General features: G+C 72.1%; 56 protein-coding genes and 2 pseudogenes (1 of these 58 running past the window's edge). 31 read left to right on the forward strand and 27 right to left on the reverse strand.

All coding sequences use genetic code 11. From position 1 onward, the window contains the following. Positions 1 to 385: 385 nt before the first annotated feature. From ACY34I_RS22585 to ACY34I_RS22605, 5 genes are all read left to right on the forward strand, one after another. Positions 386 to 1822 (forward strand): TldD/PmbA family protein, encoded by a 1437-nt coding sequence (locus tag ACY34I_RS22585; protein WP_462757069.1) that lies wholly within the window; start codon positions 386 to 388, stop codon positions 1820 to 1822. After that, a complete protein-coding gene (locus ACY34I_RS22590; protein ID WP_462757070.1) occupies positions 1819 to 3219 on the forward strand; it encodes a TldD/PmbA family protein in 1401 nt (466 codons plus the stop codon). The genes ACY34I_RS22585 and ACY34I_RS22590 overlap by 4 nt, the downstream gene beginning before the upstream one ends. 309 nt (positions 3220 to 3528) lie before the next feature. Further along, complete coding sequence (locus ACY34I_RS22595) at positions 3529 to 4335, forward strand: hypothetical protein (protein ID WP_462757071.1); 807 nt, start codon at positions 3529 to 3531, stop codon at positions 4333 to 4335. A 10-nt stretch (positions 4336 to 4345) separates the two neighbouring features. Next, positions 4346 to 6259, forward strand: coding sequence for a fumarate reductase/succinate dehydrogenase flavoprotein subunit (locus ACY34I_RS22600; RefSeq protein WP_462757072.1), 1914 nt, complete (start codon positions 4346 to 4348; stop codon positions 6257 to 6259). Beyond that, positions 6259 to 7320, forward strand: a complete 1062-nt coding sequence (locus ACY34I_RS22605; RefSeq protein WP_148804665.1) for a succinate dehydrogenase/fumarate reductase iron-sulfur subunit — start codon at positions 6259 to 6261, stop codon at positions 7318 to 7320. Before ACY34I_RS22600 ends, ACY34I_RS22605 begins: the two co-directional genes overlap by 1 nt. Before the next feature lie 236 nt (positions 7321 to 7556). On the opposite strand, the gene ACY34I_RS22610 is transcribed toward ACY34I_RS22605, so the two are convergent. Continuing rightward, positions 7557 to 7991, reverse strand: coding sequence for a (deoxy)nucleoside triphosphate pyrophosphohydrolase (locus tag ACY34I_RS22610; RefSeq protein ID WP_462757073.1), 435 nt, complete (start codon positions 7989 to 7991; stop codon positions 7557 to 7559). 185 nt (positions 7992 to 8176) lie between these two features. Here ACY34I_RS22610 and ACY34I_RS22615 point away from each other — a divergent pair, with 185 nt between their 5' ends. The 3 genes from ACY34I_RS22615 to ACY34I_RS22625 are packed head-to-tail and all read left to right on the forward strand — an operon-like array spanning position 8177 to position 9619. After that, a complete protein-coding gene (locus ACY34I_RS22615; RefSeq protein ID WP_148804666.1) occupies positions 8177 to 8485 on the forward strand; it encodes a 4a-hydroxytetrahydrobiopterin dehydratase in 309 nt (102 codons plus the stop codon). Positions 8486 to 8518: 33 nt separating this feature from the next. After that, on the forward strand, positions 8519 to 8881 hold the full coding sequence (locus ACY34I_RS22620) for a PH domain-containing protein (protein ID WP_462757074.1): 363 nt from the start codon (positions 8519 to 8521) through the stop codon (positions 8879 to 8881). An 18-nt stretch (positions 8882 to 8899) separates the two neighbouring features. Continuing rightward, positions 8900 to 9619: a class I SAM-dependent methyltransferase gene (locus ACY34I_RS22625; protein ID WP_462757075.1), complete on the forward strand. Its 720-nt coding sequence runs from the start codon at positions 8900 to 8902 to the stop codon at positions 9617 to 9619. A 6-nt stretch (positions 9620 to 9625) separates the two neighbouring features. Here ACY34I_RS22625 and ACY34I_RS22630 read toward each other — a convergent pair whose 3' ends face one another. Then, entirely contained in the window at positions 9626 to 10087 is a 462-nt protein-coding gene (locus tag ACY34I_RS22630; RefSeq protein ID WP_462757076.1) for a hypothetical protein, read from the reverse strand. 90 nt (positions 10088 to 10177) lie between these two features. Between ACY34I_RS22630 and ACY34I_RS22635 the strand changes: the two genes are divergently transcribed. Further along, on the forward strand, positions 10178 to 10876 hold the full coding sequence (locus ACY34I_RS22635; protein ID WP_462757077.1) for a SanA/YdcF family protein: 699 nt from the start codon (positions 10178 to 10180) through the stop codon (positions 10874 to 10876). Between the two features lie 6 nt (positions 10877 to 10882). Here the strand turns inward: ACY34I_RS22635 and ACY34I_RS22640 are convergent, their stop codons facing one another. Then, on the reverse strand, positions 10883 to 11140 hold the full coding sequence (locus ACY34I_RS22640; protein WP_462757078.1) for a hypothetical protein: 258 nt from the start codon (positions 11138 to 11140) through the stop codon (positions 10883 to 10885). Continuing rightward, positions 11140 to 11451, reverse strand: coding sequence for a DivIVA domain-containing protein (locus tag ACY34I_RS22645; protein ID WP_462757079.1), 312 nt, complete (start codon positions 11449 to 11451; stop codon positions 11140 to 11142). The genes ACY34I_RS22640 and ACY34I_RS22645 overlap by 1 nt, the downstream gene beginning before the upstream one ends. A 235-nt stretch (positions 11452 to 11686) precedes the next feature. Here ACY34I_RS22645 and ACY34I_RS22650 point away from each other — a divergent pair, with 235 nt between their 5' ends. Together ACY34I_RS22650 and ACY34I_RS22655 are read left to right on the forward strand one after the other, a co-directional pair. Beyond that, positions 11687 to 12097, forward strand: coding sequence for a GntR family transcriptional regulator (locus ACY34I_RS22650; RefSeq protein WP_148793674.1), 411 nt, complete (start codon positions 11687 to 11689; stop codon positions 12095 to 12097). Then, positions 12094 to 12372, forward strand: a complete 279-nt coding sequence (locus tag ACY34I_RS22655) for a DUF7660 family protein (RefSeq protein ID WP_462757080.1) — start codon at positions 12094 to 12096, stop codon at positions 12370 to 12372. The genes ACY34I_RS22650 and ACY34I_RS22655 overlap by 4 nt, the downstream gene beginning before the upstream one ends. Here ACY34I_RS22655 and ACY34I_RS22660 read toward each other — a convergent pair. Both ACY34I_RS22660 and ACY34I_RS22665 read right to left on the reverse strand, forming a co-directional pair. Next, entirely contained in the window at positions 12350 to 12871 is a 522-nt protein-coding gene (locus ACY34I_RS22660; RefSeq protein WP_462757081.1) for a DUF3995 domain-containing protein, read from the reverse strand. The two genes, ACY34I_RS22655 and ACY34I_RS22660, sit on opposite strands and share 23 nt — an antisense overlap. Then, complete coding sequence (locus ACY34I_RS22665; RefSeq protein WP_462757082.1) at positions 12861 to 13322, reverse strand: hypothetical protein; 462 nt, start codon at positions 13320 to 13322, stop codon at positions 12861 to 12863. Before ACY34I_RS22665 ends, ACY34I_RS22660 begins: the two co-directional genes overlap by 11 nt. Before the next feature lie 130 nt (positions 13323 to 13452). Here ACY34I_RS22665 and ACY34I_RS22670 point away from each other — a divergent pair, with 130 nt between their 5' ends. Further along, complete coding sequence (locus ACY34I_RS22670; RefSeq protein ID WP_462757083.1) at positions 13453 to 13806, forward strand: hypothetical protein; 354 nt, start codon at positions 13453 to 13455, stop codon at positions 13804 to 13806. Between the two features lie 36 nt (positions 13807 to 13842). Here the strand turns inward: ACY34I_RS22670 and ACY34I_RS22675 are convergent, their stop codons facing one another. After that, the gene (locus ACY34I_RS22675) at positions 13843 to 14370 is read right to left on the reverse strand and encodes a GNAT family N-acetyltransferase (RefSeq protein WP_462757084.1); all 528 of its coding nucleotides are present in this window, start codon (positions 14368 to 14370) and stop codon (positions 13843 to 13845) included. Positions 14371 to 14419: 49 nt separating this feature from the next. Continuing rightward, a complete protein-coding gene (locus ACY34I_RS22680; protein ID WP_462757085.1) occupies positions 14420 to 14851 on the reverse strand; it encodes a nucleotidyltransferase domain-containing protein in 432 nt (143 codons plus the stop codon). 54 nt (positions 14852 to 14905) lie between these two features. On the opposite strand from ACY34I_RS22680, the gene ACY34I_RS22685 reads away from it, so the two are divergent. Together ACY34I_RS22685 and ACY34I_RS22690 are read left to right on the forward strand one after the other, a co-directional pair. Beyond that, positions 14906 to 15406, forward strand: a complete 501-nt coding sequence (locus tag ACY34I_RS22685; RefSeq protein WP_462757086.1) for an HIT family protein — start codon at positions 14906 to 14908, stop codon at positions 15404 to 15406. Between the two features lie 167 nt (positions 15407 to 15573). Beyond that, the gene (locus ACY34I_RS22690; RefSeq protein WP_462757087.1) at positions 15574 to 16038 is read left to right on the forward strand and encodes a hypothetical protein; all 465 of its coding nucleotides are present in this window, start codon (positions 15574 to 15576) and stop codon (positions 16036 to 16038) included. 115 nt (positions 16039 to 16153) lie between these two features. Here ACY34I_RS22690 and ACY34I_RS22695 read toward each other — a convergent pair whose 3' ends face one another. Beyond that, a complete protein-coding gene (locus ACY34I_RS22695) occupies positions 16154 to 17605 on the reverse strand; it encodes a sigma-70 family RNA polymerase sigma factor (protein ID WP_462757088.1) in 1452 nt (483 codons plus the stop codon). An 83-nt stretch (positions 17606 to 17688) separates the two neighbouring features. On the opposite strand from ACY34I_RS22695, the pseudogene ACY34I_RS22700 reads away from it, so the two are divergent. Continuing rightward, positions 17689 to 18137: pseudogene (locus tag ACY34I_RS22700) on the forward strand (carboxymuconolactone decarboxylase family protein). A gap of 707 nt (positions 18138 to 18844) precedes the next feature. Here the strand turns inward: ACY34I_RS22700 and ACY34I_RS22705 are convergent. The 5 genes from ACY34I_RS22705 to ACY34I_RS22725 form a co-directional block, all read right to left on the reverse strand. After that, entirely contained in the window at positions 18845 to 19909 is a 1065-nt protein-coding gene (locus ACY34I_RS22705) for a hypothetical protein (RefSeq protein ID WP_462757089.1), read from the reverse strand. Further along, complete coding sequence (locus ACY34I_RS22710; RefSeq protein ID WP_148804718.1) at positions 19906 to 20394, reverse strand: SigE family RNA polymerase sigma factor; 489 nt, start codon at positions 20392 to 20394, stop codon at positions 19906 to 19908. Before ACY34I_RS22710 ends, ACY34I_RS22705 begins: the two co-directional genes overlap by 4 nt. A 544-nt stretch (positions 20395 to 20938) precedes the next feature. After that, entirely contained in the window at positions 20939 to 21976 is a 1038-nt protein-coding gene (locus tag ACY34I_RS22715; protein WP_462757090.1) for an IS110 family RNA-guided transposase, read from the reverse strand. A gap of 267 nt (positions 21977 to 22243) precedes the next feature. After that, a complete protein-coding gene (locus ACY34I_RS22720) occupies positions 22244 to 22906 on the reverse strand; it encodes a transposase (protein ID WP_462757091.1) in 663 nt (220 codons plus the stop codon). A 25-nt stretch (positions 22907 to 22931) separates the two neighbouring features. After that, positions 22932 to 23447, reverse strand: coding sequence for an IS110 family transposase (locus ACY34I_RS22725; RefSeq protein ID WP_462757092.1), 516 nt, complete (start codon positions 23445 to 23447; stop codon positions 22932 to 22934). Between the two features lie 535 nt (positions 23448 to 23982). Between ACY34I_RS22725 and ACY34I_RS22730 the strand changes: the two genes are divergently transcribed. After that, positions 23983 to 24471: a hypothetical protein gene (locus ACY34I_RS22730; protein WP_462757093.1), complete on the forward strand. Its 489-nt coding sequence runs from the start codon at positions 23983 to 23985 to the stop codon at positions 24469 to 24471. Positions 24472 to 24761: 290 nt separating this feature from the next. Here the strand turns inward: ACY34I_RS22730 and ychF are convergent, their stop codons facing one another. Further along, positions 24762 to 25847: a redox-regulated ATPase YchF gene (ychF, locus tag ACY34I_RS22735; RefSeq protein ID WP_462757094.1), complete on the reverse strand. Its 1086-nt coding sequence runs from the start codon at positions 25845 to 25847 to the stop codon at positions 24762 to 24764. A 104-nt stretch (positions 25848 to 25951) separates the two neighbouring features. On the opposite strand from ychF, the gene ACY34I_RS22740 reads away from it, so the two are divergent. Then, the gene (locus tag ACY34I_RS22740; protein WP_462757095.1) at positions 25952 to 26512 is read left to right on the forward strand and encodes an exonuclease; all 561 of its coding nucleotides are present in this window, start codon (positions 25952 to 25954) and stop codon (positions 26510 to 26512) included. Here ACY34I_RS22740 and ACY34I_RS22745 read toward each other — a convergent pair. Both ACY34I_RS22745 and ACY34I_RS22750 read right to left on the reverse strand, forming a co-directional pair. Next, complete coding sequence (locus ACY34I_RS22745) at positions 26500 to 27246, reverse strand: Type 1 glutamine amidotransferase-like domain-containing protein (RefSeq protein WP_148793663.1); 747 nt, start codon at positions 27244 to 27246, stop codon at positions 26500 to 26502. The two genes, ACY34I_RS22740 and ACY34I_RS22745, sit on opposite strands and share 13 nt — an antisense overlap. 76 nt (positions 27247 to 27322) lie before the next feature. Further along, positions 27323 to 27820: a MarR family winged helix-turn-helix transcriptional regulator gene (locus ACY34I_RS22750; protein WP_462757096.1), complete on the reverse strand. Its 498-nt coding sequence runs from the start codon at positions 27818 to 27820 to the stop codon at positions 27323 to 27325. A gap of 93 nt (positions 27821 to 27913) precedes the next feature. On the opposite strand from ACY34I_RS22750, the gene ACY34I_RS22755 reads away from it, so the two are divergent. Then, the gene (locus tag ACY34I_RS22755; RefSeq protein WP_462757097.1) at positions 27914 to 28915 is read left to right on the forward strand and encodes an EamA family transporter; all 1002 of its coding nucleotides are present in this window, start codon (positions 27914 to 27916) and stop codon (positions 28913 to 28915) included. On the opposite strand, the gene ACY34I_RS22760 is transcribed toward ACY34I_RS22755, so the two are convergent. Beyond that, the gene (locus ACY34I_RS22760; RefSeq protein WP_187413290.1) at positions 28818 to 29273 is read right to left on the reverse strand and encodes a hypothetical protein; all 456 of its coding nucleotides are present in this window, start codon (positions 29271 to 29273) and stop codon (positions 28818 to 28820) included. The genes ACY34I_RS22755 and ACY34I_RS22760 overlap by 98 nt on opposite strands. A gap of 455 nt (positions 29274 to 29728) precedes the next feature. Between ACY34I_RS22760 and ACY34I_RS22765 the strand changes: the two genes are divergently transcribed. The 6 genes from ACY34I_RS22765 (at position 29729) to valS (ending at position 39995) form a co-directional block, all read left to right on the forward strand. Then, entirely contained in the window at positions 29729 to 31231 is a 1503-nt protein-coding gene (locus ACY34I_RS22765) for a DNA-3-methyladenine glycosylase 2 family protein (protein ID WP_462757098.1), read from the forward strand. Further along, entirely contained in the window at positions 31228 to 31740 is a 513-nt protein-coding gene (locus tag ACY34I_RS22770; protein ID WP_462757099.1) for a methylated-DNA--[protein]-cysteine S-methyltransferase, read from the forward strand. The genes ACY34I_RS22765 and ACY34I_RS22770 overlap by 4 nt, the downstream gene beginning before the upstream one ends. Before the next feature lie 37 nt (positions 31741 to 31777). Next, on the forward strand, positions 31778 to 33580 hold the full coding sequence (locus ACY34I_RS22775; RefSeq protein WP_462757100.1) for an ABC transporter ATP-binding protein: 1803 nt from the start codon (positions 31778 to 31780) through the stop codon (positions 33578 to 33580). Next, entirely contained in the window at positions 33577 to 35520 is a 1944-nt protein-coding gene (locus tag ACY34I_RS22780) for an ABC transporter ATP-binding protein (protein ID WP_462757101.1), read from the forward strand. Before ACY34I_RS22775 ends, ACY34I_RS22780 begins: the two co-directional genes overlap by 4 nt. Before the next feature lie 176 nt (positions 35521 to 35696). After that, positions 35697 to 37238, forward strand: coding sequence for a S1 family peptidase (locus ACY34I_RS22785; protein ID WP_462757102.1), 1542 nt, complete (start codon positions 35697 to 35699; stop codon positions 37236 to 37238). Between the two features lie 138 nt (positions 37239 to 37376). Continuing rightward, a complete protein-coding gene (valS, locus tag ACY34I_RS22790) occupies positions 37377 to 39995 on the forward strand; it encodes a valine--tRNA ligase (protein WP_462757103.1) in 2619 nt (872 codons plus the stop codon). A 200-nt stretch (positions 39996 to 40195) separates the two neighbouring features. Here valS and ACY34I_RS22795 read toward each other — a convergent pair whose 3' ends face one another. From ACY34I_RS22795 to ACY34I_RS22810, 4 genes are read right to left on the reverse strand one after another with little or no spacing between them, the layout of a single operon-like run. Then, a complete protein-coding gene (locus ACY34I_RS22795) occupies positions 40196 to 40906 on the reverse strand; it encodes an ABC transporter permease (RefSeq protein WP_462757104.1) in 711 nt (236 codons plus the stop codon). 3 nt (positions 40907 to 40909) lie between these two features. Next, positions 40910 to 41866 (reverse strand): ABC transporter ATP-binding protein, encoded by a 957-nt coding sequence (locus ACY34I_RS22800; protein WP_462757105.1) that lies wholly within the window; start codon positions 41864 to 41866, stop codon positions 40910 to 40912. Next, positions 41863 to 42744, reverse strand: a complete 882-nt coding sequence (locus ACY34I_RS22805; protein WP_462757106.1) for an ABC transporter permease — start codon at positions 42742 to 42744, stop codon at positions 41863 to 41865. Before ACY34I_RS22805 ends, ACY34I_RS22800 begins: the two co-directional genes overlap by 4 nt. Next, positions 42737 to 43651 (reverse strand): ABC transporter ATP-binding protein, encoded by a 915-nt coding sequence (locus tag ACY34I_RS22810; protein WP_148793652.1) that lies wholly within the window; start codon positions 43649 to 43651, stop codon positions 42737 to 42739. Before ACY34I_RS22810 ends, ACY34I_RS22805 begins: the two co-directional genes overlap by 8 nt. Before the next feature lie 91 nt (positions 43652 to 43742). On the opposite strand from ACY34I_RS22810, the pseudogene ACY34I_RS22815 reads away from it, so the two are divergent. The 4 genes and pseudogenes from ACY34I_RS22815 to galT form a co-directional block, all read left to right on the forward strand. Beyond that, positions 43743 to 43964 (forward strand): annotated as a pseudogene (locus tag ACY34I_RS22815) (DM13 domain-containing protein); the annotation flags it as partial. 166 nt (positions 43965 to 44130) lie between these two features. Continuing rightward, a complete protein-coding gene (gene cysC / locus ACY34I_RS22820; protein ID WP_462757107.1) occupies positions 44131 to 45660 on the forward strand; it encodes an adenylyl-sulfate kinase in 1530 nt (509 codons plus the stop codon). A gap of 189 nt (positions 45661 to 45849) precedes the next feature. After that, positions 45850 to 46632: a DeoR/GlpR family DNA-binding transcription regulator gene (locus tag ACY34I_RS22825; protein ID WP_462757108.1), complete on the forward strand. Its 783-nt coding sequence runs from the start codon at positions 45850 to 45852 to the stop codon at positions 46630 to 46632. Further along, a complete protein-coding gene (gene galT / locus ACY34I_RS22830; RefSeq protein ID WP_462757109.1) occupies positions 46629 to 47705 on the forward strand; it encodes a galactose-1-phosphate uridylyltransferase in 1077 nt (358 codons plus the stop codon). The genes ACY34I_RS22825 and galT overlap by 4 nt, the downstream gene beginning before the upstream one ends. A gap of 304 nt (positions 47706 to 48009) precedes the next feature. On the opposite strand, the gene ACY34I_RS22835 is transcribed toward galT, so the two are convergent. Further along, entirely contained in the window at positions 48010 to 49227 is a 1218-nt protein-coding gene (locus ACY34I_RS22835; RefSeq protein ID WP_462757110.1) for an NADP-dependent isocitrate dehydrogenase, read from the reverse strand. Between the two features lie 134 nt (positions 49228 to 49361). On the opposite strand from ACY34I_RS22835, the gene ACY34I_RS22840 reads away from it, so the two are divergent. Further along, on the forward strand, positions 49362 to 50171 hold the full coding sequence (locus ACY34I_RS22840) for an MBL fold metallo-hydrolase (protein ID WP_462757111.1): 810 nt from the start codon (positions 49362 to 49364) through the stop codon (positions 50169 to 50171). 16 nt (positions 50172 to 50187) lie between these two features. On the opposite strand, the gene ACY34I_RS22845 is transcribed toward ACY34I_RS22840, so the two are convergent. Next, positions 50188 to 50586, reverse strand: coding sequence for a VOC family protein (locus ACY34I_RS22845; protein WP_462757112.1), 399 nt, complete (start codon positions 50584 to 50586; stop codon positions 50188 to 50190). A gap of 84 nt (positions 50587 to 50670) precedes the next feature. On the opposite strand from ACY34I_RS22845, the gene ACY34I_RS22850 reads away from it, so the two are divergent. Beyond that, a complete protein-coding gene (locus tag ACY34I_RS22850) occupies positions 50671 to 51432 on the forward strand; it encodes a TetR/AcrR family transcriptional regulator (RefSeq protein ID WP_148793644.1) in 762 nt (253 codons plus the stop codon). A 94-nt stretch (positions 51433 to 51526) separates the two neighbouring features. On the opposite strand, the gene mdh is transcribed toward ACY34I_RS22850, so the two are convergent. Together mdh and ACY34I_RS22860 are read right to left on the reverse strand one after the other, a co-directional pair. Beyond that, positions 51527 to 52477, reverse strand: a complete 951-nt coding sequence (mdh, locus tag ACY34I_RS22855) for a malate dehydrogenase (RefSeq protein ID WP_148793643.1) — start codon at positions 52475 to 52477, stop codon at positions 51527 to 51529. A gap of 100 nt (positions 52478 to 52577) precedes the next feature. Further along, positions 52578 to 53441, reverse strand: a complete 864-nt coding sequence (locus ACY34I_RS22860; protein ID WP_462757113.1) for a bifunctional methylenetetrahydrofolate dehydrogenase/methenyltetrahydrofolate cyclohydrolase — start codon at positions 53439 to 53441, stop codon at positions 52578 to 52580. A gap of 416 nt (positions 53442 to 53857) precedes the next feature. On the opposite strand from ACY34I_RS22860, the gene ACY34I_RS22865 reads away from it, so the two are divergent. Further along, entirely contained in the window at positions 53858 to 54886 is a 1029-nt protein-coding gene (locus ACY34I_RS22865; RefSeq protein ID WP_462757114.1) for an ABC transporter ATP-binding protein, read from the forward strand. 95 nt (positions 54887 to 54981) lie between these two features. On the opposite strand, the gene ACY34I_RS22870 is transcribed toward ACY34I_RS22865, so the two are convergent. Next, positions 54982 to 55295, reverse strand: partial view of a beta propeller repeat protein gene (locus ACY34I_RS22870; protein WP_462757115.1) — the end only. Its footprint extends 2320 nt past the window's final position; 314 of the gene's 2634 nt are visible here — the last part of the coding sequence; its start codon lies beyond the right edge, outside the window — the gene reads right to left on this strand; its stop codon occupies positions 54982 to 54984.

Below are 55295 nucleotides of genomic sequence, written 5' to 3' on the forward strand. Positions count from 1 at the left end.
ACCCTCGCCGGAGCGCTGCTCCGGCACCGCTGGGCGGTCCGGTTCCCCGGACAGCGCCGACTCCGACCTGGCCACGACCGCCTCCCCCTCAGTGACGAAGAGAACTTACAGCAAAGTTCTGGAGGCGAAAATAAGCTACAAAACGTGGGCTGTCAGCGGCCTGAGCGTAACGAGTGGGTTTCGGGCTTGACCAGCCCCCTAGCAGGAGATTCACGTCCGCCGCTGGCCGGCACGCCGGGCCCATCGCGAGCCCGTGGCGCCTGCTTGGCTGACGGACGTGGGTGCGCTCGCCTAGGGTCGGGCGCATGAGCGAGCGCCAGCGAGCGAATCATCAACGCGGTCCGGTGGTGCCTCATGACGGCACTGAGCGCAGCGGAGTGCCGGCATGACCGAGTTCGACGCGGCGAGCGCCGCCGTCCAGGCCGCCCTCGACGCGGGAGCCCGGTACGCGGACGCCCGCGTGATGCACCGGCGCTACGAGTCGATGTCGGCCCGCAACGGCGCCATCGAGGAGCTGACCCAGGACGAGGGCATCGGGCTGGGCGTCCGGGCGCTGGTCGGGTCGAGCTGGGGCTTCCACGCCGTACCCGATCTGTCGGATGCCGCAGCCAGCGACGCCGGGCGGCGCGCCGCGGCGATCGCCACCGCGAGCGCGCGGGTTCCCGGCCCGCCGATCGACCTGGTCCCCGTCGAGGCCACCGTCGCGAGCTGGGCCTCCGGGTGCGAGGTGGACCCGCTCGGCGTCCCGCTCTCCGACAAGGGCGACCTGCTCGTCCGCGCCACGGAGACGATGCGCGCGCACGGCGCCGACCTGGCCGAGGGGCTCTACCAGATCTGGGACACCGCCAAGTGGTTCGTCTCCAGCGAGGGGCACCGGATCGACCAGCGCATCCGCGAGTGCGGCGGCGGCATCTCGGCGACCTCGATCGGCGACGGCGAGACCCAGCGGCGGTCCTACCCGAGCTACCGGGGGCAGTACGGCACCACCGGCTGGGAGCTGGTCACCTCGCTCGACCTGCCCGGGCACGCCGCCCGGATCGCCGAGGAGTCCCGGGAGCTGCACACCGCCCCCGAGTGCCCGGCCGGCGAGACCGACCTGATCCTCGGCGGCGAGCAGCTCGCCCTGCAGATCCACGAGTCGGTGGGCCACGCCATCGAGCTGGACCGCATCCTCGGCTGGGAGGCCGCCTTCGCCGGGACGTCCTGGCTGGACCTGACCCGGCTCGGCGCGCTGCGCTACGGCTCCGAGCTGATGAACATCACCATCGACCCGACCATCCCCGGCGCGCTGGGCAGCTTCGGCTTCGACGACGAGGGTTCCCCGGCGGTCAAGCGGGACGCGGTCCGCGCGGGGCGTTGGGTGGGCGTGCTCGCCGGCCGCGACTCGGCCGCCGTCGCCGGTCTGCGCTACGGCGGCAGCGTACGCGCGGACGGCTGGGCGCGACTGCCGATGGTGCGGATGACCAACGTGGGCCTGGAACCGGGCCCGCACACCCTCGACGAGATCATCGAGGCCACCGACGACGGGGTGCTGATGGACCTCAACCGCTCCTGGTCGATCGACGACAAACGGCTGAACTTCCAGTTCGGCTGCGAGGTCGGTTGGGAGGTGAAGAAGGGCCGGCGGGGCCGGATGCTGCGCAATCCCACCTACACCGGGATCGGGCCGGTCTTCTGGCGCTCGATGGACATGCTCTCCTCGGAGATCGTCCCGTGGGGCACGCCGAACTGTGGCAAGGGCCAGCCCGGCCAGGTCGGGCACACCGGCCACCCGGCCGCACCGGCCCGCTTCCGCAACGTCCGGGTGGGGGTACGGGCATGAGCGAGCTGGACATCGCCGGTCAGGTCATCGAGCTGGCCCGCCGGCTCGCCGGGCCGGACGCGCAGGCCGAGGTCACGGTGACCCGCGCCGACCTGGCGTTGACCCGGTTCGCGAACTCGTTCATCCACCAGAACGTCGCCGAGTCGGGCACGGCGGTGCGGCTGCGGCTGCACGTCGACGGACGGACGGCCGCCGGCAGCGGCAGCCTGGTCGACCCCGACGGGCTGACCGCGCTGGTCGAGCGGACCCTGGCGGCGGCCCGGCTCTGCCCGCCCGACCCGGCCTGGCCGGGGCTGGCCCCGCCGTCGCCGGTCCCGACCGGCGCGGTCTTCGACGAGGCCACCGCGTTCGCGGAGCCCGACGAGCGGGCCGCCCGGGTGCGCCACTTCGTGGACGCGGTCGGCGGGCTGGAGGCAGCCGGCTACTGCCGGACGGCGTACCGGGCGGGGGCGTTCGCCAACTCGGCCGGCCACTCCGCGTCGGGTCGCACGGCGGAGGCGGCGATGGACGGCATCGCGCGTACCGGCGGGGCGGACGGGGTGGCCCGGCGCTGCGCCGACCGGCTCGCCGACCTCGACGGTGCCGCGCTCGGCGCCCGGGCGGCCGCGAAGGCGCGGGCCGCCGCCGATCCGGTCGAGCTGCCCCCGGGGCGGTACGAGGTGGTGCTCGAACCGGCCGCCGTCGCCGACCTGCTCCAGAACCTCTCGTGGTTCGGCTTCAACGGCAAGCGGTACGCCGAGCGGCAGTCCTTCGCCGAACTGGGCAGCCCTCAGTTCGACCCGGCCGTGACGCTGGTGGACGACCCGCTGCACGGCTCGGCCCTGCCGTACGACCTGGAGGGCACCCCGCGACACGCACTGACCCTGGTCGACGCCGGCACCACCAGGGCGGTGACGCACGACCGGCGCAGCGGCGCCGAATCGGGGGTGGCGTCCACCGGGCACGGTATGCCCGGCGCGTCCACCTTCGGCCCGATCCCGCGCAACCTCCGCCTGCTTCCCGCCGCCGCCCGCACGGTCGGTGGCGACAGCCCGGCCCCCGTCGGCGAACCGGCCGGCGGGGCGGTGGCCGACCCGGACACGGCGGCGCTGGTCGCCGGGGTGCAACGCGGGTTGCTGGTCAGCGACTTCTGGTACACCCGCGTGCTCGACCCGAAACAGCTGGTCATCACCGGGTTGACCCGGAACGGGGTCTGGCTGGTCGAGGACGGGGTGCCCACCCGGGCGGTCCGCGACTTCCGCTTCACCGAGTCGTACCCCCGAGCCCTCGGACCGGGCCGAGTGCTCGGCCTGGGGCGGCTGGCGGTCCGCCAGCCCGACCGGACCGACGGCGTCTGGTGGGAGGCACCGCCGCTGCGGCTGGCGTCGTGGCACTTCACCGGCGGCGCGTCCGGCTGACCGCCGGACGGTTCGGTCGCGGATGGTCGGTGACGGTGGACGGAGGGAGCCGCCGGCCCGGTCCGCGGCGCCCGAACAAATATTGATCATGGTTCGGGTCTTTCCATCGTGCGGGACACACGGGACACTGCGTTGCGCGGCCGGGCCGCGAAGATCGGCGTAACGTGTGTCACTTAGCTGCGCCGGTTCGTCGGCGCGGTCGCATGCGTGCGCAAGACGTGGCAGTGGATGCGGTCTCACCCGGTCCGCTGACCGGTATGGAAGGTGATCCGCCGCCCCCGCGAGGGCGCCGTCAGGGAGACGACTCGAATGACATCAACGGCAACGAGGCCGCGGGGGGCGCGGGCACGCGCCGCGATCGCGGCGAAGACGTTGCGGACCGACCGCTGGTGGTTTGCGCCACTGATCACCGTCGTCGGGCTCAGCGCCTGGGTCATCTACGCGACGGTCCGGGTCTTCATGCACAAGTGGTTCTGGGTCGACGACTTCCACTACCTGACGCCGTTCTACTCCCCCTGCCTGACGGAACGGTGCGGCGCGGGCTCCGCCCACATGGGCACCTTCCTGCCGGACTGGTGGATCATCCCGGACGCGGCGCTGACCCTGCCGTTCCTGCTGCTGTTCCGGCTGACCTGCTACTACTACCGCAAGGCCTACTACCGGTCGTTCTGGCTCACGCCGCCGGCCTGCGCGGTCCCGGACGGGCACCAGGCGTACAGCGGGGAGACCCGGTTCCCGCTGCTCGGGCAGAACCTGCACCGCTACTTCTTCTACGCCGCCGCGATCATCTCGCTGATCAACACGTACGACGCCATCTACGCCTTCCACTCGCCGAAGGGCTTCGGCTTCGGGCTCGGCAACCTCATCCTGATCGGCAACGTGGTGATGCTCTGGGCGTACACCATCTCCTGCCACTCCTGCCGGCACATCATCGGCGGGCGGCTCAAGCACTTCTCGAAGCACCCGCTGCGCTACCGGGCCTGGACCCTGGTCTCCTGGCTGAACGTCCGGCACATGCAGCTCGCCTGGATCACCCTCGGCACCCTGGCGCTGACCGACTTCTACATCATGGCGGTCGCCGCCGAGTGGTTCCCCGACCTGCGGTTCATCAACTGAAGGCCCTCACATGACTGAAACGCGAATCGAACGACACCACTACGACGTCGTCGTGATCGGAGCCGGTGGCGCCGGCCTGCGCGCGGCGATCGAGGCCCGGCTCGCCGGCAAGAAGACCGCGATCATCTCGAAGTCGCTCTTCGGCAAGGCGCACACGGTGATGGCCGAGGGCGGCGCCGCGGCCGCGATGGGGAACGTGAACCCCCGGGACAACTGGCAGGTGCACTTCCGCGACACCATGCGCGGCGGCAAGTTCCTCAACAACTTCCGGATGGCCGAGCTGCACGCCAAGGAGTCGCCGCAGCGGATCTGGGAGCTGGAGACGTACGGGGCGCTCTTCGACCGGACGAAGGACGGGAAGATCTCCCAGCGCAACTTCGGCGGGCACGAGTACCCCCGGCTGGCGCACGTCGGCGACCGGACCGGCCTGGAGCTGATCCGGACCCTCCAGCAGAAGATCGTCTCCCTGCAGCAGGAGGACAAGCGGGAGCTCGGCGACTACGAGGCCCGGATCAGGGTCTTCGCCGAGACCACCATCACCGAACTGCTGCTCGACGGCGACCGGGTCGCGGGCGCCTTCGGCTACTACCGCGAGTCCGGCGAGTTCATCCTCTTCGAGGCGCCGGCCGTGGTGCTGGCCACCGGCGGCGTGGGCCGCTCCTACAAGGTCACCTCGAACTCCTGGGAGTACACCGGGGACGGTCACGCGCTGGCACTGCGCGCCGGGGCGACCCTGATCAACATGGAGTTCCTCCAGTTCCACCCGACCGGCATGGTCTGGCCGCCCTCGGTGAAGGGCATCCTGGTCACCGAGTCGGTCCGCGGCGACGGTGGGGTGCTGAAGAACTCCGAGGGCAAGCGGTTCATGTTCGACTACGTGCCGGACGTGTTCCGCAAGCAGTACGCGGACAACGAGGCGGAGGCGGACCGCTGGTACAAGGACCCGGACAACAACCGGCGTCCGCCCGAGCTGCTCCCCCGGGACGAGGTGGCCCGGGCCATCAACAGCGAGGTCAAGGCCGGTCGGGGCACCCCGGCCGGCGGTGTCTATCTGGACATCGCCTCCCGGCTGCCGGCCGAGGAGATCCGCCGCCGCCTGCCGTCGATGCACCACCAGTTCAAGGAGCTGGCCGACGTCGACATCACCAAGGAGCCGATGGAGGTCGGCCCGACCTGCCATTACGTGATGGGCGGCGTCGAGGTGGACCCGGACTCCGGTGCGGCGGCGGGCAGCGTACGCGGGCTCTTCGCCGCCGGTGAGGTGTCCGGCGGCATGCACGGCTCCAACCGGCTCGGCGGCAACTCGCTGTCCGACCTGCTGGTCTTCGGCAAGCGGGCAGGCGGTCACGCCGCCTCGTACACCGACCAGCTCCCCACGCGCCCGAAGATCTCGGTGGCGGCGGTGGAGGCCGCGGTGGAGACGGCGCTGGCGCCGCTGCAGCGGGACACCGGGGAGAGCCCGTACGTCCTCCAGCAGGACCTCCAGGCGGTGATGGGCGAGCTGGTCGGCATCATCCGGCGGGAAGGCGAGCTGGCCGACGCGCTGGGCAAGCTGGCGCAGCTGCGCGAGCGGGTGGCCAAGGTGAGCGCGGCCGGCGGCCGCCGCTACAACCCGGGCTGGCACCTGGCGCTGGACCTGCGCAACATGCTGGTGGTCTCGGAGTGCACCGCGAAGGCCGCGCTGGAGCGGCAGGAGTCGCGCGGCGGGCACACCCGGGAGGACTTCCCGCAGATGGACGCGAAATGGCGGCGGGTGAACCTGGTCTGCTCGCTGGACGGCGACGCGGTCCGGCTGGAGCGCAAGCCGCTGCCGAAGATGCGCCCGGAGCTGATCAGCCTGTTCGACCGGGCGGAGCTGGCCAAATACCTGACCGACGAGGAACTCGCCGAGTTCGACGCCCTCACCGAGGAGGCGGGCAAGTAATGGGCACCAAGCGACAGTTCCGCATCTGGCGGGGCGACGAAAGCGGCGGCGACCTCCAGGACTACGCCGTCGAGGTCAACGAGGGCGAGGTCGTCCTCGACGTCATCCACCGGCTGCAGGCCACCGACGCGCCGGACCTGGCGTGCCGGTGGAACTGCAAGGCCGGCAAGTGCGGCTCCTGCTCGATGGAGATCAACGGCAAGCCGCGGCTGAGCTGCATGACCCGGATGTCGACGTTCGAGGACGACGAGACCGTGACGGTCACGCCGCTGCGGACGTTCCCGGTCATCCGGGACCTGGTCACCGACGTCTCGTTCAACTACGAGAAGGCCCGCGAGACCCCGGCATTCGCGCCGCCGGCCGACGTGGCTCCCGGCGAGTACCGGATGCAGCAGGTCGACGTCGAGCGCTCGCAGGAGTTCCGCAAGTGCATCGAGTGCTACCTGTGCCAGAACGTCTGCCACGTGATCCGTGACCACGAGGAGAACAAGCCGGCCTTCTCCGGTCCCCGGTTCTTCATCCGGGCCGCCGAGCTGGACATGCACCCACTCGACGCGAAGACCGACCGCAAGGAGTACGCGCAGTCCGAGATGGGACTCGGCTTCTGCAACATCACCAAGTGCTGCACCGAGGTCTGCCCCGAGCACATCAAGATCACCGACAACGGGATCATCCCCATGAAGGAGCGGGTCGTCGACCGCAGGTACGATCCCCTCGTGTGGCTTGGTAGCAAGATCTTCCGGAGGGGTCAGGTGCCTCAGACCAGCGTGACCAGCGAGCACCACAGCGGCGCGGGCTCCGCCCAGAGCGGGGTGCACTCGCACGCCGGCGGGTCGCACGACGCGCGATCCGAGGCGCAGGCGCAGAAGGGCGTCAACTGGCACCGCCAGGTGCCGCACCCGACCGCCCCTCCGCTCGACGCCAACGGCAAGCTGCCGCTGACCGAACTGACCTTCGACAAGGCCGCCGCGCCGTCGCCGTTCGGTGACGACGTCACCTTCCCGCTGCCGCCGGAGCACCTCAACTTCGCTCACCCGCAGCAGGACCAGCCGAAGCACTGAGCAGCACGACAACGACGACGGGGGCCGCGGCACATGCCGCCGGCCCCCGTCCCGTTTCCGCCCCGCTGTCCGCTTCCCGGCCGGCCGCCGGCCCGTCGCCGCGTTGCATGAAGTGGTAGTCCGCGAGCACGTGTCGCGACAACGACTTCCTGATCGACGAGCGGGTGCCGGACGCGCGGGCGACCGCGGCGAAGAACAACCTCGCCCGGGCGCAGGCCGGGTGGCGCGGGAGCGGGTCAGGCGGTGAGCAGAGGGCGCAGGGCGGCGACGATCGGCGCGTCGGCGGGGAGCCAGGCGACCGTGTCGAGTTCGGCGGCGGAGAGCCAGCGCAGCGCGGAGTGCTCCAGGGCCTTCGGCTGGTCATCATGGAGGAGGCGGGCCACGTACACCCGGAGGACGGAACGGCCGTGGGCCATCCGGACGTCCCGGCCGACCCGCGCGCCGATCTCCACGCGTACGCCGAGCTCCTCGGCGCACTCGCGGACCAGCGCGGCGATCTCGTCCTCCCCCGGCTCGACCTTGCCGCCGGGGAACTCCCAGCGGCCGGCCACCTCGGCGGGCGCGGCGCGCTCGCAGGCCAGGACCATACCGTCGGCGATGATCGCCGCCCCGACGACCACCTTCGGCTCGCGCCCGCCCTGCCCGTTCCCGCTAACCCGTTCGGTCCGCACGGGCGTCCAGGGTGCCAGATCAATCGGCGGTTTGGGTACCTGAGCCGCACCGTCAGGCCAACAGAACACGGAAGTGTGGGCGTGGACACACGATCCGTGCAACGACAAACTAGAGGGCGTCGACTGGGACACGGGATGGCGACGATTTGGCCACAAGCCGGCAACGACGCCTGGGAGGTACGGTGATGCGCGTGCTTTTCCGCAGCCGGGCAAAGCACGACTACCTCAGCGACGCGCTCGCCCTGCTGTCCGGGTGGACCCGGGAGGGTGAGCAGATCCGACGGACGCTCGTCCTGGACGACACCCAGCACGCCGCGCTGACCGAGCGGGTCAAGGTGGTCGCGGACGCGCTACGACTACGCCCCGAGATCAGCCGCCGCGCCGACCGTACGCAGATCCGGGTGGGCCACGGCGACGACGAGCCGCTGACCGAGGGCGAGGTGCTGCTGGCGGCCCGCATCGAGGACGCCGTCAGGGCGGTGACCGGCTCCTGAGCCGGCTGGCACCCGCCACCTACCGTCGGGTGCATGACCACCCCGACGTACGACCGCAAGGAACAGTTCCAGCAGATCCAGAGCGGGCTCCTGGCCGGCGAACAGATCATCGCCGTGTACGACGCGGTCGGCTCCGGCACCGGGTTCATCGGCCTCACCGACCGCCGCGTGATCATCCAGGACCGGTCCTTCATCGGCAAGCGGTACGCCATCACCAGCATCCCGTACGCGAAGATCACCAGCGTCAGCGTGGTGAGCAACGAGTCCTGGGGTGGTTCCTTCTTCTCCACCGGGGCGATCGCCATCCACGTCGGCGCGCAGACCTACGAGGTCGAGTTCCGGGGCGCGCAGAAGAGCCACCACGTGCACAACGTGATCCTCCACCACATCTCCTGACGCCTACCCTGATCGGTCATGGACCGGCGGCTGGCAGCGCTCTATGACGTGGAGAACCGGTGGGGGCGCGACGACGACTTCTTCCTTGGTCTCGTCGGCGCGCCGGCGGCCCGCGTGCTCGACCTGGGCTGCGGGACCGGGCGGCTGACCCTGGCGCTGGCCGCCGCCGGCCACGACGTCACCGGGGTCGAGCCGCAGCGGGCGTCGCTGGCCGCGGCCCGCGCCAAGCCGGGCGCCGACCGGATCACCTGGATCGAGGGCACCTCCGCCGACCTGCCCGACGCCGCGTACGGGGTGGCCCTGATGACCAGCCACGTGGCGCAGGAGATCCGGGGCGACGCGGAGTGGACCGGCACCCTCGCCGACCTGCGGCGGGCCCTGGTGGACGGCGGTGTGCTGGCGTTCGACTCGCGCGACCCGGCGGCCCGCCGGTGGGAACGCTGGACCCCGAGCGCGTCCCGCCGCCGGCTCACCCTGCCCGACCGCGCGGTGGTGGACGCTCGGACCGAGCTGACCGGGGTACGCGACGGCCTGGTCAGCTACGTCCACCACTACCGGTGGCCGGACGGCGTCGAGCTGAGCAGCCCCGGCACGCTGCGCTTCCGGACCGAGGCGGAACTGCGGGCGTCCCTCGCCGACGCCGGCTTCACCGTCGAGCGGGTGTACGGCGGCTGGGCCGGCGAGCCGGTCGGCGCGAGCGACGACGCCGAACTGATCGTCGTCGCCCGGGCCGGCTGAGCCCGGTCAGCCGGTCCGGCGGTAGGTCAGCTCGAAGTCGAGCAGCCAGTCGGTGCCGTCCGCTGACCGCTCCCAGCGTGCGTCGATGGTGTCGCCGTCGGCGCTGAGCGTCCCGGTGAACCGCTGGTGGAAGCCGGGCGCGTCGCGCCACATCCGCCACACCCCGTCGGCGAACGTCATTCGGTAGACCCGGTGCACGCCGCGGGCGTCGGCGTACAGCACGGTGAACTCCTCGTCGGCGTCGTCGAGGCCGACGAGTTGGGTGGTGGGGAACGGCACGTTGTCCCGCCACGCCTGCGGCGCAGTGTCCGGCAGGGGCTCCGCGTCGCTGAACAGCCGCAGGTACGGCCCGCCCTCGACCCAGGTGACGTCCGTCCACGCGGCGCCGAGGCCCTCGACCTTCGGCTGCACCGTCCACCGCCCGACGAGCACGTCCAGCCGCGCGAGCACCGGATGCCGCTCCCCCATCGCGTCCTCCTCCTGCTGCCGAGAAGGTTCACGCTAGTGGCGGCGCGACGGGTCCACCAGCAGACGGACCTGCTTGGGATACTCGTCCACATGCGGGGACGCTTCGGGGTCGTCAAACGGTGGTGGAACGTCCGTCGGGTGCGTTGGGCGGTGCTCGCGGTCGCCGTCGGCGGGGTGCTGGCCGCCGCTGGCAGCGTGGCGAGCGTGGCGTGGCTCCGCGGTGGCGCCGAGGGCCACATCTTCACTGAGGCCGAGGTGCCGGAGGCGCCGGTCGCCCTGGTCCTGGGCACCAAGGTGGAGGCGGACGGCACGCCGTCGGCGTTCCTCACCGCCCGGCTGGAGCTGGCGCAACGGCTGTTCGCCGCCGGCAAAGTCCGCGCGATCCTGGTGTCCGGCGACAACATGCACGCGGACTACAACGAGCCCGAGGCGATGCGGCGCTGGCTGGTCGACCGGGGCGTGCCGACGGACAAGGTGGTGCCGGACTTCGCCGGCTTCGACACGTACGACTCGTGCGCGCGGGCCAAGCGGATCTTCGGGGTGGACCGGATGACGGTGGTGACCCAGGCCTTCCACCTGCCCCGCGCCGTCGCGCTGTGCCGGCACCTCGGCATCGAGGCCAACGGCGTGGGCGACGACACCGTCCGGCAGTACGCCAAGTGGCGGATCGGCTCCGTTCGCGAGTACGGCGCCTCGGTGAAGGCGGCGGTGGACGTGCTCTCCGGCCGCGACCCCGTCCACCTCGGCCGCCGCGAGACCGGCGTCGATGACGCCCTGCGCGCCGGCTGACGGCGCTCACCGGGTCAACCGCCGGGTGCACGGTCCATCGTGATCGGCCCGGAGCAGGCACCGCCGGCCGCCGGGCAGGCGCAGATCGCAGAAGACCCGATGGCGTACGCCCTGGTCGTCCTCGGCGGAGACGGTGGTCTCGCCCGGGTCGGCCGCGGAGAGCAGACCGGCCCAGCGGGCGACCACCCGGGCGAGGCGTACCGCGCCGGTCAGGTCCGCGGCGGCCACCGGCAGGTGGATGACGAAGCGTTCCCGCTCGACCATCAGCGGTACCGCCCGCCGTTGGCCCGTTGCGCCTGCTCCGACTGCCAGCGCTTGAGCGCGTCCTTGATCCGGGTCGCCTCCTGCCGGCTGTCGCCCAGCGCCCGGTAGGCGGCGGCGAGGTCGTCGGCCACCCGGTCGAGGAACTCCCGCACCTCGTCCGGGTCGAGCCCCCGCCGGCCGACCCGGGTCGGCCGGAACCGCCGCTGGCGCACCTGCCACGGCGAGAGCGGGACGTAGGTCGAGGAGCGGTAACAGGTCGCCGCCGGTCTCGGCCGCTCGTTCCGGCGCAGCCTGTGCAGGAAGGCACGCATGCTCGTCCGCCTCTCTGGTCCAGGAGTGGAAGGGGTGGGCGACCCGCCCGCCGCGTGCGGGCCGACCACCCCGCCCCACCACCGCAGCTTCATTCAGCAGTACGGCAGCAGGGCTGGTCAGCAGCAGCCGCTCATCCGAGCATTTCCCCTCGGATACGGGCCGTGACTGCGACTATACGGTCAGGGGCCCAGGGGCACAACCAGACTTGCCCATGGGGGAATAAGGCTTTCTGCCATGACCATCGATCCGCGCTCGCACACTCCCGTCTATGTGCAGCTCGCCGACCTGCTGCGCGAGCAGATTGAGTCCGGAGAGCTGGCACCCGGCTCGGCGCTGCCCAGCGAGGCGCGGCTCACCCAGGAGCATGGGATCGGCCGGGAGGCGGTGCGAGGTGCCATCGCGCTGCTGCGGTCGGAGGGCCTGGTCAACACCGTGCGCGGGCACGGCAGCTACGTCCGCGCGATGACTGAACGCCGGCAGGTGGAGTTGACGCCCGGTGGGTCCGTCATCGCGCGGATGCCCAGCGGGAAGGAGCGCCGCTCGATGCAACTCGACGAGGGCGTACCGGTGCTGGAGATCCGCGACCCGAACGGCGACGTCGAGGTGCTGGCGGCCGACGAGGTCGAGCTGACCCGGCCGGCATGAACCCATACGAGAGCGGCCGGTTCGCCGAGACCAGCGCCCTCGATCCGGTGGCCTCCCCCGCGGACGTCGCCCGCATCGTCGAGGAGATGCTCGCCGACCTCGAAGCGCACCCCGGCGAGTGGGAGAACACGAGCCTGGAGACCTTCCTCGACGCCCTGTCGAGGTCGCTCCGGGGCCTGCCCCAGCTCTACCGGAACCTCGGCGAAGACTTCCCCGATCCACCGACCTGGAAGCAGTTCGCCGAGGCCCTCGTCATGGCCACCGGCTACGAGTAACCGATCGTCCGCGCAGCCGCCAGGCCGCGATCGTCCACGACGTACCCCAGAGCAGGAAGAACGGCGACCACAGCAGCAGGTCCCAGCGCGCCAGAGTGCGCGCCAACGCGGCGTGCTCGACCGGCGGCGGGCGTACCCCGGTCAGCACCAGCATGTCGCCGACGAAGCCGAATCCCAGCACCCCGACCGCTCGGGCGATCATGAAGCCGCCCAGCGCCCAGGTGATGGCGAGCAACAGCCGGCGCGGTACGGCCGCGCCCCAGGGGCGGACCGTGGCCAGCGCGACGAGTACGCCGACCACCGCCGCTGCGGCCAGCACCCAGTGGCTCGCGACGAACAACGGATCCCGGGCGAGCAGCCGCTCCCGCAGCTCCGGCGGGAGCGGATCCCGGTCGGCCAGCGCGTTCGCCCCCAGCGCCTGGGCCAGCTTCATCGACCCGTACGCCGCCGCACCGGCCGCCGCCGCGTACCCGCCGATCCGCGCCCGGTCAGTCGCCATTTCGTCTCGTCGCCGTCGCGTAGGACCGGATCATCGCCACCTGGAGCCCGATCACCACGAGCCCGAGCACGCCGTGGTACCACCGCCAGCCGATACCGATGCCGACGAAGCCGTCCACGATCATGATTCCGGCGCCACCGGCCACGGCCAGGAACATGGCGGCCAGCACCAGCAGCGCCAGCGTTCTCGGCACCCGCCGCCCGAGCGCGGTGACGGTGGCGAGGGCGAGGCAGGCACCGGCCACGCCGGAGGCGACCGCGAGCCACTGTGCGGTGGCCGGAGCCATGAGTTCGCGGGCGTACTGTTCGGTCTCGGCGGCCGACACCGGCGGGCCACCTGGGAACCCAAGCCTGGCCTGGACGGCGAAGGCCGCCTTCCCGGCGGCGTAGGCGAGAAACAGCATGGCCATGGTGTACGCGGGCCAGCGGCGCGGGCGAGCAGAATCCTCCACGACTGCGACCGTAGGCACCGGAGACCGGCCACCGACTCCCTCCAGCGGGGCGGAGCCCTCCCCCACCGGAGGGACAACCAACGGCGAAGGCGGTTAAGGTGCGTTCTCCACCGGCCGGCAGGGGACGAGGATGGACAACCGCACGGACCCGATCGAGATCATCGCCCGGGTGTCGGAGCAGGACGGCAAGCAGCGCGCCTTCGAGGTCTGGTGCTACAAGGCCGGCAAGGAAGGCTGGTCGGTGACGGTGGAGTCGTCCTCGGTCGACGAGCCGGGCGACGAATGCGGTGTGGTGGACGTCGAAGGTCTGCGGTATCGCATCCGCCACGCGAAACGGGTCCGGCAGCAGGTGGCCATCGTGCCCGCCGGGCGCCACCTGATCGCTGCCGCCGTAGACCTGTCCCTCGGCAGGTCGGATGGTGTGACCTGGACGTGGGAGTTCGACCACGCGGCGTGGGCCGAACCAGTGATCGAGGACGAGTAGGGGCCGGCCCGCCGTTCGGAACCGGGCCGACCGGGCTCAGCTGGCCGACCAGGAGCTGTTAACCACTTGGAACAGGGCCATGTCCTGCCACTCGCCGGCGATGTTGAGGTATGCCGGGGCGACACCGATGGGCAGGAATCCGTTGCGCTTCAGCACGCGCTGCGACCCGACGTTGTGCAGAAGCGTCTCCGCCTGCACCCGGTGCAGCCTCAGCTCCTCGAAGGCCACCCGCACCATCTCCCGTACCGCCTGGGTCGCTATGCCACGACCGTTGTGGCTGGCGCTCACCCAGTAGCCCAGACTGCACGACTGGAACGGGCCCCGCACGATGCCGTTCAACGTGATGCGGCCTACGACGTTGCCAGAGTCCAGAATGACGTGCGGCAACTTCGATCCCTGCGCGTGCTGCGCGAGATCGGCCTGGAGGACCGCGCGTTGCCCGTCCACCGTGAAGTAGTCCTCGCCCCGGAGCGGCTCCCATGGTGCGAGGAAGTCGCGGTTGAGGCGGAGCAACTCCGCCAGGACCGACGCATCATCGAGCGCGACAAGCCGGGTGAGATTCACCCGCCCATGATCACACGGTGCCCCCTGAGCTGCGGGACCCGGCCCAGGGTCAGGCGTTGCGGCACCCGCACGCCGCCGACAGCGCGGCCAGCACACCGGCCGGGTCATGCACGACGCGGTATCCGTCCCGCATGACCCGGCGGGTGCCTGCGTCAACCGGGTCGGTGTCCGCCCAGCTCACCGGCACGACGCCCAGCTCGACCTCAAACCCGGACGGGCATCGCACCCGGACTTCCCTGAGCGGCCCCCATTCGGCCAACCGGACGACCTCCCCACCGAGCAGACCCGACCAGAGGGCCGGCTCCGCGTAGCCCGGGTTGTCCGTGAGGACCACGATGTCGACGTCGGAGTCCATCCGCGCGGCCCCGCGTGCCCAGGAGCCCACGACCACCACCCCGGGGACGTCCGCGCGCTCAGCCGCCCAGCTGGTCAGCAGATCGACCGCCGAGTGCATCTCGCGGGACCGCTCCTCCGTCACCATGCGGCGAAGTTTGACACGTACCTCCAAGCCGCTGTGCGGATCTAGGCTGCCGGTATGGACGGTCAGCCGGCGAAGACCGCGTTCGACTTCGAGCAGTACGAGCGTCGCGTCCGGCAGGGGCCCTGCTTCGTCTGCGCCTTCGTGAGCGGTGACCCCGACTACCGGCATCACGTCGTCTACGAGGACGATGACACCACCGCCTTCCTCGCCCGCAACCCGACGCTGCTCGGCTACTGTCTCGTCGCCCCGAAGCAGCACATCGAGAGCTGGGTGCAGGGGATGCCGCAGCGCGAGTTCCTGCGTTTCCAGGCCGTCGTGCACGCGGTCGCCAGGGCGCTGGCCGCGACCCTGCCGACCGAGCGGATGTACTCCATGAGCCTGGGCAGCCAGCAGGGCAACGCACACCTGCACTGGCACCTCGCGCCGCTACCGCCCGGCGTGCCCTATCACCAGCAGCAGTTTCACGCCGTCATGGCCGAGAACGGCGTGCTCGCGGTCGACGACGAATCCCAGTCGGCGCTGGCTAGGGACATTCGCAGCCGCGTTCGGCTCTGAGGACCGCGGCCCGGCTGGGCGGGCGGCCAGCAGCGGTCCGAAACTGCCGAGATCCGGCTCGGGTTCGTCCAGAAATATGCAGCAGTCGTGACCAGCGGCACCTGTATTGACCTCAAGCGAACTTGAAGTTCTACCGTCATCCCGTCCAATGATCTTGGGAGAAACGGGTGGACGTGACGATCAAGGAATACTCCCCGGACCTCGTGGCTGCTCAGCCGATCGGGGCCTGGAGTGGTGAGGCGTACCGTCGAGTGGTCGGAGCCCTCCGTGCGGCACTGGCGGTGGAGAACCTCACCCAGCCTCACTGGTGGACGCTCAACCACGTCGCCGGAGACCCTGGCAAATGGACCCGAGCAGCCCTGATCGAGCGATTGACGCCGTATGACGATCTCGGAATCGACTTCGACGGCGTCTTCGACGATCTGATCGCCCGAGGCTGGCTGACCGAGAACGCGGGAAGCATGACCCTGACCGAGGCCGGCGAGGCCGGCCGCGTCCGGGCCAAGGAGCGCAACCTGCGGGTGCACGAGCAGACGCATGACGGCATTGCCACAGCCGATTACGTAACCACGATCAACGTCCTGCGCCGCATGGTCGCGAATCTGGGCGGCAACGGCGACCTACCCGACTAGCAGGCCCGAACGGCCGTAGGCCGGTTGCGGTCACTCGTCGCACGGCGACCGGGCCGGCCTCGTTCCCGCCTACCGGCGCCCGCCAGCGTCCGTCTCCTCCCACAGCGCCTCGGTGTCAATCGGCTGGTCGCCGGCAGGGACGGGGGTTTGGGGCGGAGTCCGCAGCAGGGCCGGCAAACCACCGCCGTGACGACCGGGGCACCAGCAGCAATACGGCAATGGCCAGGGCCGCCACCATACTGGCTGCCCGCAGCCAGCCCACCGTGGCATGCTCGACGAAGCCGGATACCAGGTTGCCGGCCATCGCCAGGACAACGAGGCCCTGAGCGAAGGGATTACCCCGCCACAGGCCGTAGATCAGCGCCGCCGCAATAGCTGCGACGATCAGGCCGGCGATGACGTCGGCGGAGTCCACCCAAGGTCCGTGAGCAATGCCGCTGGCATAACCCACGATCAGGACCGCCAGCGCGGCCAACACGGGGCGCGGTGGATGGGGCTTCGTCTGGTGAACCACCGGCGCATCGTACGGTCGCAAACCTGCCGTGCTTTGTCCGTTCCCCGGCCGCTTTTCAAGATGCGCCAGCCCGCGCGGCCGTGACCGAACTCGTCGTTGCGACTCTTCGCGCCCAGGCCAAGGCTCACTACACCGCCCGAGCAGGTCAACTGGTCGGCCAGCCCGACGTCCGGTCACACCGGCTCCGGCAGGTCCACCAGCGCGAGCTTGGCCGGGTCGACCAGGGCCGTGATGTCGGTGATCCGGCCGTCGACGACGGTGAACGCGAGGATCGAGACCGGGGGTGCCGTCCTCGCGCCAGGAAACGACTCCGGGGAGGCCGTTGACGGACGCCGCTCGCCCCAGTGTGGCTGCGCTGGCGGCCAACTGCGCGCCGGCGGCGACCTTGGCGGCGCCGAGGGTGACGACCACGCCGGCGGGGGTGTCGACGGTCAGTCTCACCTCGGGGTCGAGCACCCGTAGCAACTCCTGGAATTCGCCGTGGCGAGCCGCCGCCAGGAAGGACTCGACCACCTCTCGCTGCTCCCGTTCGACGCGTGTCGGCCGCTCGGTCGCCTGCACCTTTCTGCGAGCGCGACTGGCGAGCATCTTGGCGGCACCGGTGGACTTGCCGAGGATCTTGCCGATCTCATCGAACGGCACCGCGAACAGGTCGTGCAGCACGAACGCCAGCCGTTCGTTCGGCCGGAGCGACTCGAGGACGACGAGGAGCGCGAGCCCGACTGAGTCGGCCAGCACCGCGTCGTCCTCGGGAGCAGGGCCGTCGTCGAGCGCCACCACGACCTCGGGCAGCCGGTCGTCGTAGGACGCCTCGGGGCGGGTCTGGCGCGAGCGGAGGATGTCGAGACTGATCCGGCCGACCACTGTCGTCAGCCAGCCGGCAAGGTTGTCGATGGTCGCCGTGTCCTGGCGGGAGAGCCGCAGCCATGCCTCCTGGACCGCGTCCTCGGCGTCGGCGTGTGATCCGAGCATGCGGTAGGCAACCGCGCGCAGCCGGTCGCGCTGGGACTCGAACGCCTCGGCCATCGAGTCCGCCGGGCTGGTGTCGGACATGTTGTTACCTTCCTCGGAACTGCTTCGTCACGGGTGATGACGGGCCCGAACGGGCGCAGGTAACCGGTGAAGGAGCAGGACCGATGGAACCATGTACGAAGAGCGCGATGAACCCCGACCTGATGACCGCGATCCGGCACCTCCACAAGGCCATTGCCGCCGGGGGCGTCGATCAGCGCCTGCTGTCGCTGGTCCACCTGCGTGCCAGCCAGATCAACGGCTGCGCACCGTGCGTTTTTGCCAGTATCGCGGGGCGAAGAAGGCCGGCGAGACGGACGAGCGGCTGCACAACGTGGTCGCGTGGCGCGAGACGCCCTTCTTCACCGACGAGGAGCGGGCGGCGCTCGCGCTGACCGAGGCCGCGACCCGCATCCAGGACGGCGCGGCGGGCGTGACCGACGAGATCCGGGACGCCGCCGCCGACCACTTCACCGAGGAGCAGCTCAACGCGATCATCCTGGAGATCGCGATGACCAACTTCTTCAACCGGATCAACCACACGACCCGGGAGCAGGCCGGCAAGACCTGGTGAGCCGCGCGGGGCGTCATCCACCTGGGCCGCGCCCGAGATCAACGGATGGCGCCCTGCCGACCAGCACGCCGAGAGCACGAGCCAGCCGACTCTGCAGCAGGCATGACCGATCGGTATCAGGACCGGCGTGACGCTGGGCGCGTGGTGGCCCGGCGGGGAGAAGCCGGCGGGGCGCAGTTCGGAGTGGTCGGCATCGAAGACGTGCCACCGCATGGGCCGGGGTCAGACGTTGAAGCGGAACTAACGGCCGCTGCCGCACTACCAGCGGCGATTCTGTCCGACACCTGCTCACACGGCGTCTCGGGCTGCCAAGGTTGCTCGCTGGTTGACGACGTTTCACGGTGTCTTGTGCCCCGTGTGTGCCCCAAACGGCCCAGTCGCCCCCTCGCCTGCAAGGCGCATCCGCCTGACGCTCTGACACGGAGGATGGTCCTGGCTGGTAGCAAAGCCATTCGGCCACGCCTCGGAGTTGTGCGACAGACCGCCGTTGGCTGATGTTGACCGCTGTATCGGGCACGCCAGGGGCAGATCATCGCGACGGCTGTCGTAGGAGTGGGTGGTCGCCGGATTCAACCCGCAACCTCCGTCGTCGCGCCGGTGCTCTGCCCATTGAGCGACGGCCACCCGCCGGTCACGCTACCTCTCGACCTTGACTCCCAGGCAACCGGAACGGGGCGATAGAGGCATTCTCCGATTCCCGCCCGTTCCTACTTGCTGCCCACCCAAGTCATGTCTGGCCACGGCCCGAAGTCGAACTCCTCAACGATACGAACTAGCTCGGGAGCGGTATTCGGGTTCGGACCGGACATACCGTCCTCGACTGGGCCCAGCAGTTGCAGAGAAACCTCTACCCCGTCGGACAGGGTCAGGAAAAGCTGCCCGTTGTCGGGCACCTGCCATCCGGGGAACCCGCGCACCTGGATCGGCTGAGCCACGTCCCGATTGATGTGATCTCTGTGTACGTCGGGGCCTATCAACACGTCAAGTTGGCGACGGTCGTTAGCGCCCTTGGTCGAGAGGCTTTGCACCCAGCTCGCACCATCGTGGCCCAGGACAAACATCCATGGCACGGCGGCGAGGTCGGCTGGCAGCCAGCCGAAGCGGGGGCCTACCGATGTGTGCCGTTGATCCGGCTGGACCGACCGTGCGACGCGTAGGGCAATGGCCCGCTGCTCGTCGAGGTCATCGTTGGTCATTACAGACACGATCAGCTGCGGCTGACCGGGTGGTTTCCAGATGACATAAGGACTGCTCCGCTCGCCATCGGTCTCAATGAGCTGGCCGGCGACGCCGTTCACATCAACGTTCTCCGTCCGCCGCCCCGTCGGCCGGTTGGGCTCAAGGACGTCATGCCAACCGATCGTGAGTCCGACGGTCGGGGTGAGACCGTCGGACGCCGAGGCACCGGGCCGCCATTCCAGCGACACGACGGCCGCCTGGTCGTCCGCCACGAGCACACTGCGGTTGGCCTGCCCGTACTGGCGGGGCAGCCACGTCGGCCGGTGACGCAGCGGGACATCGAGCCAGCCGCCTCCCGGACCGCCGCCCATCGCGGGAAAGTGGGCGTCGGGTTGCTGCAACAGTCGCCACACTTCCGCTCCGGTGGCCCCGACACTCGCTGCGGCCACCCCGATACCGGCGACCCGCAGCACAATGCGGCGTTGCCTGTGTTGCCGCGCTCGCGCGGCCAGGGTCGTCCGGATACGCTCCGGCGACGGCGCTTCGTCGGCGATGGCCGCAAACGCGTCCCGGATCGCTTCCTTGTCAATCATCGTGCCTCCCGAGACGGCTCAAGCGTGGCGACGTGTCGCAGCCGGGCGAGTGCCCGCGACGCCTGGCTGCGGACCGTGGCGAGGCTGCAGCCCATCAGCGCCGCAATGTCGCCGTCGGCCATATCTTCGAAATAGCGCAGTGCGATCACAATGCGTTGCCGGGGCGGCAGAGCACGGATCAGTTGGACGAGGGCTTCGCGCTGCACGACCTGCTCGGCGCGGTCCTCAACCTCAACCGGAAGTTGAACGCGTTCCCGCCGCAGCCTTGCGGTCACCCGCCGGCGGGTCGACACCAGCTCATTAATGATCATCTTGCGTAGGTAGGACTCAGGCACGTCGAGCGTGCGGATCCGCGTCCACCTGGGCTGCGCCTTGACGAGTACGTCCTGCACGACATCTTCGGCCACATGTGGGTCGCCGGACAGCACGGTCGCGTGCCGCACCAGCGCCGGCAACCGCGCGGCGACGAATTCCTCAAATGTCAACCGACCTCCCTGCTCACCTCCTACACGAAGCTGTCGCCAATTCTGTTGCTTCTGCCAGAACACTGACCACCTTGCCGCCATCCTCACTGTCTGCCGTCGACCCGCCCTTCTGGGAGCGGGCCGCCGCCCGGCCCGCCACGTCATCCATGAAGGAGCGGGGCCGGTCAAGGGTGGGGTTTTGACCTGGTGACGTTGTTTTGCCCGTCTTCCGGGATGGTTTTCGGGCAGGCGTGTGTGCGGTGTCGGGGTCAGGGCTGGGCCGGAGGCCCACCCGTAGGGCTTGGCCTTGACGCCGGCGCCGTGGACGCCATCGTGGTGATGCCGGAAGTCGGTGTTGTGGGGTGTGGTCGCGTCGCCAGGGTCCGAGCGATGTCGGGAGGGCAGGCCGAGGTTCGGCTGCCGGTCATCCATTCGCCCCGCGCTGGTTCGGGGGCATGGTGGTGTGCGACCGTGACCGGACGGGGTCAATCAAGCGGGCGGCCTCGCCGTCGGCGACGGGGGCCAGACGTGGCACGGCCACGCGTCCGGTCACGTCCGAACCTGCTCACGCCGCCGCCCGGGCCTGGCTCAGGGCACGGATGTGCCCGTCGCGTAGGCCGTAGTAGACGAGGGTGAGCAGTTTGCGGGCCACCGCGACGGTGGCGATGTTGCGTCCGCGTCGCTCGGCGATGCGGGCGCGGGTGCCGGTCAGCCAGCCGGCGCTGTGCGGGACGCCGTGGGCGGCCTCGACCGCGGCCCACCGCACCAGCGTGGAGCCTTGTTTGGTGATCCGCCCTCGGTGCACGACGAGGTCGGACTCGCGGTGCCGGGGCGTCAGGCCGGCCCAAGAGGCCAACTGCGCCGGCCCGGGGAACCGGTCGACCTCGCCGATCTCGGCGACGAACACCGCCGCCAGGACCGGCCCGACACCGGGGATGGCCTGGACCGCCGTGTAACCGCGATGCCCGCAGAGTCGGGCCCGGATCGGCCCGGCAACCGCGTCGATCTCGAAATCAACCGCGTCGATCAGCCGGCACAGCGACGACACCCGACCCCGATACGCCCCATCCAAAGGCGCCCGGGCAAGCAGTTCCCGCCCGCCAACGCCGAACAGATCCGACACCGCGATGTGCACGCCCTGCTTGGCCAACACCGCATGCACCGACGCCTTCAACCCGCTGCGCCAGGCCACCAGCTTGGCCCGATACCGCACCAGCTCCCGCAACTCCCGCACCGCCGGCGGGGCGACATACGCCTCCGGCAGCCTGCCCATGCGCAGCAGATCCGCCAGATCGGCGGCGTCCCGGGCGTCGTTCTTCACCCGCCGGTAAGCGAACCCCTTCACACCCAACGGATGCGCCAGATGCACCCGGGCACCGGCCGCGGCCAGCACATCCACCGCCCAATACCAGCCATAGGTGGCCTCCAGGACCACCTCCGGATCCCGGCCGGCCTTGGCGATCTCCAACCCGAGCGCGACCGGGTCATTGTCGATCCGCACCGTCTCGAGCTTCTCGCCCGCCTCGCTCATCCGCACGATCACCGACCGACGGCGATGCAGATCAATACCCACGATCTGCCGGCCGTCGTACTCTGCCTGCATGAGGGGCCTCCTTCGTCGTGAGACGTGAGCACCCCGAGCATCCCGCCCGGGACCCACGAGGAGCGAGGCCCCGCTCCTTCATGCCATCAAGCCGACCCTGACGGCTCGTACGGACGCTGGCGGGTCGGGCGGTGGTCTGGTCGGCTCGCCCGGGTCGATGGCAGGCGGGATGGCCTACCGCAACCACCCACGGACCGCGACGCGCCGATGGAGCCCCGGCCATCCTGGAGCCGGAGCGCCCCCGCCGGAGGCAGCCCAATGCTGAAGTCAAGCGGCGAGTGGGTGTTGCGGTTGGTAGGGCTGTCGGTTGCGCAGGATGGCGTGCAGGACGTTGATGCGGCGTCGGGCCAGGGCGATGAGGGCTTGCTGGTGGCGCTTGCCCTCGGCGCGTTTGCGGTCGTAGAAGGCGCGGCTGGTGGGGTCGTGTTGCAGGGCGCTGAATGCCGACTGGTAGAAGATCCGTTTGAGGGTCTTGTCGCCGCTGGTGGCGCGGCGTAGGTAGCGCATCTTGCCGGACTGTTGCAGCACCGGGGCCAGGCCGGCGGCGCTGGCGAGGTGGTCCCCGGTGGCGAAGCGGGCGATGCCGCCGGCGACGGCGAGGAACTCGGCGGTGAGGGTGGCTCCCATTCCGGGCAGGGTGCGGATGAGGGCCGCGTCAGGGTGGGTGTCGAGAGCCCCGGCGATGTGTTTGTCCAGGTCGGCGAGTTTGGAGCGGCAGGCCAGAGCTTCACCGGCGAGGTCGCGGACCAGGTCCGCGGCGACGGCCTCACCTGGCACGGTGATGCGCTGACTCTGCGCGGAGGCCAGGGCCTGCTCGACGAGGAACGTGATGCTGGCGGCGTGCAACCCTCCGACGCGGCGTAGGTACTCGGTGACCCGACGGCGTCCCGCGCGTCGGATCTCCGTCGGCGTGACGTAGCGGGCCAGCAACGCCAGATCGGCCTTGTTGGTGGCGTCAACGACACGTTCCAGGCCGGGGTGGATGCTGGCGAGTAGGTCCCGAAGCCGGGCGATGCGTCGGGTTTGGTCGACCGCCGGGCTCGCGGCGCCGGCTGACCAGCAACCGCAGCTCTGCGTCGGCGTCGCTGGCCTGCTCGACCAGGCGCAGCTCGTCCGCGCGTAGCCGGATCTGATCGGCGATGACCTTGGCATCCCGCGGGTCAGACTTTTGCTCGCCACCACGGGTGGCCCGCCGAGCCCGGTTGACCGCCAGCCCGGGCACGTGCACCAGCCGTAGCCCCTCGTCACCCAGCATCACCTGCAGCAACCCGGCGATCCCACCAAGCACGTCGATTGCGACCGTGGCCGAGCCGTGCTCGGCCTCGACGGCACGAATGTCCTCGATGAGGGCCTGAATCGCTGGCGGGTCGTTGTCCACCTTGCGGCTGGCCAGCACCTTGCCGGTCTCAACGTGCACCAGCGCAGCCCAGTGAAACCCCTTCGCCACGTCGATGCCCACCGCGACAGCCATGCGACTCCCCTCTCCCGTCGGCTGTTCACGCGCGCTCTTCCCGCCGTCAACGCCCTACACAGCGATCAATCGCACAGCCCAATCAGCAGTCAGGAAGAGCAGACGAGGCAGGCGGCGAAGCCTCCGTGGCCATGACCGGCAGCAACACTAAAAGCCATACCCGCCCCGTCCGCGTCAGCCCGAACGACTATCACCGCCCGGCCTGCAATAGAAGGTAGGGCGCACTAACCGCAACCCCGCGACCGCCGCCAGCTCGCCGACGCGGCCGGCGTGCCCTTCCCTGCGCCGCCCTGCTCGGGCGCGGCGCGGCCGGCTGCCGGCCCGCGAACCTCAACCACTTTCGGCGCTGCCGTATGCGGCGGCTCTAAAACTGACGGACATCGTTGACACGTTGGTATCAGGACCTGCGTGACACTTCGCGAAGCCAGGGACCGGCGGAGCGCCCGTAGGGGGTGCCCCTCCGCCGGATGGCCGGCCCACTCGCCCGACGACAGAGGGCCGCATCGCGTAGACGTGGATCGGTATGGTGCCTGGCATGGTTCGCACCCGCCACCTCATCGCAGCCGCCGCCCTGCTCCTGGCTCTGCCTGGCTGCGCCAGCGAACCGCAGCCGAAAAGGTCCAACAATGTCGCCCAGCCGCAGTACGCGTCCCCGCTCGGCAGCGCCGCACCGGCCACCAGTGGCCCGCCCGTCGACGGCGGCACCTACGACAGCCCGCTCCTCCTGGTCGACGCGCTCCGCAAGGGCGGCATCGACTGCACCGGCTACTCGGCAATCGCCCAACCGCGAGGCGCAGTCGCCCGCGGCAACTGCCACGTCAATGGCGACGAGTACACCGTCGGCATCTACGCCTCAGCGTCGGATGCCAGGGCCCAGCCCGATATGGAGGCGGAACTGCTGAAGGGTGTGGCACCGGTGGACCTGGTGCTCGGCCGGAACTGGACGGTGGGCTGCCCGGATCAGCAGGCGTGCCAGGCTGTGGCGTCGGTGCTAGGTGGTGAAGTGTTTCACGAGGACGCCTGACTCCGCAGAGCTGCTCGATGCGGCCTCAAGGGGTTACGGGCTGGGCTTCGCCTCCGACGCCCAGCCGGATACCCTCCTGCGGACCCGCTCGGCGCGGCTGCAGCCCGCTCAGGATCGACCGACAGCTCCTCCACCGGATACTGAGCCGCTACCCAAACAAGATCGTCTAGCCGGACGTGTCACCCAGATCCCGAGACTCGGACGCCGGCGGTCGATGAGGCATGGGGTCGTGCCCCCGGTGTGCCCCAGAGCCAGAGCACACCGTCCTGACCTGCGGGAACAGGCCGGATTCAGACGTTGAAGCGGAACTCCACGACGTCGCCGTCCTGCATGACGTACTCCTTGCCCTCGATCCGGACCTTGCCGGCGGCCTTCGCCGCCGCCATCGATCCGGCCGCGACCAGGTCGTCGTAGGAGACCACCTCGGCCTTGATGAAGCCGCGCTGGAAGTCGCTGTGGATGACCCCGGCGGCCTCCGGCGCGGTCGCGCCGACCGGGACGGTCCAGGCCCGCGCCTCCTTGGGGCCGGCCGTCAGGTACGTCTGGAGCCCGAGCGTCCGGAAGCCGACCCGGACGAGCTGGTCCAGGCCCGGCTCGGATTGCCCGATTGACTCCAGCAGCTCGCGGGCCTCCTCCTCGGGCAGGTCCACCAGCTCGGACTCGATCTTGGCGTCCATGAAGACCGCCTCGGCCGGGGCGACCAGGGCGCGCAGCTCGTCGAGGAACTCGGCGTTGCCCAGCTCGGCCTCGTCGACGTTGAAGACGTAGAGGAACGGCTTGGTGGTGAGCAGGTGCAGCTCGCGCAGGTGCTCCAGCTCGACGTTGGCGGCGGCCGCGCCCGCGTACAGGGTGATGCCGCTGTCCAGGACGTCGACCGCCTTCTTGGCGGCCTCGACGGCGGCGGCCCGGTCCTTGCGGAGCTTGGCCTCCTTCTCCAGCCGGGGCAGCGCCTTCTCGAGGGTCTGCAGGTCGGCCAGGATCAGCTCGGTGTTGATCGTCTCGATGTCGTCGGCCGGCGAGACCTTGCCGTCGACGTGCACCACGTTCGGGTCGGAGAAGGCGCGCACCACCTGGCAGATCGCCGTGGCGTCGCGGATGTTGGCCAGGAACGCGTTGCCCCGACCCTGGCCCTTGGAGGCACCCCGCACCAGGCCGGCGATGTCGACGAACGAGACCGGCGCCGGCAGCACCTTCTGCGAAGAGAAGATCTCGGCGAGCCTGGTCAGCCGCTCGTCGGGCAGCCCGACCACGCCGACGTTCGGCTCGATGGTGGCGAAGGGGTAGTTCGCCGCGAGCACGTCGTTCTTGGTCAGCGCGTTGAACAGGGTGCTCTTGCCGACGTTGGGCAGGCCGACGATGCCGATGGTGAGACTCACGACGAGCCAGCTTACGCGGTTCGGCGCCGGTGCCGGACAGGCAGGCCCGCCGCCGACGCGAAAAGGGACGGCGGTCACCGCGGGCGCGTTGCTAGCCTCCGCCGGTGACCTCGCGACTGCCCGAGCTGTACGTCGCCGTCGATGTGGAGGCGGACGGGCCGATCCCCGGGCCGTACAGCATGATCTCGCTGGGCATGGCCGTGGCCGGACGCCCGGACCTCGCCTTCTACACCGAGCTGCGGCCGATCTCGGACGACTTCGTCCCGGCCGCCCTGGCCGTCTCCGGGCTGGACCGGAACCGGCTGCTGCGCGAGGCGCCGAGCGCCGAGGAGGCGATGCGGTCCGCCGCGGCGTGGGTGAACGGGCTGCGCCGGATCGGCCGGCCGGTGTTCCTGGCCGCCCCGGCGGTCTGGGACGGCATGTTCGTGCACTGGTACTTCGTCCGGTTCGTCGGGCACAGCCCGTTCGGCGCCACCGGCTCCGGCGTCGACCTGCGCAGCTACTGGATGGGGCTGACCGGCGTCGAGTGGCGGAACACCCGCAAGGGCATGATCAAGGAGCGGCTCGGCCTGACGGACCTGCCGCACACCCATCACGCCGGGGAGGACGCGGCCGAGCTGGCGCAGGTCTTCGACGCCGTACGCCGCCGGGCTCAGGAGGGCTGAGCGGTCAGCAGCCGGGGCTCGATCCGGGTCTCCCGGACACTGCCGTCCACTTCCCGGGTCACCTTGTAGGCGGCGACGCCCTCCCGGTCCGCCACCGCCTCGGCCAGCCGGGTGCCCCGGTAGACCAGCCCGACCCCGTCGTCGGTGCAGTAGCTGGTGGGCAGCGTGCCGTCGCCGACCAACTTGTGGATCAACGGCCGGCGCTGCTCCTCGCCGTCGTAGTGCACCCCGTTGCCGTACGGGAGCCAGCCCAGGCCGTCGGTGAAGGGCCGCAGGGTCGGGCCGTAGCTGTCGGTGGCCCCGCCGAGGTGCCAGCAGATCGACCCGGCGGAGACGCCGCCCAGCACCACCCCGGCCTGCCAGCACTCGTGCAGGATGTCCTGCAGGCCGTGCACCCGCCACACCGCGCAGAGGTTGGCGACGCTGCCGCCGCCGACCCAGATGAGGTCCTGGGCGAGCAGGTGGGTCCGGATGTCCTCGACGTTGGGCATCGGGAACAGCGCCAGGTGGGAGGGGCGGAACCGGGTGCCGGCAAAGGCCCCGTGGAACACGGTGAACGAGGTGGGCTGGTCACCGACCGCCTGGTTCAGGTAGCAGATCCGCGGCGCGGGGCCGGCCTCCGCCAGCTCGGCCATCAGCTCGAAGATCGGCCCGGGCTGCGCGTCCCACGGCCCGCGGTGGCGGCTGCTGAAGCCCGTACTGGTGGCGACGATGGTCGGTTCGGCGGCCGGCATGCGGTCCTCCCGGTCGGATGGTCTGCGATCTCCGCTCATCCTGCGCCACGGGCCGGGCCGCCCGCAGCCCGGCCCGTCAGCGGCCCGTCTCGGCGGCGGCCAGCAGCGCGCGGAGCAGGTCGCCGAGGCGTTCCTGGTCGGCGGGCGGCAGGGCGTCCAGGAGGCGGCGCTGCACCTCCAGGCCGGCGTCGGCGGACTCCTCGACGACGCGACGGCCGGTGTCGGTCAGGCTGACCCGCAGGCCCCGCCGGTCCTCCGGGTCGGGTGACCGGCGGACCAGCCCGGCCCGCTCCAGCCGGTCCAGCCGCCCGGTCATCCCGCCGGAGGTCAGCATCAGCGAGGCGGCGAGCGCCTTCGGCGCCAGGGTGTACGGCTCGCCGGCACGGCGCAGCGCCGCCAGCACGTCGAACTCGCCCCGGCTGATCCCCCAGCCCGCGTAGACCTTCTCCTGGCTGTCGCCGACCAGGCGGGCCAGCCGGTAGATGCGACCGAAGACCGCCATCGGCTCTGGCCGCATGCCGGCCCGCTCCCGGCGCCACTGCTCGACGATCACGTCCACGTCGTCCGCTGCCACCCACGGATTGTGCCGCACCTCGCACTTCCCTCCTTGACTCGGCACTGATTAGCTTAGCGCTAAGCTACTTAGCAGCGAGAGAAGAGGGCTGTCATGCATCGGCGCTGGACCGACGTCGCGCTCACCGCCGTCGCCCCGACCACCTGGGGCACCACCTACCTGGTCACCGCCGAACTGCTGCCGGCCGACCGGCCGCTCTGGTCCGGCGCGTACCGGGCCCTGCCGGCCGGGCTGCTACTGCTCGCCCTCACCCGCCGCCGACCAAACGGCACCTGGTGGTGGCGGGCCGCCCTGCTCGGCGCGCTCAACATCGGCGCCTTCTTCCCGCTGCTCTTCGTCGCCGCGTACCGGCTGCCCGGCGGCACCGCCGCCGTCCTCGGCGCCACCCAACCGCTGCTGGTCGTCGCGCTCACCGTGGCCGCGCTCGGCGCGCGGCCCGGCCGGCCGGCGCTGCTCGCTGCGCTGGCCGCACCGCTGGGCGTCGCGCTGGTCGTGCTGCGGCCCGGCGCCGGCCTGGACCCGCTCGGCGTGGCCGCCGGGCTCGCCGGCACCGCCGCGATGGCCACCGGGCTGGTGCTCACCCGCCGCTGGGGGCGGCCGGCCGGCGTCAGCACCCTCGCCGCGACGAGCTGGCAGCTGGTCGCCGGCGGCCTGCTGATCCTGCCGGTCGCCGCCGCCGTCGAGGGCGCACCGCCCGTGCTGGACCGGCCCGCCCTGCTCGGGTACGCCTGGCTCGGGCTGATCGGCACCGCCCTGGCGTACGCCCTGTGGTTCCGGGGTGCGGCGCGACTGCCGGTCACCCGGGTGTCGGTGCTGGGCGCGCTCAGCCCGCTGACCGCCGCCACCCTCGGCTGGCTGGTGCTCGGGCAGGCGCTCAGCCTGATCCAGCTCGCCGGCTTCGCGGTGGCGGTCGCCGCGATGGTGCTCGGTCAGCTGCCGGGCCGACCCCGCCCGGTCGAACCGTCGGACCAGCTCACGCCCGGGACCGGTCCGGCGATCAGCCGGCGAGCAGGCGCGGCCACCCCGGCGCCTCGTCGCCCCGATCCGGCAGCGCCCCGGGCGGCAGCTCGGCCGCGGCGGCGAGCGGCAGCGTGAACCGGTGCGCGGCGGCCGGGCCGGCCGCGTACGACTGGTCGAGCAGCCAGCAAACCTCGTCGACCGTCCAGCCCAGCCCGCTCCGGCCGGCGATCTCCCGGACCAGCCGCAGGCCGACCCGGGTGTCGTCGTCGTAGAAGCGCATGCACCAGTGGTGCGCCCACATCCCGAGCGCCCGCAGCCCCGCCGCGTCCAGCGAGCCGGCGAGCCGGCCACACGCGGTCTCGGCGAAGGCGCGCCCCGGGTCGTCGGCCCGGTCCCGTTCGATCGCGCCGTACGCGGCCGGCGCCACCACCCGCATCCGGTCGTAGAAGCCCTGCACCACCGCGCGGTCCAGCCGTATCCGCCCCGACCGCATCAGCGGGCACCTCGCCCGGCCACGCTCGCCATTCCCCGCACCTTTTCTTGAGTTGGTTGGCGGGACCGTACCGACCACTACCGACACTTTCGCCGCCGGAAACCGTTGCCACGTCAGGGATAGCTGGCCTGAGCTGGGACGTCTGTATCGGTGACCGACACGCACGGGCGGTCCCACCCCCCGTCGCCCAGCCCGCGCCCCCGCCCCCTCCACTGCACGCCCCGGCGCCCACCCTCCCCGCCCGCCGCACTCAGGTGCCCGGACCCCCTCGTTCGGCTCGGTCGATCATGAAGTTGACGGCGAAGTGGATCTCCCGGACTGCCGCCAACCTCATGATCAACGGGGCGGGCCTGGACAGAGGGGTCTCCGGGGTCCGGCTGTGGTCAGAAGGGGGTGTACGGCCAGGTCCGAATCCCGCCAGCCGGAGGCTGGACCTGCGAGGCAGGATCGATGGCGTGGAGTTGGACTTCGAACGGTGCTACCGGGCCGTGGACAGCCGTGACCAGCGCTTCGACGGCTGGTTCTACACCGGCGTGACGTCGACCGGGATCTACTGCCGGCCGTCCTGCCCAGCGATGACGCCGAAGCGGCAGAACGTCCGGTTCTTCCCGTCGGCCGCCGCCGCGCAGGGCGCCGGCCTGCGGGCCTGCCGCCGCTGCCGACCCGACGCCGCCCCGGGATCCCCGCAGTGGGACGTCCGGGCGGACGTGGTCGGGCGAGCCATGCGGCTGATCGCGGACGGGGTGGTCGACCGGGACGGCGTACCGGGGCTGGCGGCCCGACTCGGCTACACCGAGCGGCACCTGCACCGGATGCTCCGCGCCGAACTGGGCGCCGGGCCGCTCGCGCTGGCCCGGGCCCAGCGCGCCCAGACCGCCCGGATCCTCATCGAGACCACCGGGCTCGGCCTGGCCGAGGTCGCGTTCGCCGCCGGCTTCGGCAGCGTCCGGCAGTTCAACGACACGGTCCGGGAGGTGTACGGGGCGACGCCGTCCGAGCTGCGGGTCGGCCGGGCGAGACGGCCGGCGGCGAGCGGGGCGGGCACCATCACGCTGCGGCTGGCGTACCGTCCGCCGTTGCACGCGACGGCGCTGCTGGACTTCCTCGCCCGGCGGGCGCTGCCCGGGGTGGAGGAGGTACGCGACGGGACGTACCACCGCGCGCTGCGGCTGCCGCACGGAGCCGCCACCGTCGCGCTGACCCCGGCCGACGGACACGTGGCCGCCACGCTGCGCCTGGCCGACATGCGTGACCTGGCCCCCGCGGTGGCCCGCTGCCGGCGGCTGCTCGACCTGGACGCCGATCCGGTCGCGGCCGACGGCGCCCTGGCCGAGGATCCGGCCCTCGCCCCGGCGGTGGCCGCCGAACCGGGCGTCCGCCTCCCGCACGCCGTGGACGGCTTCGAGATGGCCCTCCGCGCCATCGCCACCCAGCAGATCTCTCTCCGCTCCGCCCGCACCACCCTCACCCACCTCCTGGCGGCGACCACCGCCGACCACCTCGTTGATCATGAAGTTGTTGTCGGCTCGCCCGGCGTGTCGCGACAACAACTTCATGATCAACCCGGGCGGGGGTGGAGGCTGCGGGGGTTTCCCTCGGCGGAGGAGGTGTTGGGGGTTCCGGATGAGGGGTTTCGGATGCCGGGGGCGCGGCGGGAGACGATCCGGGCGGTCGCCCGGGCCGTCGCGGACGGCTCCCTCGACCTGGAGCCGGGCGGGGACCGGGAGGAGGCGGTACGACGACTGACCGCGCTGCCCGGGATCGGCCCCTGGACGGCCGGCTACGTGGCCATGCGCGCCCTCGGCGACCCCGACGTCCTCCTCCCCACCGACCTGGGCGTACGCCGGGGCGCCGCCGCGCTCGGCCTGCCCGATGATCCGAAGACCCTCGACGCGTACGCGGACCGCTGGCGCCCCTGGCGGTCGTACGCCGTGATCCGACTCTGGAGAGCAGCATGACCACACTGGACAGCACCGTCATCGACACGCCCGCCGGCCCGCTGAGTGTCCTCACCGGACCCGACGGGGCGGTACGCGCGGCCGGCTTCACCGCCGAGCCGGCCGGCCTGGTGCCGCTGATGCACCCGAGCCTGCGCGGCGACCTGCGGGACCGGACGGAACTCGGCCCGGTGACCGCCGCCGTCCGCGCCTACCTCGACGGTGACCTGACCGCGATCGACCCGGTCCCCGTGGAGCAGCACACCGGCGGCGTCTTCATGGCGCACGCCTGGCAGGTGCTGCGCGACGTGAAGCCGGGTGAGCCGGTGACGTACACCGGCTTCGCCGAGTTGGCCGGCCGGCCGGCGGCGGTCCGCGCCGCCGCGGCGGCCTGCGCCCGCAACGCGGCCGCCCTCTTCGTCCCCTGCCACCGGGTGCTGCGCACCGACGGCACGCTCGGCGGCTACCGCTGGGGGCTGGACGTGAAGAAGTGGCTTCTCGGGCATGAGGGACGGGTGACGGTTAGCTGACAGCGACACCGTCGCACCCTGCCGCTACCGTCGGGTAGTGCCTGCGCACAGCGACGGCAACCCCTCCACGCCTGACCATCCGCTGCGCAACCTCTGGCGGCTGCGCCCCTACCTGCGGCCCTACGCGGCCGAGTTCGCCTGGCTGCTGCTCGCCGCCCTGGCCGCCACGGCGGCGAGCCTGGCCATACCGCTCGTGGTGCAGCGCGTGGTGGACGGGCCGGTGGCCCGGCACGACGTGGCCGGGCTGTTCCGGCTCGGCGCCCTGGCGCTGCTGCTCGGCGTGGCCGAGGCGGCATTGATCTTCATCCGGCGATGGACCCAGTCGTCGTCCTCGGTCGGCATCGAGGCGGCCATCCGCGCCGACGTCTACGCCCACCTGCAACGGCTCCCGGCCGGCTGCCACGACCGCTGGCAGTCCGGCCAGCTGCTCTCGCGGATCACCAGCGACCTGTCGGTGATCCGCCGGTTCCTCTCCTTCGGCCTGCTCTTCCTGGTCCTCAACCTGGTCACCTACGCCGCCGTGGTGGTGCTGCTGGTCCGGCTGCACCCGTGGCTCGGGCTGCTGGTGGCGGCCAGCGCCGTGCCGCTGTTCCTGATCAGCCGCCGGTTCGCCCGGCACTACCACGCGGCCTCCCGGCAGATGCAGGATCAGCAGGGCGACGTGGCCACGCTGGTCGAGGAGACCGCGCAGGGCCTGCGCACCATGCGGGCGTACGGGCGGGGGCCGGAGCTGGCCGCCCGGTTCGCCGGCGGCGCGCGGCGGCTGCACGACACCGGCATCGGCAAGGCCCGGCTGCTGGCGCGGACCGCCACGCTGTTCGACCTGGTGCCCAACCTGACCCTCGGGGTGGTGCTGGTGGCCGGGGCGGCGGCCGCCGCCCGGGGCGTGCTGACCATCGGCGAGCTGGTCGCCTTCGTCAGCCTCCAGCTCATGCTGGTCTGGCCGGTGCAGTCGCTCGGCTGGATCATCGCGAACGGGCAGGAGGCGGCGACCGCCGCCGACCGGGTCCACGAGGTGCTGGACACCCCACCGACCATCGTGGACGCCCCGCACGCCCGGGCGCTGGACCGCCCCGACGTCCGTGGCCGGCTGCGCTTCGAGCGGGTGACGTTCCGCTATCCCGGCACGGCCGCGCCGGTGCTGCACGAGGTCGACCTGACCGTCGAACCGGGCGAGACGCTCGCCCTGGTCGGGGCCACCGGGTGCGGCAAGAGCACGCTGCTCTCGCTGGTCCCCCGGCTGCACGACGTGACCGGCGGCCGGCTCACCCTCGACGGCCACGACCTGCGCGACCTGCGGCTCGGCTCGCTGCGCCGGCTGGTCGGGATGGCGTTCGAGGAGCCGACCCTGTTCTCCATGTCGGTCTGGGAGAACCTCACGCTGGGCCGGCCGGACGCCGGCGAGGACGAGGTCCGGGCCGCGCTCGCGCTGGCCCAGGCGGAGTTCGCGTACGAGCTGCCGTGGGGACTGGCCACCCGGGTCGGCGAGCAGGGGCTGTCCCTCTCCGGCGGGCAGCGGCAACGGCTGGCGCTGGCCCGGGCGGTGCTCGGGCGCCCCGCGCTGCTGGTCCTCGACGATCCGCTCTCCGCCCTCGACGTGCACACCGAGGCGCTGGTCGAGTCGGCGCTGCGCCGGGTGCTGCGGGACACCACCGCGCTGCTGGTGGTGCACCGTCCCTCCACGGTGGCGCTCGCCGACCGGGTGGCCCTGCTCGCCGACGGTCGGATCGTCGCCGTCGGCACCCACTCCGAACTGCTGGCCGGGGTGCCGGCGTACCGGGCGGTGCTCTCCGCCGAGCCGGAGCGACGGCCGGACGACGCCGGCCTGGTGCGCTCATGAGCGGGGCGGACGGTCCGCTCCGGATACCCCGGCCGCGCCGCGGCGAGAGCGCCGGCCCGGGCCGGACGAGCCCCCGCCCGAGCCGGGGGCGCGACGACGGCCTCGACCTGACCCGGTGGCGCGGGCGGGCCACCGACCCGGACGCCGACCGCAGCCGGGCGGAGGCCGCCACCCCGGAGGCGGTGGCCCGGCTCCGCGCCCGCAGCCGGGCGCTGCTGCGCGGGCTGCTGCGCCCGCACCGGGGCCGGCTCGGCGGTGCCGTGGCGTTGCTGCTGCTCCAGAACGCCGCCGCGATGGCCGGCCCGTACCTGGTCATGCTGGGCATCGATCGGGGCATCGGGCCGCTGCGGGCCGGCGACCCCGCCCCCCTCGTCGCCGTAGCGGCCGCCTTCGCCGTCGCCACCGGCACCGAGTACGCGGCCCGGCGCGGCTTCCTCGCCCTCGCCGCCCGGATCGGCCAGGCCGTCCTGCTCGACCTCCGCCAGCGGGTGTACGGCCACTTCCTCCGCCTCGACGTCGGCTTCCACGAGCGCTACACCTCGGGCCGGATGGTGTCCCGGCTGACCAGCGACCTGGACTCGATCGCCGAACTGGTCGACGGCGGGATCGACAAGCTGGTGATGGCCGCGCTGTCGGTGCTGTCGGTGGCGGGCATCCTGCTCTGGCTGGACCTGCCGCTGGCCGCGGCCACCCTGCTCGCCTTCCCGTTCCTGTTCTGGCTGTCCCGCTGGTTCGCCCGCGCCTCCGCCGGGGCCTACCGGCGGACCCGGGAGGCGGTGGCGCTGGTCATCGTGCATTTCGTCGAGTCGCTGCGCGGCATCCGGGCGGTGCAGGCATACCGGCGGGAGCCGCGCAACCAGCGCATCTTCGCCGCGGTGAACGACGACTACCGGCAGGCCAGCCTGGACGCGTTCCGGCTGATCGCGGTCTACTCGCCGGCCATCCGGATGATCGGCAACCTGACCGTGGCGGTGGTGCTCGGCTACGGCGGCTGGCGGGTGCTGGGTGGCCGGACCGAGGTCGGCGTGCTCGCCGCGTTCCTGCTCTACCTGCGCCGGTTCTTCGAACCGATGGAGGAGCTCAGCCAGTTCTACAACGCGTTGCAGTCGGCCACCGCCGCGCTGGAGAAGCTGGCCGGGGTGCTCGACGAGCGGCCGGCCGTGGCCGAGCCGGAGCGGCCGGTGCCGCTGCCCGCCGGCCCCGGCCGGGGCGCCGTGGTCTTCCGGTCGGTCTCCTTCGGCTACCGGCCGCAGGCGCCGATCCTCACCGGGCTGGAGCTGGCCGTGCCGGCCGGGCAGACCGTCGCGCTGATCGGGCCGACCGGCGCGGGCAAGTCCACCATCGCCAAGCTGGTCGCCCGGTTCCACGACCCGGACGCCGGCACGGTCCGCCTCGACGGGGTCGACCTGCGGGACCTGGCCGACGCCGAGCTGCGCAGGGCGGTCGTGCTGGTGACCCAGGAGAACCACCTGTTCACCGGCTCGGTGGCGGAGAACATCCGGTTCGGCCGCCCGGACGCCGACGACGCGGCCGTGGAGGCCGCCGCCCGGGCCATCGGCGCGCACGACTTCATCGCTGCGCTCCCCGACGGGTACGCCACCGACGTGCACCGGCGCGGCGGCCGGCTCTCCGCCGGGCAGCGGCAGCTGGTCGCGTTCGCCCGGGCGTTCCTGGCCGACCCGCGGGTGCTGATCCTGGACGAGGCGACCTCGTCGCTGGACGTGCCGACCGAACGCCTGGTGCAGCGGGCGCTCGGCAGCATCCTGCGGGACCGCACCGCGCTGGTGATCGCGCACCGGCTCTCCACCGTCGAGATCGCGGACCGGGTGCTGGTGCTCGACGGCGGCCGGATCGTGGAGGACGGCCCCCCGGCCGAGCTGGCCGCGACCGGCGGCCGGTACGCCGCCCTGCACCGCCAGTGGCGTGACTCGCTGATCTGAGCGAGCGCGGGGCCCCGGACCGAGCGGTTCGCGGTTAGACTTCCCGATCATCGATCGGCCCGTCGCCGGGCCGCCCTGGGCGGACCCACCCCCGCGACGTCCCTCGCGCCGATCACCAGCGCCGACACGGGGAGGTCCACGGCGTGCGTATCCGCCGACGGGTTGCTGTTGCCGGAATGGCTGTCGTCTGTGCGGTCGGGGCGACCGCCTTCGCGCTCACCCGGGGCGGCGACGCCGACCGGGCGCCGGTGACCGCGACCGCCGCCGAGCAGCTGGACGTCGCGACCGACGAGCCGGCTGCCGGCGCCCAGGCCGGCCTCGGCAGCCGCGCCACCGGGGGCGACGGCGGTCGTCGCGCACCGTCCACGGGGAACGCCACCGCCCTGGCCGCCCGGCCGGCTCGCGAGGTGGCCCAGGCCGCTCCCGCGTCCGTCGCCTACCTGCGCGAGCGCTACCGCGTCTCCGCCACCGAGGCGGCCCGGCGGCTCGCCCTGCAGGAGTTCTCCGCACCGCTCGCCGAGAAGCTGGCCGGCGAGCACCCCGACACGTACGGCGGCATGTGGCTGGACCAGGCAGCCGGCGGTGTGCTCATGGTCGGCGCCACCGACGCCGCCGCGGTGCGCGCGGCCGTCGCCGGCGCCCCGGACGCCGCGCACGTCCGGGTGGTCCCGGTACGCCACCCGCTGCGGCAGCTCACCGACGCGGCCACCCGGCTCGCCGGCGCGCTCGGCCTGACCGCCGGGGAAGACGTCCTGGTCGACCAGGAGCGCAACGGGATCGTGGTGCTCACCGGAGACCGGATCGCCGCCGACGACCTCCGGCTGCCCGGCGCGCTCGCCGGCGCCGGGGTGCCCGCGACGGCCCGGCCCCGGGTGGCCGGGACCGCGGTGCCGAAGGCGTGCGACCCGCGCTACTGCCCGCAGGCGCCGATGCGGGGCGGGATCCGGCTGGACGTGCCCCGCGACGACGGCACGGTCGGCGGCTGCACCGTCGGCTTCAACGTCCGCTCCCGCACCGGGAAGGCGTACATCCTGACGGCCGGGCACTGCGTCGTCGGCGGGCGGCACACGCAGGTGGACCGGACCTGGCACCAGTTCCTCGGGCCGAAGATCCCGGTCTCGGTCGAGTCGACCGACCCGGTGCTGGCCGAGAACGCCTTCCCCTACGACTACGCGATCATGCCGTACCAGCCCGGGGCGCTGGACCGCTGGGCGTACCAGACGGGCACCACCACCGCCCCCAGCCTGGTCAACTACTGGTGCGTGGCCGACAACCCGCGCTGCACGAGCAGCCGCGACGTGGCGATCACCGGATACGTGGCGTACAGCGCCATCCAGGTCGGCTGGGTGGTCTGCGCGACCGGTTCCGCCTACACGCCGAAGTCCGGCGAGGTCTACGTCGACTCCGGGGCGGGCACCGGCTACCTGCCCGGCACCCGGTGCGGCGAGATCACCGGCAAGGGCGGCGGTGGCATCGACGTACGCGTCTGCGCCCGGCCGGGTGACAGCGGCGGCCCGCTCTTCACCGAGTCCGACGGCAAGGCGCTGGGCATCCTCTCCAACGGCGACCCCGGGCAGGGCCCCTGCACCAACTCGAACGAGCACAACTCGTACGCGCCGGTCTCCACCATCCTGGACCGGGCGAACGCGCGACTCGGCGGTCGGCCCTTCTTCCAGCTCGCCACCCGCGGCCCGCTGCTCGGCCCGATCGCCCGCTGACCACCGTGGCGCGCCGGCGCCGCCGGCGCCGCGGCTCGCTGACCTGACCGGCCGGCCACTCGCTTCGTCCGGACGCGACACGCGCCGGCGAGGGCATAACCCGTGGTCGCCAGGTCACCAGCTGCCTACGATCGGCTGATGACCGATACGGCGAGGACGGCCCGCGCCGGCGTCCCCGAGCGTCCGACCCTGGACGGCATCGAGGAGACCTGGGCGCGCCGCTGGCAGGAGGAGGGCACGTACGCGTTCGACCGCTCGAAGGAGCGGCAGGACGTGTACGCGATCGACACCCCGCCGCCGACCGTATCCGGCGAGCTGCACATGGGACACGTCTTCTCCTACACGCACACCGACACGGTGGCCCGGTTCCAGCGGATGCGCGGCCGGGCGGTGTTCTACCCGATGGGCTGGGACGACAACGGCCTGCCCACCGAGCGGCGGGTGCAGAACGTGTACGCGGTGCGCTGCGATCCGGCCCTGCCGTACGACCCGGAGTGGCAGCCGCCGGCCACGCCGGTGAGCGAGGCGGCCCGCAAGGACCCGGCGCCGATCTCCCGGCGCAACTTCATCGAGCTGTGCGAGCAGCTCACGACCGCCGACGAGCAGGTCTTCGAGGCGCTGTGGCGGCGGCTCGGGCTGTCGGTGGACTGGTCGCTGACCTACACCACGATCGGGCGGGCGGCCCGGGCGGCCAGCCAGCGGGCGTTCCTGCGCAACCTGGCCCGGGGCGAGGCCTACCAGGCGGAGGCGCCGACGCTCTGGGACGTCGGGTTCGCCACCGCCGTCGCCCAGGCGGAGCTGGAGGACCGGGAGCGCCCCGGCGCGTACCACCGGCTGCGCTTCCACGTGCCGGGCGGGCGCGAGGTGCTGATCGACACCACCCGGCCGGAGCTGCTGCCGGCCTGCGTGGCGCTGGTCTGCCACCCCGACGACGAGCGGTATGCGGACCTGGTCGGCGCGTCGGTGCGTACCCCCGTCTTCGGAGTCGAGGTGCCGGTGCGCGCGCACCCGCTCGCGGACCCGGCCAAGGGCACGGGCATCGCGATGGTCTGCACGTTCGGCGACCTGACCGACGTGACCTGGTGGCGGGAGCTGCAGCTGGACACCCGGGTGGTGATCGGCCGGGACGGGCGGCTGCTGCCCGAGCCGCCGGCCGGGGTGCCGGCGGAGCCGTACGCGGCGTTGGCCGGGCAGACCGTCAACGGCGCGCGGCGGACCATCGTGCAGTTGCTGGCCGACGCGGGTGACCTGGCGGGCGAGCCGCGCCCGATCACCCACCCGGTGAAGTTCTACGAGCGCGGCGACCGGCCGCTGGAGATCGTCTCCACCCGGCAGTGGTACCTGCGCAACGGCGGCCGGGATCTCGACCTGCGCGCGGAGCTGCTGGCCCGCGGGCGGGAGCTGCGCTGGGTGCCGGAGCACATGCGGCACCGCTACGAGCACTGGGTGGGCGGCCTGACCGGCGACTGGCTGGTCAGCCGGCAGCGCTTCTTCGGCGTGCCGGTGCCGGTGTGGTACCGGCTCGACAACGCTGGCGAGCCGGACTGGTCCCACCCTCTCACACCGGACGAGTCCAGCCTCCCGGTCGACCCGTCCAGCGAGCCGCCACCCGGCTACCAGGAGGCGCAGCGCGGGCTGCCGGGCGGCTTCGTCGGCGATCCGGACGTGCTGGACACCTGGGCGACCTCGTCGTTGACCCCGCAGATCGTCGGTGGTTGGGAGACCGACCCGGACCTGTTCCGCCGGGTCTTCCCGATGGACCTGCGCCCGCAGGGTCAGGAGATCATCCGGACCTGGCTCTTCGCCACCGTGGTCCGGTCGCACCTGGAGCACGGCGTGCTGCCCTGGCGGGACACGGTGCTCTCCGGCTGGATCCTCGATCCGGACCGCAAGAAGATGTCCAAGTCCAAGGGGAACGTGGTCACCCCGATGGACCTGCTGGTGCAGCACGGCTCCGACGCGGTGCGCTACTGGGCGGCCAACGGCAAGCCCGGGATGGACCTGGCCTTCGACCCGGCGCAGATCAAGGTGGGACGGCGGCTCGCCACCAAGCTGCTCAACGCGTCCCGGTTCGCGCTCGGGTTGGGCGCCGCCGACGCGTTGCGCGCACCGTACGGCAACTCCAGCTCGGCGCGTCTGGCGCCGCGCCGCGACCTGGAGCTGTCGGCCACCGAGCCGCTGGACACCGCCATGCTCGCCGAACTGTCCGGCGTGGTCGGGGCGGCGACGGCGGCCTTCGACGGGTACGACCACACCGCCGCGCTGATGGCGACGGAGGCGTTCTTCTGGCGGTTCTGCGACGACTACATCGAGCTGGTGAAGGAGCGCGCCTACGGTTCCGGGCCGGGGGCGGACTCGGCGCGGGCCGCGCTGGCCACCGCCCTCTCGGTGCAGTTGCGCCTGTTCGCCCCGGTGCTGCCCTTCGTCACCGAGGAGGTCTGGTCCTGGTGGCGGTACGGCTCGGTGCACCGGGCGCCGTGGCCCACCACGTACGAGGTGGGTCGGGCCACCCAGGGACCGGGCGACCCGGAGCTGCTGCGGCTGGCCGCGGACGCGCTGGGCCAGGTGCGCCGGGCCAAGTCGGAACGGAAGCTGTCGATGAAGGCGGACGTGCCGCTGGCCGAGGTGCTCGGCCCGGCCGCCCAGCTCGAACGGCTCACGCTGATCGCCGACGACCTCAAGGCGGCGGGTCGGATCGCCAAGCTCGACTTCCTCCCCGACCGCACCACGGAGCTGGTCGTCGCCTGCGCCTTCTGACCGCGCCACTCCGCCCCGCCCCGCCGCCGACCCGAGATCCGCACCAATTCACGGAAAGAGTGGCCATCAGCACCGCCGAGGCCACTCTTTCCGTGAAGTAGTGGCCTCGGCGGGCGGGGAGGAGACAGGTCCGCCCGCCGAGGGGTGGCCTCGGCGGGCGGACGGCGCCGCCCCGGGGAGGGTGGGGCGGCGGTGCACGGTCAGCTCGTCTCGCCGGCCACGCTGAACGAGCGGAGGCGGTCGATGGCCAGGACCGTGGAGCCGACCACCACCAGGGCGGTGAGGACCGCCGCCAGCGGTACGGAGACGGTGGTGCTGAGCAGCTCGGTGGGGGCAATCCGGTCGGCGAGGGCGATCACCCACTGCTGGATGGAGAGCACCTTGGTGCCGTCCACGAACCGGCCCAGCAGCCCCTCCCAGATCAGCACGTAGACCAGGCCGAGCAGCACCGGCCGCCGGGTCAGCAGGCTGAGCACCAGGAACAGGGCCGAGTACGCCAGCGCGCCCAGCGCCGACGCGGCGGCGAGCCCCAGGCCGAGGCGTACCGAATCGGCGAGCACCCCCGCCACGTAGAGCGGGACGGCGACGGTGGCCGCGCTGACCCCGGTCGCCACGGCGAGCTTGGGCAGCACGATCTGCCAGCGCGGCAGCGGCTTGGTGAGGATGTGCACCACCGTGCCGTCGTCGATCTCGGCGCCGAGCACCCCGGTGCCGACGATCAGCGCGACCACCGGCAGCACCACGGCCAGCCCGAGCCCGACCAGCACCGGTGGGCCCCACTGGCTCGGGTCGACCCCCAACGAACGGGAGACGATCGCGAGCACCAGCAGCAGCGCGGGCAGCGGGAGCAGCAGCAGGAACCGGCGCCGGCCGAACAGCCCGCGCGCGGTGATCCAGGAAACGGTCGACATGGGTCAGCTCCCCACCAGGTAGGAGAAGACGCTCTCCAGCGATTCGTCCTCGGGCGTCAGGGCCCGGACCCGGATGCGCCGGGCCAGCGCGATCTTCGGCAGCGCCCGGGTGAAGGCGCCGTAGTCGCCGGCCCGGACGGTGAGCCCGTCCCGGCCCAGTTCCACCCCGGTGACGGACGACTCGGCCATCAGCGCGACCGCCAGAGCCCGGTCGTCGGTGGAGCGGACCGCGAAGACGTGCGGCCGGTTGGTCATCAGCCGGCGGATGGTCCGGTAGTCGCCGGAGGCGGCCAGCCGCCCGGCCACCATCACCTGGACGGTGCCCGAGACCTGCTCGACCTCCTCCAGGATGTGCGAGCTGAACAGGATGGTCCGGCCGGCGTCGCCGAGGCGGTGCAGCAGGGCCATCATGTGCAGCCGCTGCCGCGGGTCCATCCCGTTGAACGGCTCGTCGAGCAGCAGCACCTGCGGGTCGTGGACCAGCGCGGCGGCCACCCGGGTGCGCTGCCGCATGCCCTTGGAGTAGGTGCCGATCCGCCGGTCCTGCGCGTCGGCCATCTCGACCAGGTCGATGGCCCGGCGGGCCGCGGCCTCCGGGTCGGGCAGCCGGTGCAGCTTCGCGCTGGCCAGCACGAACTCGTACGCGGTGAGGAAGGCGTGCACCGCCTCCCGCTCGCTGACCAGGCCGAGCCGCCGGTAGACGCCGGGGTTGCGCCAGGTCGGCTCCCCGTCGAGGGTGACCGCGCCCCGGGACGGGGCGAGGAAGCCGGCCATCATGTGCAGCAGGGTGGTCTTGCCGGCGCCGTTCGGGCCGAGCAGGCCGGTCACCCCGGGCCCGAGCCGCATGGTGATGTCGTTGACCGCCACCACGTTGCCGTACCAGCGGGAGACCCCGGCCAGGTCGAGGGTGGACGCGGGCGTGGTCGCCGCCGCCTGCGGGCCGGCGCTGATCGTGGTCATCGGGCGGCCACCTTCCGGTATCGCAGCAGGAGCAGGGCGACGCAGCTGGCCACCAGCAGCACGGCGACGGTCACGTAGAGCGGCCCGAAGCCGCCGATCTGATCTTCGGTCTGAGCACCGGGTACGAGCAGGTCGCCGAGGGTGTAAGCGCCGACAGCGTGGATCAGGGCGGTGGGCGAGCCGAGCATGGCCAGTTCGTTGACCGTCCGGGACGGCATGATCGACAGGATGCCGACGATCGGGGCGGTCATCAGGAACACGGCCACGATGCCGCCGGCCGCGAACGCCCGTTTGCCGGTGAGCGAGGCGATCAGCAGCCCGACCGAGGCGAAGACCACCGCCCACAGGGCCGCGTAGAGCAGGCCGGGGAGCAGGTCGCCCAGCTCGGTCCAGACCCCGTGCAGCCCGTCCTTGGTGGTGAACGCGGCGCCGAGGAACATCACCAGCTGCGGCGCGCCCAGCAGCAGCCAGAGCGCGCTGACCAGCGCGCCGAGCTTGGCCAGGGCGTAGTCGCCCCGCGGCAGCGGCCGGGAGAAATAGAGCGGCAGCACGCCGCTGAGCAGGTCGCGGGAGACCAGCTCCGGCCCGACCACCGCGACGAAGAAGATCACCAGCCAGCTCATCGCGTCCGCGAACTGGGCGTACGTCATGACCACCTGGCCGGTCTGGGTCCGGACCGCGGTCAGCCCGGCGGCGACCACCAGCACGATGCCCATGACCAACCAGGGGAAGATCTTCGCCTTGGCGGACCGGCCGAGACCGAACGCGGTCCGCAGGCCGTGCAGGTAGAGCGCGCCGAAGACGTGCCAGCGACCCAGCCGTGGGCCGGTGTAGCGCTGGTAGCCGATGTCGTGGATGACGCCGGTCGGCTCAGACATGGCTGGGCTCCCTCGTGGCGAAGAGTTCGGCCACCCGGTGCCGCCGCTGGTCCAGCCGGTGCAGCGGCAGGTCCAGCTCGGCGACCGCGCCGAGGATCAGGTCGTAGGTGGCGTCGTCGGCGAGCGGGACGAGCAGCAGCCGCCCCTCCCGGGACACCGGCAGGGCGAGCGCGGCGAGCCGGGCGGCCAACTCCTCCGTACCCTCGCTCACCTCGACGGCGAGCACGTCGGTGGCGGAGGTCATCGCGGCCACCCGGTCGGCGCGCAGCAGCCGCCCGCCGTCGATGGCCACGAGGGTGTCGCAGATCCGCTCCACCTCGCCGAGCAGGTGCGAGCAGACCACCACTGAGATGCCGAACTCGGTGCCGATCCGGTGGATCAGAGCAAGCATGGCGTCCCGGCCGGCCGGGTCGAGGCCGTTGGTGGGCTCGTCGAGCAGCAGCAGGTCGGGGTCGTGCACCAGGGCCTGGGCGAGCTTCACCCGCTGCTTCATGCCGGTGGAGTAACCACCGACGGCCCGGTGGCGCTCCTCGTGCAGGCCGACGTGGCGCAGCGCCTCGGAGGCCCGCTCCCGGGCGACCGTCCGCGGCAGGCCGCTGATCCGACCCAGGTGGGTGACCAGCTCGGCGGCGGACAGGTCGGGCGGGAGGGCGTCGTGTTCGGGCATGTAGCCGACCCGGGCGCGGACCGCGGCCGGGTCGGTGGTGGGGTCGAGGCCGAGCACGGAGACCCGGCCACTGGTCGGGGCGAGCAGGCCCAGCAGGATCTTGATCAGGGTTGACTTGCCGGCGCCGTTGGCGCCGACCAGCCCGATGATCCCCGGCTCGACCGACACCGTGAGGTCGGCCAACGCGGTGACCCGGCCTCCGTACGTCTTGGTCAGCGACTCGGTCGCGAGCAGTGTCACGACGCCCAGCGTAGGAAGTGGAAGCCGCTGCGGGTATCGGGAAACGCTCGGGGATGCCCCTGATTCCACCGTACGGTCGGTAAGGGTTCCGGGCCGGCACCGGCTGGAGCTGGTCGGGCCGGGCACCTCGAACGGTCCGGATCTTCAGGTCTGGCTGACCGACCAGCCGGTTCGTACCGGGCCGTCCGGGTGGCACGTCCTCGACGACGGGCGCCACGTCGCGCTCGGTCCGCTCGAGGGGAACCGGGGAGACCAGGCGTACGAGACCGCCGCCGGCGCCGATCTCACCGGGCTGACCAGCGTCGCCAGCTGATGCCGGCGCCTCGCCCTGTCGTTCGGCGCGGCCCCGCTCAGCCCCGCCGGTTGAGCCGATCGGCGACCGCCTCGCCAACGGGCGGTTGCCGGCAGGTGGAGTGGCACTCTCGACCGATCGCCGGTGGGCTGAGAAACTGTGTGCCGGCCGGTGAGTTGGGGGTTCGATGAGCAACGGGTGGGTGCTGCCCGAGGATGTGTTGCGGGACGCTCCGGCGTACGCGCCTCGCACCGGTGAGCTGGCCGATCTGGAGTTGCTGCTGACCGGGGCGTACACCCCGCTGACCGGCTTCATGACCCGCGCCGACCTGGCCTCGCTGAGCCGGCGCGGCCGGCTCGCCGACGGCACGCCGTGGCCGGTGCCGGTGACCCTCCAGGTGCCGGCGGCGCTCGCCGACGGGCTGGAGCTGGACGATCCGCTGCGGCGGGCGCTGGTGCTCACCGACGGTGAGGGCGCGCCGGTGGCAGCGATGGACGTGACCGACGTCTGGCCGGTCCGCGACGGCATGGTGGGCGTGGGCGGCGCGGTGCGCCGGCTGGGCGACGGCGGTCACGGGCCGTTCCAGCGGCTGCGGCGCAGCCCGGACGAGGTCCGGGGGCTGCTGCCGCCGGGGCGGGTGCTCGGCGTCTTCGCCGACCGTCCGCTGCACCGGCCGCAGCTCGCGCAGATCGCGCACGCCGCCCGCACCCTGGGCGCGCACCTGCTGGTGATGATCCCCGTGGGTGAGGAGGCGACCGGCGGGCTGTCGTCCGAGGCATTGGTGCGCAGCGTGTTCGCCGCCCGGGACCGGATGCCCCCGGCCACCCTGTTGGCGGTGCCGCTGGTGCGGCGGCGCGACGAGATCAGTGACGCCCTGCTCCGGGCCCGGGTCGCCGCCGCGTACGGGGTGACCCACCTGCTCTCCACTGAGGGGATGCTCTCCGGGGCCGGGCTGCGCGTGCTGGTGCCGCGGGAGCTGGCGTACGACAACCGGGACGGGCAGTGGCGCTGGCGGGAGGACATCCCGCCGCGCAACCGGCGGCTGGCGCTCAGCCAGGCGGAGATCGACGATCTGCTGGACCGGGGCTTCCCGCTGCCCGAGTGGCACACCCCGCCGGCGGTGGCCAAGGAGCTGGCCCGGGCGCGCCCGCCGCGCCGGCACCGGGGCCTGGTGATCTTCCTGACCGGCCTCTCCGGCTCCGGGAAGTCGACCATCGCCCGGGGCCTGGCCGACCTGCTGCGTGAGGGCGGCGACCGGACCATCACCCTGCTCGACGGGGACGTGGTGCGCCGCGAGCTCTCCGCCGGGCTGGGGTTCACCAAGGCCGATCGGGACGCCAACGTCCGGCGGATCGGCTGGGTGGCCGCCGAGATCGCCCGGCACCGGGGGGTCGGCATCTGCTGCCCGATCGCCCCGTACGCGGCCGCCCGGGCCACCGCCCGGGAGATGGCGCAGGCCGCCGGGGCGGGCTTCCTGCTGGTCCACGTCGCGACTCCGCTGGAGGTCTGCGAGCAGCGGGACCGCAAGGGCCTGTACGCCCGCGCCCGCGCCGGCCTGATCACCGGGATGACCGGCATCGACGACCCGTACGAGGAGCCCACCGACGCCGACCTGGTGGTGGACACCACGGACATGACCGTCGAGGAGGCGGTCCAGCGGGTGATGGAGCACCTGACCGAGACCGGCTGGGTGGAGCCCCGCCTCCAGCCCGCCTGACCGAGCCCGGCCCGCCCGTCACGGCGGCGGGCCCACGCAGTCTCGCCGCCGCCGTCCGGTCCCGGAGGGCGGCGGCCGGCGTCTGGGCACCCCTTTCTTCCCCGGTTCTCCCCTGCGCGCTAGTGTTCATTCTTGTTGGAACACGTTCGACCACGTGAGCACGGGGTCGGGAGCGGGAGGTGGGGTCGGGTGCTGGCGCGGCAGCGGCAGGCGGCCATCCTGGAACGGGTCCGCGCGGCCGGAGGCGTACGGGTGACGGAGCTGGCCGCCGAGTTCGGCGTCTCCGACATGACCATCCGGCGCGACCTGGAGACGCTGGACGAGCAGGGCCTGCTGGCCAAGGTGCACGGTGGGGCGACCCTCGCCGGCTCGACCGACGAGCCGGGCTTCCGGGCCAAGTCGGTCCGCCAGTCGACGGAGAAGGCGGCGATCGCCGCCCGGGCCGCGCAGCTGGTCCGCCCCGGCGCCGCGGTCGCCCTCTCCGCCGGTACGACCACCGCCGAGCTGGCCCGCCGGCTGGTCGACGTGCCCGGGCTGACCGTGGTGACCAACTCGCTGCCGGTCGCCGAGATCCTGCACGTCGGCGGCCGGCCGGATCAGACCGTGGTGCTCACCGGCGGGGTGCGTACCCCCTCGGACGCGCTGGTCGGCCCGCTGGCCGTGGCGGCGCTCGGGGCACTGCACCTGGACCTGCTCTTCCTCGGCGTGCACGGGATCAGCGAGCGGGCCGGGTTCACCACGCCGAATCTGATGGAGGCGGACACCAACCGGGCCCTGGTGGCCGCCGCCGACCGGCTGGTGGTGCTCGCCGACCACACCAAGTGGGGCACGGTCGGCATCTCCTCGATCGTCGCGCTGGACGCCGCCGACGTGCTGGTCACCGACGACCGGCTGGCGCCGGAGGCACGGCGGGTGCTCGAGGAGCGGGTGGGCGAACTGCTGGTCGTCCGCGGCACGGAAGGGGCGAAGTGAAGCGTACGCGGATCGAGCTGGCCGACGGCCGCGAGCTGATCTACTTCGACGAGCGGGACGACGCGGTCCGCGACCAGCCGGACCGGCGGGAGCTGCCCCCGCCGCCGGCGGCGTCGCAGCTGCGGTACGACCCGCTGACCGACGAGTGGGTGGCGGTGGCGGTGCACCGGCAGACCCGCACCTTCCTCCCCCCGGCCGACCAGTGCCCGCTCTGCCCGTCCCGGGGTGACCGGCTCAGCGAGATCCCCGCCCCCGACTACGACGTGGCCGTCTTCGAGAACCGCTTCCCGTCGCTGAGCCAGCGGGTCGTCGAGGAGCCGGCCGCCGAGATCACCCCGTTCACCCCGGTCCGCCCCGGGCGCGGCCGGTGCGAGGTGGTCTGCTTCACCGACGACCACCACGCCTCGTTCGCCAGCCTCTCCCCCCGCCGGGTGCGGACCGTGTTGGACGCGCTCGCCGACCGGACCACCGTCCTCGGCGAGCTACCCGGCGTGGCGCAGGTCTTCCCGTTCGAGAACCGGGGCGTGGAGATCGGGGTGACGCTGCACCACCCGCACGGGCAGATCTACGCGTGCCCCTTCGTGACGCCCCGGACGCGAACCATGCTCGCCGCGGCCCGCCGGCACGCCGAGCGCACCGGCGGCAACCTGTACGCGGACGTGCTCGCTGCGGAACGCGCCGCCGGAGAGCGGGTGGTGGCGAGCAACGCGCACTGGACGGCGTACGTGCCCGCGGCGGCCCGCTGGCCGTTCGAGGTGCACGTGGCCCCGCACCGCCCGGTGCCGGACATCCCCGCGCTGGACGACGCCGAGCGGGACGCGTTCGGCCCGCTCTACCTGGACGTGCTGCGCCGCTTCGACGGGCTGTTCGACGTGCCGATGCCGTACATCGCGGCGTGGCACCAGGCCCCGGTGCACGTCGACCGCGAGCTGGGGCACCTGCACCTGCAGCTGTTCAGCATCCGGCGGGCCCGGGACAAGCTGAAGTATCTGGCCGGCACGGAGTCGGCGATGGGCGTGTTCATCAACGACATCGCCCCGGAGCGGGCCGCGGAGCTGCTGCGGGCCGCCTGAACGGCAAGGGCCCCTGGTCAACGACCCCCTGCTGATACTCCTGGGCAGGGCGGCCGGCACAACAGGGCGCGGGGGGCCCGGGACAGGGCCCCCCGCAGGGAAGGGACGGCTGGCTGTGCGCGACAGCCGGGAAGGCTGGCTGATCGGCACTCTGCCGCGAGGCGACCGCGGTCAACCTTCCTGGATGGGACTGGCATCCCGTCCACCCAGCTCAACGAGGCGCGCCACCTCTTGGTGACGCCGGCGCGGACGACGGAGCCCGCCGGCGGGTGCCGGCGGGCTCGGTCGGTGACGCGTACGGGAATCAGGCCGCGAGCTTGCGGGCCAGGTTCTCGTCGAGCGCGTTCATGAACTCGTCGGTGGTCAGCCACGGGGCGTCGCGCGAGATGAGCAGCGCGAGGTCCTTGGTCATCTGGCCACCCTCGACGGTGGAGACGATGACCTGCTCCAGGGTGTTGGCGAACTCGGTCACCGCCGGGGTGCCGTCCAGCTTGCCCCGGTGGGCCAGGCCCCGGGTCCAGGCGTAGATCGACGCGATCGGGTTGGTCGAGGTCTTCTCGCCCTTCTGCCACTGCCGGTAGTGCCGGGTGACGGTGCCGTGCGCGGCCTCGGCCTCGACGGTGCGGCCGTCCGGGGTCATCAGCACGGAGGTCATCAGGCCGAGGGAGCCGAAGCCCTGGGCCACGGTGTCGGACTGCACGTCACCGTCGTAGTTCTTGCAGGCCCAGACGAAGCCGCCCTCCCACTTGAGCGCGGCGGCCACCATGTCGTCGATCAGCCGGTGCTCGTAGCTGATGCCGGCCTTCTCGAACTCCGACTTGAACTCGTTCTCGAACACCTCGGCGAAGATGTCCTTGAACCGGCCGTCGTACGCCTTGAGGATGGTGTTCTTGGTCGACAGGTAGACCGGGTAGCCGCGGTCCAGGCCGTAGCGCATCGAGGCGCGGGCGAAGTCCCGGATCGACTCGTCGAAGTTGTACATGCCCATGGCGACGCCGCCGCCGGGGAAGTTGGCGACCTCCATCTCCATCGGCGCGCCGCCGTCGGCCGGGGTGTAGGTGATGGTCACCGTGCCCGGGCCGGGGACGACGAAGTCGGTGGCCTTGTACTGGTCGCCGTGCGCGTGCCGGCCGATGATGATCGGCTTGGTCCAGCCGGGGACGAGCCGCGGCACGTTCGACATGATGATCGGCTCGCGGAAGACCACGCCGCCGAGGATGTTGCGGATGGTGCCGTTCGGCGACCGCCACATCTTCTTCAGGCCGAACTCCTCCACCCGGGCCTCGTCGGGGGTGATGGTGGCGCACTTGACGCCGACGCCGTGCTCCTTGATGGCGTTGGCGGCGTCGACGGTGACCTGGTCGTCCGTGGCGTCACGGTGCTGGATCGACAGGTCGTAGTAGTGCAGGTCGACGTCGAGGTACGGCAGGATCAGCTGCTCCCGGATCTGCTTCCAGATGATCCGGGTCATCTCGTCGCCGTCGATTTCCACGACCGGGTTGTTTACCTTGATCTTCGCCATCGGCCGGCGCTCCTCTCGGGGGACACGTGCTCAAGCAGTACGAGCGTACTGGAAACTGACCGGGCTGCCCCAGCCGGCCTCACCCCTTGGAATCGGGGTCACCCGGGACGGGTCCGAAGTGGCATCCTTCCCGGATGCCGCTGACGCACACGATCGGGTCTATCACGGTCACCGCGCTGGTCGACGGGGCGGGGCCCTTCTTCCAGCCCCGCGAGGAGGCTTTCCCGGGCGCCAGCCCCGGCCAGTGGCGGGAGGCCGACCGCCGGGACCCGGACACGGTCACCCCGGACGGCCAGTGGTGGCTGCCGTTCCGCTGCTTCGCCCTGCGTACCGGGGACGGGCGGGTCACCCTGGTCGACGCCGGGATCGGCCCGGCCGACTCGCTCGCCGCGAGTTGGGCGCCGGTGCCGGGCCGGCTGCCGGCGGAACTGGCCGCCGCCGGCATCGACCCGACGGACGTCCGCACCGTGGTGCTCACCCACCTGCACAGCGACCACGTCGGCTGGGCGGTGGTCGGCACGCCGTACTTCCGTAACGCGGACTACCTGCTGCAACGCGCCGAGCTGGACGCCCTGGCGCTGTTCCACCCCGAGCTGCCGGCCCGGCTCCTGGGGCCGTTGCGCGCCGCCGGCCAGCTCCGGGTGGTCGACGGCGACACCGACCTCACCCCCGGCGTACGCGTGCTGAGCACGCCCGGGCACACCCCGGGTCACCAGTCGGTGCTGGTCGACTCCGCCGAAGAGCGCCTGCTGGTCACCGGCGACCTGCTGGTGCACACCGTGCAGTTGGTCGACCCCACCCTGGCGTACGCCCACGAGGAGGACCCGGCGGCGGCACGCGGGTCCCGTACGGCCCTGCTGCGCGAACTGGCCCGGCACGGCCGGGCGGTGCTGGCGACGCCGCACCTGGGCGCGCCGTTCACCGAGGTGCCGGCACCTCGGTGAACGGCGCCACGCCGGATCAGCCCGCGTCGCCCGGGGCGTGCACCCACTGCACCAGCTGGATGATCAGCCCGTTGGGGTCGGTGACCTGGAAGAAGCGCTCCCCCCACGGCTCGGTCTGGATCGGGGTCGCGATCGGCACGCCGGCGGCCTGGATCCGGGCGTACTCGGCGTCGATGTCGTCCACCACGAAGGCGATGATCAGGCCCTGAGCCCGCTGCTGCTTCAGGCTTTCCGGCTGGATGCTGGCCAGCCCGGTCCGCAAAAAGATCAGGTTGAAGCCGACCCCCTCACGGGCCAGCGAGACGAACCCGTCGGCCGCCATTTCCTGTCGGAAACCGAAGTGCTGCTGGACGAAGGCGGCCGAGGCCGTCACGTCGTCGACGTTGAGCGAGATGGCCGATGCGGTGATCTGCACGTGGTCTCCCAGAAGTCGGGGGGAATTACTCCGTACATTGTACAACGTACTGCGTACGGAGTTTTAGCCTGAGAGGATCGGGAGGTGCCCAACCACCGCAGCGGAGCCGGCGATCCGGCCCGCACCCTGCGACTGCTCTGGCGGCAACCCGACGAGACCCCGCGCCGGGGTCCGCGCCAGGGCTACTCGCTGGACGACATCGTCACGGCCGCGATCGAGCTGGCGGACACCGACGGGCTGGACGCGGTGACCATGCGGGCCGTCGCCCAGGCCGTCGGCGTCGCCCCGATGACCCTCTACACGTACGTGCCCGGCAAGGCCGAGCTGCTCGACCTGATGTTGGATGCGAGCTACGCCCGGATGCCCCGGCCGGACCGCTCCGGCGAACCGTGGCGGGCCCGGGTGGCGGCGCTCGCCGAGGACAACCGCAAGCTGTTCGCCGCCCACCCCTGGGCCGCCGAGGTCGGCACCGGGCGGCCGCCGCTGGGTCCGGGGCTGATGGCCAAGTACGAATACGAGCTGCGCGCCTTCGACGGCACCGGCCTGGACGACGTGCAGCGGGACGCGGCGTTGACGTACGTCCTCGACTTCGTCCGGGCCGCGGCCCGCGCGGCGGCCGAGGCACGGCTCGCCCGACGGGAGAGCGCGTGGAGCGATGAACAGTGGTGGGCGGCGAACGCCCCGCTGCTCGCCCGGGTGCTCGATGCGCAGCGGTACCCGACCGCCGTCCGGGTCGGCGCCGCCGCCGGGGCCGCGCAGAACGCCGCCTACAGCCCGGAGCAGGCGTACGAGTTCGGCCTGGCCCGGGTCCTCGACGGCCTGGGCGTCCTGGTCGACGGCGCCTGACGCGGTTCCGGCGCGGGCCGGGCCGACCGATCCCCGGGCGGGACGCGAAAGCGCCCCGCGACCGGCGGTCGCGGGGCGCTTCGGGCAGCCAGGATCACATGTTGGCGACGTCGGACTGCTTGGCGCGGACCGCCTCGGCGGCCTCCTTCAGGCTGGCCAGCTCGTCGGCGTCCAGCTTGGTCTCGACGACCCGCCGGACGCCGTCCCGGCCGATCTCGGCCTCGACGCCGAGGTAGACGCCGGAGATGCCGTACTGGCCGTCGACCCAGGCGCAGACCGGCATGACCTCGCCGGAGTCCTCCGCGACGGCCTTGGCCATCCGGGCGGCGGCGGCCGACGGGGCGTAGTAGGCGGAGCCGGTCTTCAGCAGCGCGACCACCTCGGCGCCGCCGTTGCGGGTCTTGACGACCAGGTCCTCGATCTGCTCAGCCGGCATGACGTCACGCAGCGGCTTGCCGTCCACCGTGCTCTGCGACGGGACCGGCACCATGGTGTCGCCGTGCGAGCCGAGGGTCAGCGTCTTCACCGACTTCACCGGTACGCTCAGCGCCTCGGCCACGAAGTTGGTGAACCGGGCGCTGTCCAGCATGCCGGCCTGGCCGAGCACGCGGTTCTTGGGGAACTGGGTGGCCTTCTGGGCCAGCGCGGTCATCTCGTCGAGCGGGTTGGAGACGACGATGACGACGGCGTTCGGGGCGTACTTGGCGACGTTCTCGGCGACCTGGCGGACGATCTTGGCGTTGGTCTCCAGCAGGTCCATCCGGCTCATGCCCGGCTTGCGGGGCAGGCCGGCGGTGATGACGACGACGTCCGAGCCCTCGATGGCCTCGTAGCCCTCGCCGTTCGGACCGGTGGTGACGCCGATGACCTTGGTCTCGAAGCCCTCGACCGGGCGCGACTGGTTCATGTCCAGCGCGATGCCCGCCGGCTTGCCCTCGATGATGTCCGTGATCACCACGGTGTCGAAGATGTCGTACTCGGCCAGGCGCTGCGCGGTGGTGGAGCCGTAGAAGCCGGCGCCGACGACAGTGACCTTCTTACCCATGGTCGTCCCACTCCCCTGATACCAGTCGGTTTTCCGGACCGTATCAGCCATCCTGTCACCGATCCGGCCAGGGGCGGACGGTTATGACGTGCTTGGGTGCTCAGGCGCCACCCTCGGCCCGTTCCACCACGTTGGTCAGCAGCATGGCCCGGGTCATCGGGCCGACGCCGCCCGGCATCGGGACCAGCTTGCCGGCGACCTCGGCCACCTCCGGGTCCACGTCGCCGGTGTAGCGCCCCTTGCCGTCCGAGCCGATCACCCGGGTGATGCCGACGTCGACGACGGTCGCGCCCGGCGTGATCATGTCGGCGGTGAGCAGGCCCGGCACGCCGGCCGCGACGATGACGATGTCGGCGGCCCGGGTCTGCTCGGCCAGGTCGAGGGTGCCGGTGTGGCAGAGGGTCACCGTGGCGTTCTCGCTGCGCCGGGTGAGCAGCAGGCCGAGCGGGCGGCCGACCGTGTTGCCCCGGCCGATGAGCGCCACCTTGGCGCCGCGCAGCGCGACGTCGTGCCGGCGGAGCAGTTCGACGATGCCGCGCGGGGTGCAGGGCAGCGGGGCGTCGTAGCCGAGCACCAGCCGGCCCAGGTTGACCGGGTGCAGGCCGTCGGCGTCCTTCTCGGGGTCGATCAGCTCCAGCGCCCGCTGCGTGTCCAGGTGGGCCGGCAGCGGCAACTGGACGATGTAGCCGTGGCAGGCCGGGTCCGCGTTCAGCTCGGCGAGCACGGCGTCGAGCTGCTCCTGGGTGGCGTCGGCGGGCAGTTCCCGGCGGATCGACGCGATGCCGACCTCGGCGCAGTCGCGGTGCTTGCCGTTGACGTACGCCTGGGAGCCCGGATCGGTGCCGACCAGGACGGTGCCGAGCCCCGGGATGACGCCTCGATCCGCCAGCGCCTTTACCCGTGTCCGCAACTCGTCCTTGATCTCCGCCGCGGTCGCCTTGCCGTCCAGGATGATCGCCGTCACGTCTGGATCGTCTCACGTCGCACGCCCGGCCGGCCCGCGACGGTCAACGGGCCTCCGCCATCTCGACCTCGCTACCCAGAGTCATGGTCTGTGGGTTTCGCCACACGTGGAGACGGACAGCTGATGCCCGACCAGGGCGGAGCGGACAGCCGACAGGCAAGCGCCCGAGAGCGCACAGAGGTTGATTCCGGGGCTTGCCGGCCGCCTCACCGGTCGCTCTGACCGGTTCATTCATCATCTTTCCCAGGAGCGGGCGGACGCGACCGCCACCCGCTCCCGGCACCGCTCGCCGCACCGTCGGTGCCGAAGCGGCCCCACGACCTACCATTGCCGACCGTTGCGCAGCGTTATCCAGCGCCGGGCCGGAGTCGGCGCCGGCCGGACCAGCGCGCGCCACTGCGCGCAGGAGGTCCGTGATGACAGCGTCCGCCAGCCCCACGAAGGTCCGCGGCGAGACGATCCTCTCCGTCAACAACCTGGTCAAGCACTTCCCGATCACCCAGGGCGTGCTGTTCAAGAAGCAGGTCGGCGCGGTCAAGGCTGTCGACGGGGTCAGCTTCGAACTGCGCCGCGGCGAGACGCTCGGCGTGGTCGGCGAGTCCGGCTGCGGCAAGTCCACCCTGGCCCGGCTGCTCATGCGGCTGGACACCCCGACCGCCGGCCGGGCCAGCCTGGAGGGGAAGGACCTGTTCAAGGCCTCCGGGGCCGAGCTGCGCCGGCTGCGCCGGAACATGCAGATGGTGATGCAGGACCCGTACACCTCGCTCAACCCGCGGATGACGGTCGGCGACATCATCGGCGAGCCGTTCGACATCCACCCCGAGGCGGCCCCGAAGGGCAGCAAGCGGCGCCGGGTGCAGGAACTGCTGGACGTGGTCGGGCTCAACCCCGAGCACCTCAACCGCTATCCCCACCAGTTCTCCGGGGGCCAGCGGCAGCGGGTCGGCATCGCGCGGGCGCTCGCCCTGCGGCCCGAGATCATCATCTGCGACGAGCCGGTGTCCGCGCTCGACGTGTCGATCCAGGCTCAGGTGATCAACCTGCTGGAGCAGCTCCAGGCCGAGTTCGGGCTGTCGTACATCTTCATCGCGCACGACCTGTCGGTGGTCCGGCACATCTCCGACCGGGTCGCGGTGATGTACCTGGGCAAGATCGTGGAGACCGGCACCGAGCAGGAGATCTACGAGCGGGCCACCCACCCGTACACCCAGGCGCTGCTGTCGGCGGTGCCGGTGCCGGACCCGGAGGCCCGGACGACCCGGAACATCATCCGGCTCACCGGCGACGTGCCGAGTCCGGCCGACCCGCCGTCCGGCTGCCGGTTCCGTACCCGGTGCTGGAAGGCGCAGGACATCTGCGCCACCCGGGAGCCGCACGCGGTGCTCCGCGCCGCGGACCCGCACCCCTCGGCCTGCCACTTCGCCGAGCTACGCCCCGCCGCCTGACGCGGCAGGCCCCGCCCCCGGAGGAAGAGGGGCGGGGCCTGCGCTGTCGTGTCCGGCGGGCCGACCGGCCCCCAGAACCGGTCGGCCCGCCGGGGTCAGAGCTGGGCCAGGTTGAACGCCCAGATGCCGCGGCCGTGGGTCGCGACGTAGACCGAGTTGTCGATCGCGTTGTACTCGACGTCCATGCCGACGGTCAGCGGCAGGCCGGAGCCGAGCCGCTGCCAGTTGGTGGCGCCGGGTGCGCGGTAGAAGGTGGCCAGGTCGGTGGCCAGCACCAGGGCGCCGTTGGACAGCTCCTTGAGCGAGCTGGCCGGCACGTCCGGCAGGTTCGCCGAGACGTCCTTCCAGGTCGCGCCCGCGTCGCTGGTCTCGTAGACGTGGCCGTAGCCGGCGCCCGGTCCCTCGGTGA

It is taken from the genome of Micromonospora sp. RTBAU3-60, from assembly GCF_054963695.1.

Coding starts and splice junctions, on each gene's coding strand:
- ACY34I_RS22585 (WP_462757069.1), top strand. CDS start 386: ATGACCGAGTTCGACGCGGCGAGCGCCGCCGTCCAGGCCGCCCTCGAC.
- ACY34I_RS22590 (WP_462757070.1), top strand. CDS start 1,819: ATGAGCGAGCTGGACATCGCCGGTCAGGTCATCGAGCTGGCCCGCCGG.
- ACY34I_RS22595 (WP_462757071.1), top strand. CDS start 3,529: ATGACATCAACGGCAACGAGGCCGCGGGGGGCGCGGGCACGCGCCGCG.
- ACY34I_RS22600 (WP_462757072.1), top strand. CDS start 4,346: ATGACTGAAACGCGAATCGAACGACACCACTACGACGTCGTCGTGATC.
- ACY34I_RS22605 (WP_148804665.1), top strand. CDS start 6,259: ATGGGCACCAAGCGACAGTTCCGCATCTGGCGGGGCGACGAAAGCGGC.
- ACY34I_RS22615 (WP_148804666.1), top strand. CDS start 8,177: ATGCGCGTGCTTTTCCGCAGCCGGGCAAAGCACGACTACCTCAGCGAC.
- ACY34I_RS22620 (WP_462757074.1), top strand. CDS start 8,519: ATGACCACCCCGACGTACGACCGCAAGGAACAGTTCCAGCAGATCCAG.
- ACY34I_RS22625 (WP_462757075.1), top strand. CDS start 8,900: ATGGACCGGCGGCTGGCAGCGCTCTATGACGTGGAGAACCGGTGGGGG.
- ACY34I_RS22630 (WP_462757076.1), bottom strand. CDS start 10,087: ATGGGGGAGCGGCATCCGGTGCTCGCGCGGCTGGACGTGCTCGTCGGG.
- ACY34I_RS22635 (WP_462757077.1), top strand. CDS start 10,178: ATGCGGGGACGCTTCGGGGTCGTCAAACGGTGGTGGAACGTCCGTCGG.
- ACY34I_RS22640 (WP_462757078.1), bottom strand. CDS start 11,140: ATGGTCGAGCGGGAACGCTTCGTCATCCACCTGCCGGTGGCCGCCGCG.
- ACY34I_RS22645 (WP_462757079.1), bottom strand. CDS start 11,451: ATGCGTGCCTTCCTGCACAGGCTGCGCCGGAACGAGCGGCCGAGACCG.
- ACY34I_RS22650 (WP_148793674.1), top strand. CDS start 11,687: ATGACCATCGATCCGCGCTCGCACACTCCCGTCTATGTGCAGCTCGCC.
- ACY34I_RS22655 (WP_462757080.1), top strand. CDS start 12,094: ATGAACCCATACGAGAGCGGCCGGTTCGCCGAGACCAGCGCCCTCGAT.
- ACY34I_RS22660 (WP_462757081.1), bottom strand. CDS start 12,871: ATGGCGACTGACCGGGCGCGGATCGGCGGGTACGCGGCGGCGGCCGGT.
- ACY34I_RS22670 (WP_462757083.1), top strand. CDS start 13,453: ATGGACAACCGCACGGACCCGATCGAGATCATCGCCCGGGTGTCGGAG.
- ACY34I_RS22680 (WP_462757085.1), bottom strand. CDS start 14,851: ATGGTGACGGAGGAGCGGTCCCGCGAGATGCACTCGGCGGTCGATCTG.
- ACY34I_RS22685 (WP_462757086.1), top strand. CDS start 14,906: ATGGACGGTCAGCCGGCGAAGACCGCGTTCGACTTCGAGCAGTACGAG.
- ACY34I_RS22695 (WP_462757088.1), bottom strand. CDS start 17,605: ATGTCCGACACCAGCCCGGCGGACTCGATGGCCGAGGCGTTCGAGTCC.
- ACY34I_RS22705 (WP_462757089.1), bottom strand. CDS start 19,909: ATGATTGACAAGGAAGCGATCCGGGACGCGTTTGCGGCCATCGCCGAC.
- ACY34I_RS22715 (WP_462757090.1), bottom strand. CDS start 21,976: ATGCAGGCAGAGTACGACGGCCGGCAGATCGTGGGTATTGATCTGCAT.
- ACY34I_RS22725 (WP_462757092.1), bottom strand. CDS start 23,447: ATGGCTGTCGCGGTGGGCATCGACGTGGCGAAGGGGTTTCACTGGGCT.
- ACY34I_RS22730 (WP_462757093.1), top strand. CDS start 23,983: ATGGTTCGCACCCGCCACCTCATCGCAGCCGCCGCCCTGCTCCTGGCT.
- ACY34I_RS22745 (WP_148793663.1), bottom strand. CDS start 27,246: ATGCCGGCCGCCGAACCGACCATCGTCGCCACCAGTACGGGCTTCAGC.
- ACY34I_RS22755 (WP_462757097.1), top strand. CDS start 27,914: ATGCATCGGCGCTGGACCGACGTCGCGCTCACCGCCGTCGCCCCGACC.
- ACY34I_RS22760 (WP_187413290.1), bottom strand. CDS start 29,273: ATGCGGTCGGGGCGGATACGGCTGGACCGCGCGGTGGTGCAGGGCTTC.
- ACY34I_RS22770 (WP_462757099.1), top strand. CDS start 31,228: ATGACCACACTGGACAGCACCGTCATCGACACGCCCGCCGGCCCGCTG.
- ACY34I_RS22780 (WP_462757101.1), top strand. CDS start 33,577: ATGAGCGGGGCGGACGGTCCGCTCCGGATACCCCGGCCGCGCCGCGGC.
- ACY34I_RS22785 (WP_462757102.1), top strand. CDS start 35,697: ATGGCTGTCGTCTGTGCGGTCGGGGCGACCGCCTTCGCGCTCACCCGG.
- valS (WP_462757103.1), top strand. CDS start 37,377: ATGACCGATACGGCGAGGACGGCCCGCGCCGGCGTCCCCGAGCGTCCG.
- ACY34I_RS22795 (WP_462757104.1), bottom strand. CDS start 40,906: ATGTCGACCGTTTCCTGGATCACCGCGCGCGGGCTGTTCGGCCGGCGC.
- ACY34I_RS22800 (WP_462757105.1), bottom strand. CDS start 41,866: ATGACCACGATCAGCGCCGGCCCGCAGGCGGCGGCGACCACGCCCGCG.
- ACY34I_RS22805 (WP_462757106.1), bottom strand. CDS start 42,744: ATGTCTGAGCCGACCGGCGTCATCCACGACATCGGCTACCAGCGCTAC.
- cysC (WP_462757107.1), top strand. CDS start 44,131: ATGAGCAACGGGTGGGTGCTGCCCGAGGATGTGTTGCGGGACGCTCCG.
- ACY34I_RS22835 (WP_462757110.1), bottom strand. CDS start 49,227: ATGGCGAAGATCAAGGTAAACAACCCGGTCGTGGAAATCGACGGCGAC.
- ACY34I_RS22840 (WP_462757111.1), top strand. CDS start 49,362: ATGCCGCTGACGCACACGATCGGGTCTATCACGGTCACCGCGCTGGTC.
- mdh (WP_148793643.1), bottom strand. CDS start 52,477: ATGGGTAAGAAGGTCACTGTCGTCGGCGCCGGCTTCTACGGCTCCACC.
- ACY34I_RS22865 (WP_462757114.1), top strand. CDS start 53,858: ATGACAGCGTCCGCCAGCCCCACGAAGGTCCGCGGCGAGACGATCCTC.